The sequence below is a fragment of the Ruegeria sp. BE1 genome (assembly GCF_056538885.1).
In genome coordinates, this window is sequence record NZ_JBQFTY010000005.1 from 230687 (window position 1) to 288357 (window position 57671).

A 57671-nucleotide genomic window follows, 5' to 3' on the forward strand; every position below is an offset into this window, starting at 1 on the left:
GACGAGAAAAATTCTTCTGTACACAATTTGTATTTTTTGCAATAAGCGCCGAAACACACCGCTCATCCACCGATGGCAGAACGCGACTCCAGGCAGATGCAACCACAAGGAATTTTCAAACGATGAAGGATGTCTCGCGTGACCGGAAGCGTCTGCTTTATGAGCACATCAAAGTGTCTGTGATGACATTGGCGCTGCATCCTGGCGCGGATTTGGATGAGGCGACGTTGTCGGATGAGTTTGATCTGTCCCGGACACCGTTGCGAGAAGTGTTTCGTCAGCTGGCGGGCGAAGGGTATCTTGAGCTGCGCGAGAACCGCGGCGCGCGGGTATCGGGAATGTCCTACACGACGTTGCGCGATTTCTTTTTGGCGGCGCCGATGATTTACGGGGCGATTTTGCGGCTGGCAGCGGTGAATGCAAAGCCGGATCAGATCGCACGTTTGAAAGCTGCACAAAAGGCGTTCAAGGCAGCCAACGCGGGTGCGGATCGGGCGATGGCCAACAATCTGTTTCACGAAATCACCGGCGATATGGCCGATAACATCTATCTGCTGCCGTCGTTCAAGCGGCTGCTGATCGACCATGCCCGCATCGGCATGACCTTCTATCGGCCAAAGGATGCGACCATGGCCGACAACCTGTCCCAGGCCAGCGATCAGCATGACGCCATGATCGCCGCCATCGAGGCGGGCGATGAGGCAGCTGCCGCGCAGCTGGCCATCGATCACTGGAATCTGTCTCGCGACCAGATCGAGCTGTTCGTCACACCCGAAGGGTTGGACGTTCCGCTGGGATCGATGGCGCGGAAAACCCCTGCATGAGGATGTAAATGACACCCCTGTTCAAATTTGAAGGGATCTACACGCCGGTCGTGACCCCTTATCACGAGGATGGCAGCGTCAATTGGGACGCGCTGTCGGATGTGATCGAATATCTCATCGAAAACGGTGTGCACGGCCTGATCTCGGGCGGGTCCACCGGCGAGAACTATGCCCAGACCGTGGCCGAGCGTCTTGAGGTGGCCAAATTCACCCACACGCAGATGAAAGGCCGCCTGCCTTTGGTCGTCGGAACCGGCGCGATGATGACGCCCGATTCCATTGCCCTGGCCGCAGGCGCGCGTGAGATTGGCGCGGATTCGATCCTGCTGGCCAGCCCGGCCTATTCGGTGCCCACCGACCGGGAAAACGCGCTGAATGCGCTGGCCATCGACAAGGCCGCCGATCTGCCAGTGATGCTGTACAACTATCCGCACCGCACCGGCACCATGATGGGTGAAGAATTCCTGGACCGTGTGGGCCGCAGCCGCAACTTCTGCGGCATCAAGGAAAGCTCGGGCGACATCAACCGGGTGCACCTGCTGGCGCGCGACTATCCGCATATCCAGCTGGGCTGCGGCATGGACGATCAGGCACTGGAATTCTTTGCCTGGGGCGCGCCGTTCTGGGTCTGTGGCGGATCGAACTTCCTGCCTGCGGAACATGTGGCGCTGTACAATGCCTGCGTGGTCGAAGGGAACTTTGACAAAGGCCGCCGCATCATGTCGGCCATGCTGCCCTTGATGCATGTGCTGGAACAAGGAGGCAAGTTCATCCAGACCATCAAGCATGGCGTCACCATGAACGGCATCGACGCGGGCACCATGCGCCCGCCGCTGAAGGGTCTGAACAAGGATGACAAGCGCGCGCTGGAACAGGTCACGCGCGTGTTGAAACGCAAAATCGCCGACATTGTGGCGGAGGGATAAAGCATGAGCTTGCTGACACAGGACGAATACAAATCCATCGCCGCAGGTCTGGACCTGCCCACCGGTGCTTTCATCGACGGCAGCTTCCGCCCGGCAATCTCGGGCAAGACCTTCACCACGACCAACCCGGCCACCGGCGAGACTCTGGCCGAGATCGCCGCATGTGGCGCGGAAGATGTGGATTTTGCGGTCGAAAAGGCGCGCGATGCCTTTGACGATGGCCGCTGGTCGAAACTGCACCCGTCCGAGCGCAAGGACGTGCTGATCCGGCTGTGCAAACTGATGACCCGCAATGCGCGGGAATTGGCGGTGATGGAAAGCATCGACAGTGGCAAGACCATCTACGATTGCGAAACCGTGGATGTGCCCGAGACGATCCATTGCCTGAAATGGCATGCCGAGGCGATCGACAAGATTTACGATCAGGTCTCGCCCGCGTCCGACGATCACATTGCCATGGTCGTGCGCGAACCCATCGGCGTGGTGGGTCTGGTGCTGCCGTGGAACTTCCCTCTGTTGATGTTGGCGTGGAAAATCGGCCCGGCACTGGCGGCGGGCTGTTCGCTGGTGATCAAACCGGCGGCGGAAACCACCCTGACCGCGCTGCGCGTGGCGGAACTGGCGATGGAGGCCGGTGTGCCTGCCGGTGTTCTCAACATCGTGCCCGGCGGCGGTGCCGAAGTGGGCGAACCCATCGGTCGTCACATGGATGTCGACATGGTCTCCTTCACCGGTTCGACCGTGACCGGCAAGCGCTTCCTGACCTATTCGGCGGAAAGCAACGCCAAAGAAGTGGTGCTTGAAATGGGTGGCAAGAACCCCGCCATCGTGATGGATGATGCAGAAAACCTGGACCGCGTGGCCCAGCATCTGGTCAACGGGGCGTTCTGGAACATGGGCGAAAACTGCTCAGCCTCGTCCCGTCTGATCGTGCACAAAAACGTCAAAGCCGAGCTGCTGGAGCGTATCGCGCATCACGCCAAGCAGTGGAACATCGGCGACCCGCTGGACCCGGAAACCCGCATGGGCGCGCTGGTGTCCGAGGGGCACTATACCAAGGTTTGCGGATATCTGGATCAGGCTGAAAACGTGCTGATCGGCGGCACCGCCAAGGACGGCTTTGTCGAGGCCACCGTGGTCGAGGTTGCAGATAACAATGCCGTGCTGGCCCGCGAAGAGATCTTTGGCCCGGTTCTGTCGGCGATCGAAGTCTCGGGCTTTGACGAGGCGATCGCGGTTGCAAATGACACCGAATACGGTCTGTGCGCGTCGATCTTCACCGCCAATGCCAAACGCGCCATTCGTGGGGCTCGCGCCCTGCGGGCCGGGACCGTCACGGTCAATAGCTTTGGCGAGGGTGATATCACGACCCCGTTCGGCGGGTACAAACAGTCGGGCTTTGGCGGTCGCGACAACTCCGTCCACGCCCATGATCAATACACCCAGCTGAAAACCATCTGGATCGATCTGGCCGATGATGCCGATGAGGCTGTGAGTTGACGCAATACACTGCAAAATCCCTGCCGGTCCAACGCGGACCGGCAGCCTGGAACGCCATTCTGGGCGATCAGCCCCCGGCCCAGGTGCTGGATGGCGATCAGCGTGCCGATTTCGTCATCGTGGGCGGCGGGTTCGCAGGTCTGACAGCCGCGCGCCGTATTCTGCAACTGGAGCCGCAAGCCAAGGTTGCGGTGATCGAAGCCGCCCGCATTGCCGAGGGCGCGGCGGGGCGTAACTCGGGCTTCATGATCGACCTGCCCCATGATCTGGCCTCGGACGATTATTCCGGCGGCGGCGATGATCGCAAGATGATCGACCTGAACCGCCATGCCATCAGCTTTGCCCGCACGGCGGTCGAAGAATATCAGATCGACCCGAACTATTTCGACCAAAGCGGCAAGGTCAACGGCGCGGTCAGCGACGCGGCTGAGGCGCACAACAAAAGCTACGCGCAGCATCTTACCTCTCTCGGAGAGACCAGTCAGGCGCTGGACGCCCAGCAGATGTATGAGCTGACCGGCTCACGCCACTACTCTTCGGGGCTTTATACCTCGGGCACGGTGATCCTGCAGCCGGCGGGCTATATCCGTGGGCTGGCTGGCGGGCTGTCCGGGCAAGGGGTAAGCATCTTTGAAAACAGCCCCGTCACCAGTTTTGCCCGCACGGGTCAGGATTGGCGGGTGCAGACGGGTAAGGGCAGCGTCACCGCGCCCAAGGTGATCCTGACGGTCAATGGCCATCTGGAAAGCTTTGGCATTGAGCGCAATCACTTGATGCAGTTGTTCCTGTTTGCCGTGATGACCCCGGAACTGGACGCGGATACCCTGAAAAAGCTGGGCGGCCAGCCCCGCTGGGGCGTCACCCCGTCTGATCCCATGGGCACCACCATGCGCCGGATCGATACCGGTCAGGGCGGCAACCGCATCATCACCCGCACCTGCGCCGCGCTGCGCCCCGGCATGGCCGCGACCGCCCGCGACCTGGAGCGCGCCTCAAAGGTGATGCAGCGTAAATTCGACCAGCGCTTTCCGCAGCTGGCGGGCCTGCAGATGCAATACCAATGGGCTGGCCACCTATGCCTGAGCCTCAACGGTGTCTCGGTCACGCGGGAGGTTGACACCGGCGTGTTTTCGGCCTGCGTCCAGAACGGATTGGGCACGGCTCGCGGCACCCTCACCGGCATCGCCGCCGCCGAGCTTGCCTGCGGTCACAGCTCAGACATCTCAAAACACTTCAGCACCGAAGCCAAGCCGAAAAAGCTCCCGCCTCAACCCTTCCGAGAGATCGGCGCAAATGCCGTCCTAAGACACAAGGAATGGAAAGCACGACAGGAATAAGACCGGGGGGGGGTAGGCCCTCAGGTCTTCTGACGGGTCTGCCATCCAACCACGCTGAAGCAGGCAAAGACCACAGCGGCGACACAGACAATCGACGGACCGGCAGGCGTATCCAGGACATACGCCCCGCGCAACCCGGCCACAGCTGAGAACGCGCCGATTGCGGCAGCAATCAAAGCCATCGATTCAGGCGAACGGGCAAGGCTGCGCGCTGCGGCTGCCGGGATGATCAGCATGGCAGCGATCAACAGAACCCCGACCACTTTGATCGCAACCGCCACAGTGATGGCGAGAGACAGCGTCAGGATCATCTGCTCGCGCTTGGGATCAAAACCGCTGGCATAGGCCAGCTCTTCGTTCAGGGTTGCTGTCAAAAGCTGCGACCAGCGCCAGGCGATCAGCGCCACAACCAGCGCCGCGCCACCCCAGATCACGACCAGATCCGAGCGCGATACCGCCAGAATATCACCGAACAGGTAAGCCATCAGATCGATGCGTACCCCGGACAGGAACGACACCGCCACCAAGCCAAATGCAAGTGCCGAATGCGCCATCACCCCCAACAGCGTATCCATCGCGTAACCCCGGCCAGACAAGACCGTGACGGTCAGCGCCATCGCCATTGCAACGGCCAGCGCGCCGGTAAAGACAGACAGTTGAAAGGTCAGTGACAAGGCAACACCAAGGATCGCGGCATGGGCCGTCGCATCGCCGAAATAGGCCATCCGCCGCCATACGACAAAACATCCAAGAGGGGCCGCAGCAAAGGCAACGCCAACACCCGCAAGCGTTGCGCGGGTCATAAAGTCATCCAGCATTATTCTGCAGCTTCCTGAGAGTGGTCACAGTGGTCATGATTGTGGTCGTGATCATGACGATACAACGCCAGCGCGCCACCCGTGCCGGTTCCGAACAGCGCCCGGTATTCCGGGGCCGAGGCCACAACCGCCGGAGAGCCCTGACAACAGACATGCCCGTTCAGGCAGACCACGCGGTCCGATGCACTCATGACCACGTGCAATTCGTGGCTGATCATCAGAATGGCGCACCCGGTTTCGTGCCGGACCTCTTCGATCTGACGATAGAACGCGGCTGAACCCGGCTGGTCGAGACCCTGCGTGGCCTCATCCAGCAACAGAACATGCGGCTGGTCGATCAGCGCCCGGGCCAGCAAGACCCGTTGAAACTGCCCGCCCGACAATTGCGACATCTGGCGCTTGAGCAAATCCGGCACACCCGCCTTTTCCAACGCACCCAAACATTGCTGCCGCGATACCTGGCTGGTCAGCCGCATGAACCGTTCAACTGAAATCGGAAGGGTCGGATCAATGTGCAGTTTCTGCGGGACATAGCCAATCTTCAGCCCCGCCTGCAGGGTGACCCGCCCGGCACAGGGTTTGGTCGCACCGATGATCGAGCGCAACAGGCTTGTCTTACCCGATCCGTTCGGACCCACAATCGTCACGATCTCACCGGGTTCGATCGTCATATCCACATTGCGCAAAACCGTGTTGGCGCCATAGCGCACGCTCAGGTTTTCGACAGAGATCAGAGACATTGTTATGCCTTTTCGGTGCAATCGGGGCAGATTCCCTCGGCTTCTACAACCGTTCTCTCAATCTCGAAACCCGCAGCGCGCGCAGCGGCCCCCAAAACCCCTTTGGCCGGGGTGGATTGCGCCTCGGCCACCGCGTCGCATTTTCTGCAAATCATGAAAGCCGGCGAATGCGCTGTGCCAGGGTGCGCACAGGCGATAAAGGCATTCAGCCGCTCGATCTTGTGGGCAAACCCGTTCTGCACCAGAAAATCCAGCGCGCGATAGGCCACGGGCGGTTGCGAGCCGAACCCCTCATCGCGCAACCGATCCAGAATTGCATAAGCGCCCAAAGCGCGGTGTTCTTGCAACAGCATCTCAAGCACTTCGCGGCGGACCGGGGTCAGGCGCAGCCCCTCGGCTTTGCACCGGGCTTCGGCCGCGGCCAGGCCTGACGCGACGCAATTGCCGTGGTCGTGCTCCTGAAACCCGACCGGAACCGTTTCATCGACCACAGAAGGTTGCGTATCACTTGTCATGTTATTCCATATCATGTATGCCCCGAGTAACGTTATACAATCACAATGAGGGCCTGATGTCCAGAAAGCTCCTACCCCTATCAATCACGGCTGCATTACTGGGCGGAACGGCCCTGGCAGAGGCCCCGAACGTGGCCGTTGACATCGCGCCTGTGCATTCGCTGGTTGCCCGTGTCATGGAAGGTGTTGGCACACCTGACCTGATCATTCCCGCAGGCGCCTCGCCTCATGAATACAACCTGCGCCCGTCCGAGGCATCTGCCCTGCAAGAGGCCGATGTGGTGTTCTGGATCGGCGAAGACCTGACCCCCTGGATGGGCGGTGCGATTGATACGCTTGCTGATGGGGCGACGGTCACACCCCTGTTGGACGCAGATGGGACGACCCTGCTGGAGTTCCGTGAAAACGCGCTGTTTGAGGCCCACGATCACGAGGACCACGATGATCATGAAAAGCACGATCACGGCGACGAACACGCCGATGACGATGGCCATGATCATAAGGATGAGCACGATCATGATGACGAACATGCGCATGATGATCACGGCCACGACGATGAACACGACCACGATGACGCGCATGATCACGAAGATCACGCAGAGGCGAAGGATCACGACGAGCACGATCACGAAGATCACGCCGACCATGATGGGCATGACGACCACCACGACCACGCACATGGCGACCACGATCCGCATGCCTGGCTCTCGCCTGCAAATGCCGAAGTGTGGCTGAACGTCATCGCAGCACAGCTATCCGCCGCTGACCCTGACAATGCCGGTACCTATTTCGCGAACGCCTCTGCCGCGCGCGAAGAAATGGATGCCCTCTCTGCAGAAGTCTCTGCAACTCTGGAACCTGTTCGTGGCAGCAGCTTTATCGTGTTTCACGATGCCTATCAGTATTTCGAAGAGGCATTTGACCTTCCCGCCTCAGGGGCGATCTCGCTCAGCGATGCAACCGACCCAAGCCCGGCCCGCATCTCTGAAATTCAGGGACGTATTCAGGACGAAGGCATCGATTGCGTAATGACCGAGCCTCAGTTTAACCCCGGTGTTGTCGCGACCGTTCTGGAAGGCACCGATGCCAAAACAGGCGTAATTGATCCGCTGGGCTCTGACCTTAAACCCGGTACAGCGCTTTACCCGCAGCTGATCCGCAATATGGCGAACACGCTGGCTGAATGCCTGTAACATCCACCCCGGTCGGCGGTTTCGCGGCGACCGGGCACCCCACTGCCGGGATAAGAGCGCAAGCATGAGACGCAATCTAGGCCAGACCAAACTGCGCAGACGGCGGCGGCGCGAGGATCCGATGCGCGACTATGACCGCCTGCCGCCGGTCTTGCGCGAATGGGTCGCCCAGGCCGCGCTGCCCTGGCGTCCGCGTTCGGTTCTAAGGGCCTATAAAAGCGCTTTGGCCCGGACCGGCGATCAACAGCATGCGCTGGACGAGTTGCGCCGCCTCGAAGCGGTGCAGCTGGCAAAAGACCGCCCTCATCAAATCGTCGCCTAGAAATTGACCGGGGTCTCATCTCCAGCCCCGATGTCGCATAGTCCTGCACGTGCGCGGGATGGCACGACGACATGCGAGCTTTCCGAAAGGGTGACGCTGTTTGAATCTGTTAAGTCGCAAATCCAAAGGGCCAAGTGTTTCTTTTCCTCTTAGAACGTACACTAAAGGAAACACGCGGTCTCAAGGAAACCGACATGAGCGACTTCGAATCTCAGCGCGACGCATCAATTGACGCAACCCGAAACGGTGCCCCGCAGCGCACAGTAAATCCCTTCTTTGGTGTGGGCCCCATCACGGATGTCATCAAAGACGAAGTGGATGGTCGCCAAAACCGTTTTGAGTTCGACCGCTGGCTGGAACGGACCTATCGCAAGCTGGACGACAAGGGCAACGATCTGGGCCCGTTCACCACGGCCGAGATCGGCCGCTCGATGCATCGCGGCTATCCGGCGGATGCGATCCTGCTGGACATGATGCACCACATCCATCGCTATTTCGGCTTCCCCAAGGCGAACCCGATGGCCGTGGGTCTGGGGGGCGGTCACAGCGGCTTTACCGTTGCGATCATGCACCTGATGAACCCCAATCTGGACGGCCAGAAACTGTTCGTCGACACGCCCAAACCGGAATCCGATGACGCCAAGGCCGGTGGGTTTTTCCGCCAAAGCTGGGGCACGCAAATCCTTGAGCTGCAGCAATTCGCCGCCAATGGCAACGCAGACAAGGTGATCTTCGCAGGTGCTGAAGGCGCGATCCCCTCTGCGGACGCGCTTGAGGCGATGGGCGTGACGCTGTTCGTGGGCGTTGGTCACGAGACCACCGGCGCCACCACTTATACCGAGGAAGAGGTAAAGTCGCTGCTGGACTGGCTGGATCGCGACCCGCAGAACCGCCATGCGATGATCGACGCGACCTCGATGCTGGGCGCAATGCCTTGGAGCCAGCCGGTCGTTGAGGCGTTCATGACCAAATGCTGCATCTTTACCCCGTTCCAGAAGGCGATCGGCGGTGTTTCGGGCTATTTCCTGGCGTCGTTCACCCCGGCGGCGATGCAGCTGATCGAAGACAACCAGAAAAACCCGGCCTGGGCGATTGCACGCCAGCTGAAACTGGTGGTGCCGACGGATGCCAAGAAACCGCTGACCGGTGAGAAAACCGTGGGCCTCGGCCCGTTCTACGATGCCGGTGCCAACAAGATGACCGGTGGCGTGATCAACACCTTCTCGTCGCTGGCCTTTGCCGAAACCACCTATTGCCTGCTGCGGGTTGAACGCCTGATCGGCTCGGTCGAGGTGATGAACCAGAGGTCGGCCACCAACCGAAAACGCCTGGATGACTGGCTGGCCGAGCAGGATCTGCTGGTGGCGGGCGTGTCCAACGCGGACAAGCGCGGCGCGGCGGTGACCCTGCTGGCGGTGAATGATCCGGGTATCACCGACCCCGATCTGCACGCGCGCATCATCGCACGCTCGAAACAGTTGCTAGGGTATGAGGGCTTGACCCATCCCAATGGCGATTACGAACCCGGCCTGGACGCCGCGCGCTATGTCAACGCCTTCCCCGGCACGCCGGGCGACTATCGCGCCTGGATCGGCGGCATTCGCGAAACCAGCGACATTGACCTGCTGCTTGAGAATATCTCATACGCCTATCACCGCGCCAAGATCGTTGTGCTTGAGGAAGAACTGGCCGCCCAAGGCACCACGTTCGACCCCAGCACCGTGGCGGATGCCAACGCTCGTCAGGACGACCCGAACCGCGCCTACCGCATTCTGGTCGCCGATCTGGTGGGTCTGAAGTTCGGAGCGGATGGTCAACCCGACCCGTCCGAGGTCAAAGCCTATGTGGAATCGCAGGGCGCGACCTTTACGCTGGGCGGCTGGGACGGCTCGGACTTGCCCGCCGGGCAGCATTTCTTCTACCTGCCCGATCTGTCGACGCATGAGGAACTGACCGAAGCCTGCTGCGGCAACCAGTATGACGCGGTGATCGCGGCAGCGACCTTCTTCCCCGAGAACGCCACCTTCCCCGAAGGCGGTGTGCGGATCGGCGCGGGCACCGGCAACATGGCCTGCGCTTGCTGGGGCGGTGGTGACGGCACCGGCGGGGCTGCTCCGCTGATGAACACGCCCAGCTTCAACAGCCGCGCAACAGCACAAACAGCGATGAAAGCCTTGCTGCGTGTTCTGCCCGATCTGGACGTTCAGGAAATGCATGACCGCGTGGTCAAAGGCGACTTTGACACCGGCAAGCACCTGCGCGACTACCCGACCGAAAAGCTGGAAGGCAAACGGATGGGTGTGATCGGCTATGGCAATATCGGCCGCGAGGTCGCCAAGCTGGGTCAAGCCTTTGGCATGAGCGTTGCGATCTATGCCCGCGAACATCACCGCAAATGGATCGAATCCGAAGGCTTCATCTACGCTGCCACCCCCGAAGAGGCCGCAGCCGGTGCCGACGTTCTGTCGCCCCATACCGGTCTGGGGGCCAAGGGCACGGATGGCACTTTTGCCAATGCCGGCCTGGTCGGTGCCTCGGTTCTGAACGCGCTGAACGATGGCGCGGTTCTGGTCAACTATGACCGGGGCGAGGTCGTGGATGCCGACGCCCTGCACGCGGCAATGGACAGCGGCAAGGTCCGCTATGCCGCCATCGACGCCGACCTGTTCGTGGCCGATGATGGCAGCCTGTTCGGCCCGATGGTCCCCTATCGCCCGCTGATCGACGCCTTCCCCGGCCGTCTGGAGCTGCTGCCCCATGCCGCCGCGGATACCGAGCATACCTCGCGCGTGGAGGGGGCCAAGCAGGCCGTTGATCAGATCCTGTCGGCCATCCGCTACCGCAAGGTGATCAACTGCAAGGGCGACATCCCCGAGGGCTACACCAGCGGCGGTCCGCAGACCGTGCCGGGTGTGGGCAAAGTGTCGGCGGCCAATATCTCAGCCGCCGCATCGGATGCAGAGACGCTGGCACGCCTGCGCGACAATATCGAAACGCTGGCCGCCATCTGGGGTGCCATCGATACAACCCGCGACGCGGCCCGCCGCGCCGAGTTGATCGAACGCCACGGCGAAGCACTGACGCTGGCGTCCAACACCCTGCGCCGCGACTTTGACACGCTGGGTCTGGTCGGCGGTTTCGCCTGATCCAAGGCGTTTCAGCTTAAGATGCGCCCCTGCCAATCGCTGTTGGCGGGGGCCTCTAATTTAGTTGATTTGACAACTATTCCGTTCCGGCGATGATACGCCCATGACAAAACCGCAGCGACCGCCCAAACCCGCCAATATACCCTACCGCCCGGACCCTGACCGCTATGACCGGATGGTCTATCGGCGCTGTGGGCAATCCGGCCTCAAACTGCCCGCCGTCAGCCTTGGGCTGTGGCACAATTTCGGCGGCGATACCCCGCATGAGGTCAAGCGCGCCCTGTGCCGGACCGCGTTTGATCACGGTATCGCGCATTTCGATCTGGCCAATAACTATGGCCCGCCTCCCGGTTCCGCCGAAACCGCCTTTGGAGAAATCCTAAGAACCGATCTGGCCGGGTATCGGGATGAGCTGATCATCTCATCCAAAGCGGGTTACGACATGTGGCCCGGACCTTATGGCGAGTGGGGATCGCGCAAATACCTGATCGCATCCTGTGATCAGTCGCTGGCGCGTATGGGTTTGGATTACGTGGATATCTTCTATTCCCACCGGTTCGATCCCGACACCCCGCTGGAAGAGACGATGGGCGCACTGGATCATATCGTACGGTCGGGCCGTGCGCTGTATGTCGGCATTTCCAGCTATAACTCCAAACGCACGCGCGAAGCGGTGAAAATCCTGAACGAACTGGGCACGCCCTGCCTGATCCATCAGCCCTCTTACAACCTGCTCAACCGCTGGGTCGAACATGACGGGCTGCTGGATACGCTGGATGATCTTGGGGTCGGGTCGATTGCCTTTACACCCTTGGCGCAGGGGATTCTGACGTCCAAATATCTGGGCCAGATCCCCGATGGCAGCCGCGCCACGCAGGGAAAATCCCTGCTGGACGGGATGATAAACGAACGCTCTCTGGCCTCGGTGCGGGCGCTCAACGATATGGCTGCGGCGCGCGGGCAAACCCTGGCTCAGATGGCCCTGGCTTGGGTTTTGCGAGGCGGGCGCGTGACAACCGCCTTGATCGGAGCCTCACGGCCTGAGCAGATCATTGATTGCGCTGGCGTCGTCGACAATCTTGAGTTCACCGAAGACGAGCTTGCCAAAATCGATGAGATCAGCGCCGAAGAAGACATCAACCTGTGGGCGCAGTCTTCGGAAACCGAATGATGCTGATCCCGCAGGTCGTTGGCTGCCCCTAGTCGATCTTGCGACGGCGAAAGCGGATGGCCTGCAGGCGCATCAGTTGTCTGTACATGAAATTGCCCCACGGGGGCGCAACCAGAGCCGTGGCGTTGAACTTGCCCTTGCGCAGAACGCCCTTGGCTTTGGAAAAGGTGCGAAATCCTTCTTCTCCGTGGTAATGCCCCATGCCTGACGGGCCGATGCCGCCAAAGGGAATGTCATCCACACCCACATGCGTTACGGTGTCGTTCACGCAAACGCCGCCCGAATGGGTGCGGGCCAGAATGTCATCGGCGCGGGCTTTGTCCCAGTCAAAGTAGTACAGCGCCAAGGGGCGCGGGCGGTCATTCACAAAGGCAATCGCCTGATCCATCGTGTCATAGGGGATGACGGGCAGGATCGGGCCAAAGATTTCCTCTTGCATCACCAGCATCGACGCATCCGCCCCCAACACCAGTGAAAGCGGCATCTTCCGGGTGCCTTCAAATGCCTCATCCTTTGGATTGATCGTGATGATCTGCGCGCCTTTTTCTTCGGCGTCTTTCAGGTATCCTTCCAGCCGGGTCTTCTGCCGGTCTGTGATAATGGCGGTGTAGTCGTCATTGTCCCTGAGGTCTGGATAGGCGGATTGCATCGCGCTTGCGAATTCGGGCGCAAAGGCATCCACCTTGTCGCGCGGGCACAGAACATAGTCGGGCGACACGCAAATCTGACCCGCGTTGAACCCCTTGCCAAAGCCGATCCTGCGGGCGGCCTCATCCAGCGGAAAGTCGTCATGGATGATCGCCGGGGACTTGCCGCCCAATTCCAGCGTCACAGGGGTCAGGTTTTCGGCGGCGGCCCGCATCACGATCTTGCCAACCTGAGTCGAGCCGGTAAACACCAGATGGTCAAACGGCAGTTTGGTGAATTCGGTCGCGACCTCAACCCCGCCGGTGACGACAGCCACCTCTTCCTCGGAAAAAATGCTGCTCAGGATGTCTTTCAGCACCTCACCTGACTGCGGTGCAAATTCTGAGGTCTTGATCATCGCCCGGTTCCCCGCGGCCAGCACGCCCACCAGTGGCGAAAGCCCAAGGAAAAAGGGAAAATTCCACGGCACCACAATCCCCACAACACCCAGAGGCTGATAGCGGACCTCAACCTTGGCAGGCAAAACCGTCAAAGGCGCATGACGACGTTGCGGCTTCATCAGCTTGCGCAGACGCTTGCGATAATACGCAATACCATCCAACACAGGCATGATCTCGGCCAGTTCGGTTTCGGCGGATGCGCGGTTGGAAAAATCCGCGTTACAGGCCGCTATTATACGGTCCCGGTTGTCCAGAACTGCGTTATGCAGCTTGTCCAACCGCCGAATACGCGTTGCGTGATCAGGCATCGGATCCGCAAGAAAGGCTTGCTTTTGCGCCAGCAACAGCGCGTCAAGATCGGGGAGGTGTGCCTCGACAGGTGACAAATGGGGTGCGGACATGGATCGGCCTCCGGTTCAGGGCGAGGGTCGGGGGATTTGGCACGTTCCAAGAACAGCTGAACAGGCGCAGATGCGCATCGGTCAGGTGCTGACCGGGGCATCCGCACTCTACCCTCGACGATCGAGTGATGTTCTGTACATACCAGCCTGACAATTGGATTGGACCGGGGCAACCCTGCCGTTGCGGAAACCTGATCGCCCTTAGGGCATGTCTTAACCCCTGAGCACCGCCTGCGCCATCACATCATCGATCACCAACGCTGTCAGGTGCCCCCCGTTCAGGACAGAGCGCACCGGTTCCACCTTGGCAGGTCCCGCCGCAACACCAATTCGAACAGGGATTTGACGGGCTGTCTCTAACGGAAGGCTCACCAGCCGCGAATTCAGCGCGTTGTCACACAACACACCCTGCCCATCCACCAGATGCCCCAGCAACTCGGCCCGCACGCCATCCTGATACAGCTGGGCACGGCGGTCCTCGGGAATGGGATGCGCGCGATAATACGTTGCGCCGTCTCCGACAACCGCGCCAAGACCCATAAGTGAGACATTCGCCGCCCGCGCCGTGTCCATCACATTGCTGATCGCACGCACGGACAAAAGCATGTCGCGCTCTTGCTGTGTATCAGCATGCAACGGTGCGTGGATGAGGATCGCGGTTCCACCCAACCCTTCGGCGATCCGGGTGGCGATATGATTCACATCTGTATAATATTGTCCCTGCACACCGCCGGTCATCGGCACGACGACATTCGACGTCGCCGCACCGGATTGCAGGTGGCTGGCCAAAGCGCTCAGTGTTTTGCCGCCCGAAATCGCCAGTACGTCCTCATCCCTCAGAATGTTCTGCAGGTATTGCGCCGCTGTTTTGCTGACCAAATCCAAAGTCGTGTCGGCGTTTTCAGTCACCGTATCGACCACCAGACATTCAGACAAAGGCCAGCGTTTCTTGATCTGGTTTTCCAGATCGAACAAGCGTTGGAACGGGCTGTGGATGCGAAACTCGACCATGCCCATCTCGCGCCCCTGTTTGATCAGCCGGTTCACCTTGGCTGTCGACAGCTTGAGGCTGTTGGCAATCTCGGCCTGCAACTGCCCCTCTTGGAAATGCAGGGTCAGAACACGGGCAATCAGGCGCAATGTGTCAGGATCGGGTCCGCTGGCGTTCAACTCTGGCTATCCTTTCTGCGCTGGGTCGGGGCCGCAAAAGGCTTTAGCACTCAATCACGCAATAGGTATAGCGCGGAATCCAGCTGCAGACGCGGGGAAAACGCCGGATCAGCGCCCGGTGCGTATCAAATCCGCCGCTTTTTCAGCGATCATCACAACCGGGGATGCCGTATTGCCCGAGACGATCTTGGGCATGATCGAGGCATCCACAACACGCAGCCCCGTCAGACCGTGTACCTTCAGATCGGTGTCCACCACCGCATTGGCGTCCGAGCCCATTTTGCAGGTGCCCACGGGATGGAAGATCGTGGTGGCAATATCACCGACACCTTTCACAAGGTCCTCTTCGCTGTCCATCGACGGACCCGGCAGGATCTCTTCGGGCTGATAGGGCCGCAACGCTTTGGCCGTCATGATCTGGCGGGCCTGACGTACAGATTTTACGGCGACCTGCCGGTCATTGTCGGTCGACAGGTAGTTGAGGCGAATGTCGGGCTGGGATTGCGTATCCGTCCCTTGAATATGACATGTCCCTACGCTTTCAGGGCGCAGATTGCAGACCGAAACTGTAATGGCCGGAAACGGATGCAGTGGATCGCCAAGCTTGTCCGTGGACAAGGGTTGCACGTGGTACTCCAGGTCCGGCGTGGAAAGATCGGGATTGGATTTGGTGAACATGCCAAACTGACTGGGCGCCATCGACATTGGGCCGGATTGCGTCAACCCATATTGCAGCGCGATCTTCGCCTTGCCGAACACGGAATTTGCCATCGTGTTGAGGGTCTTGGCATTCTGAACCTTGAACACGGTGCGAATTTGCAGATGGTCTTGCAGATTTTCGCCCACGCCGGCGCTTTCATGGTGAACATTGATCCCATGCCCGGCCAGAACGTCGCGGCGCCCGACCCCCGACAGCTCCAGTATCTTGGGTGAGTTGATGGCCCCTGCGGCCAGCAGAACTTCGGCCCCGGCCCGCGCCTCATGCCGGGTGCCTTTGTGCACAAAGCACACGCCCGTCACCCGTTTGCCATCAAACAACAGCGATTGGGTTTCAGCATGGGTCAACACCCGCAGGTTGGGGCGTTTCATTGCGGGGCGCAGGAAACCCTTGGCTGTGTTCCAGCGCACGCCGTTGCGTTGGTTGACCTCGAAGAAACCCGTGCCTTCGTTGCTGCCATCGTTGAAATCCGCACGGGGCTGAATGCCGAACTCTTTGGCCCCGTCCTGCACAGCTTTCAGAATGTCCCATTGCACGCGTTGTCGGGACACCTTCCACTCACCACCGCCGCGATGCATGTCGCTGTCGCCCGCGTGGTGATCTTCGGATTTCAGAAAATAAGGCAGGACATCATCCCAGCCCCAGCCGGTATTGCCCAATTGCCGCCAGTGATCGTAATCCGCCGCCTGTCCGCGCATGTAGATCATGCCGTTGACCGAGGTGCAGCCGCCAAGAACCTTGCCCCGCGGATAGACCAGAGACCGCCCGTTCAGCCCCGGCTCGGGCGCGGTTTTCATCATCCAGTCGGTGCGCGGGTTGCCGATGCAATAGAGGTATCCCACCGGGATATGCACCCAGTGGTAATTGTCCGACCCGCCCGCTTCCAGCAGCAGCACCCGCGTTTTGGGGTCCTCGGTCAGGCGGTTGGCCAGAACACACCCGGCGGTGCCTGCGCCGACGATGATATAGTCGTATTCCCCATCAAGTTTGCGGGCGTCTGTCATTGGTCTGTTGTCTTTCTTGCTGCGCTGGCGCGAATATACACTTAATCCGCCTTTGGAACGCTATCCCAAAACCCGCGCATGGCCTGAATCAAAGCCAGATACTGCGCGTATCGCGTGTCATAATGGGCCTGCATTGCCGCATCTGGCAGAAACTCGGATTTGCGGCGGGTCATCTGGCCAATCGCCTCTTCGTAGGACCCGTAAGTGCCCGTCGCCACCGAGACCCCGATGGCCGCGCCCAACGCGCCGGTCTCCTGCGCCTCGGCCACATAGATCGGAACACCGAGACAATCGGCAAACATCTGCGGCCAGACCGGGCTGCGCGATCCGCCACCCGAAAGGACAGCGCGGTCAAAACGAACGTCTGCGGCCTGCAGAACCTCGACATGGCGGCGATGTTCGAACAGTACGCCTTCGAACAGGGCGCGCAGCATGTGGCCTTCGCCATGCCAGCCCGCAAGGCCATAGAACCCGCCCCGGAACGCGGCCCCCTGCCCCGAACCATAAAGGAACGGGTGAAAGAACGGATCATCCGATGCGGGGGTGACCTCGGCCACCTTGGCGTTGCAATAGCCGAACGGGTCATCGTGGTGCGCGCCGCGTTCGACGAATTCGCGCACATACCATTCCAGATTTGCCGCCGATGTGGCGCTGGATTCGATGTTCACAAACCGGTTTGGCCCAAAGCCTGACACCATGAACAGGTCGTCATTGACGGCAGGCGCGTCCGAGAACACCTGATTGATGCTCCAGGTCCCTGCGATGATCGAGGCTTCTCCGGCACGGACAACGCCCGAGCCCATGGCGCTGGACACCACGTCAAAATAGCCTCCGATCACCGGTGTGCCTGCGGCCAGACCCGTGGCCTCTGCCGCCTCGGGTGTGACTGTTCCGGCGATATCTGCGGGGTCGATCAGCCGGGGCAGCATGTCCCCAGCATCGCCCAGACCGTACAGGGCCAGCAGACCGTCATCATAGGTACCGTCCGGCATGCGCGTCAGGCCACAGCCCGACATGTCCGAGATGTCGCTGACCCGCTCACCGGTCAGTTTGTAGGTGATGAAATCCTTGCACAGCATAACCGTGCCGGTTTGGGCATAAATCTCGGGCCGGTGTCGTTTGATCCAGGCCAGCAGAACCGGAGTTTGCGATGGCCACGGCTTTTGCAGACAGATCGCATGCAGCGCATCGCCTGCAGCCTCGGACAATTCCCCGGCCATCTCAGCCGCGCGGGTATCCAGCGATTGAATGCCCACCAAGGGCGCACCCGCCTTGTCCAGCAGGTACAGCCCGTTGCCATGCCCGGCACAGCCGACGCCGATGATCTGATCAGGCGTGATCCCGGCCTCTTCGATACATCCGGCGATCACCTGCCGTGCATTCGACCAGAGCTCGTTCAGGTCACGTTCCACATGCCCCGGTTGCGGGGTCGAGGACTGCCCGTCCAGCGCCTGCATCGCCACCGGCTGCCCGTTCAGATCGAAGAGCACGGCCTTGATGACCGTGTTCCCCGCATCCAGTCCCAGAATATACCCGTTCTTAGCCACGGTTATAGATGTCCCACGCTTCTTCGCCGCTGGCCCCGTTGTGGATCATCGCCATCAGCGCCGCCACCACGGCCTTGGGGTTGTCATGCTGATAGATGTTGCGGCCATAGACCATCCCCTGCGCGCCCTGCGCCATCAGGGCGGCGGATTTCATCAGCACGTTCTTCAGGTCTTCCTTGCCGCCGCCGCGCACCAGAACCGGTACGCGCGCAGCTTCGATCACGCGGTGGAAATCCTCGGGGTTCTCAGTAGGATCCGCCTTGATAATATCCGCCCCCATTTCCGAGGCCAGACGCACCAGCGTCACGATCTTTTCCGCATTGCCATCCACCTGATAGCCACCCCGCACATCGTTGGGCAGCATGACCAGAGGTTCAATCATCAACGGCATCCCGTACTTGTGACAGGCCGCGCGCACCTTGCTGATGTTTTCGACGCATTGGCGGAACAGTTCCGGCTCATCGGGCAGCATGAAGAGGTTCACCACCACGGCGGCTGCATCCATTTCCAGCGCGCCGATGATCGGCTCATCCGCGTTTTGCAGCATCGACCACATGACCCGGTGGCGCTGATCGTTATAGGGGTTGCCCATGTCGATCCGCATCACCAGCGCGGGCTTGTCCTTTTCGGGCCGCGATTGCAGCAGGTCGGCCTGACCATAGGCACATTGGATCGCGTCCGGCTTGGCCCCGATCAGCGTGTCCATCACGCCTGCCATATCCTCAAGCCCGACCATAAAGCTGGGCTCGTTGCAGACCCCGTGGTCAATCGCCACGTCCAGACAGCCCCCATTGGTAAACATCCGGTTCATCCGGGCCTTGGTGCTTACGCGCATTCTGTTCTCCGTTCCTTGTTTCGTGCGGTCAGAGCCTCGGCGGACACGCCATAAAACTCGGACAATTCATGGATCAGGGTTTGAGTCTGATCGGTGATCTCTTGCGGGCTGAGGCCGCGTTCCTTGGCGAACATGCCGCCCAACCTGTCCAGCAGAGCCGCTGAAATCTGGCCCGTGATGGCCAGCGCGGTGCGCCGCAGGACAATGTCCGACAGCGTTTCCACAAATTCGGTGCGCATCAGCCAAACGATCTCGGCCTCGGTATATGGGCAGCCCTCATCCAACGGCGCGTCCGGCGCTGTCTGGCAGAACCGCCCCACATCTCTGGCCTGCGTGCCGTAATGCGCGATCAGATGCTGCACACGATCGGCTGAGATGCCGAACTCATCCATCAGCCTTTTCCGAAGGGTGGCTGTGTTGTCGGGGAATTGCGCCCCTCCTCCGATAGCCAGCCCAAGGGTCGTGGTTTTCCGTTGTTTCCCCAGCTCGGCCAGCACCTCATCCGCCGTCTGCTCACCAAAGGCGCGGAACGTGGTCCATTTGCCACCCACCATGCAGAATTGCGGCACGTCCCCGTCCAACCGACGCGTGTCGTGGCCGCGCGAAATCCGCCCGGTGAAGTCCTGATCGCTGCGCGGCAGGGGTCGGATGCCGCTATAGCTAAAGACCACCTGATCCGGCGCAATCTCAACGCCGGGAAAGACAAGGCCCAGAGATCCGAGGATATAGTCGGCCTCTTCCGGCTCACACCGCACCCGCGCGGCCTTGTCGACGCGAATATCGGTCGATCCGGCCAGAACTTTGCCCTGATAGGGAAACACGATGCAGACGCGCCCATCGGTGTTCTCAAAGTAAACCATATGCCCGCCAAGCGCCTGCAACAGGGCCGGGTTGTCGATAATCAGGTGCGAGCCTTTGGTGCCCGAAACCATCTGCTCATTGACAGCACCCCCCAGGTCGCGCGTCGTGTCGTCCAGCCAGGCGCCCGTGGCGTTCACGATCACCTTGGGTACAATCCGCATCGCCTGACCGCTGCGTCGGTCGGTGACGGCATAGCTGTCGCCCACCTTGGTCATTTCCGCGTAGTTGAGCGCGATGCACTCTGGCTCGGCGGCCTCGACATCGCGGATCATCTCAAGACACAGCCGTTCAGGATGGGTGATCTGCGCGTCGTAATAAACCGCCGACCGCGTGGCTTTGGGGGTCAGCTCGGGCCAGTCCTGTCGCGTGCGCGCAGCGCTGTTGAAATGGTGTTTCGGCAGAACACGCCGTTTGCGCGTCACCCAGTCATATAGCGAAAGGCCCAGTTTGATCGGCACCGCCCCCCGGCTTGAGGGTTTGCCTTGCCAGCCAAAGAAACTGGCCGCTGCATTGAACATACCCGAAAAGACAGAAGTGATCGGGATCACCGTCGGCAGGGGCTGAACCATATGCGGCGCGTTCAGCAAAAGCGCGTCACGCTCGCGCAGGGATTCCCGCACCAGATCAAACTCACCATTTTCCAGATAGCGCAACCCGCCATGGATCATTCGGGACGGGGCCGCACTGCAGCCCGAGGCAAAATCATTGCGCTCGACCAACAGCACCCGCAGCCCCTGCAAAGCCAGCTCGCGATAGACACCGATCCCGTTGACGCCACCGCCGATCACGACCGCATCAAACACCGCATCGCCACGCAGTTTTGTCAGGTTTTTCTGTCTTTGGTCTGACATGACGATCCCGTTCTTGACGCGGCAGATAGGCTTAGCTGTCCAGATCGCTCAGATGCGAAACGGCCTGGCGATTGATCTCGGCGATCTCGGTCTCGGACAGGCGCAATAGCCCTGCCTTTGCATTCTCGACCGCCTGCGCCGCATCGCGCGCCCCGCACAGCGAAAAGGTGATGCCGGGCTGCTGAACTGTCCACGCGATGACCGTTTGGGCCAGCGTCGCGCCATGCGCTTCGGCAATCGGTGCGATGGTCTCCATCAGGTCCGCGACCTTCTGCCGGTTGGCCATGGAAAAGCGCGGGTTGTCCTTGCGCTGATCATCGCCCGTGAATTCACGATCCGGCCCGATCTTGCCGCTGAGCAGCCCCAGCGCCAGCGAGGAATAGCTGAGGACCGACACGCCATTCTCACGACAGACTGGCAGCAGCGTGCCCTCGATGTCACGCTTGACCATCGAGTATTCTTCTTGAATCGCATCCAACTGACCGGCGGCGACATAGGCTTTGACCTCATCGACCGAGGTATTGCTGGCCCCGATGGATCGGATCTTGCCCTGCTGTTTCAGGGTCTCCAGCGCCTCCATCGTCTCAGCGATGGGGGTGGTCGGGTCCTGCCAGTGGGTGATGTAGTGGTCGATATAGTCGGTGCCCAGACGGGTCAGGCTTTGTTCGACCTCATGGATAATCGCGTCCTTGCCCAGGTAGCGATGTACCGGCTTTCCGTCATAGTCGAAGAAGTGGTTGCCCTTCTGCGTATGCCAGACCAGCCCGCATTTGGTGGCCAGAACCACCTGATCGCGGCGGCCTTTCAGCGCCTTGCCGACAATATCCTCGGCCACACCCTGCCCATAGGCGGGGGCCGTGTCGATCAGCGTTACGCCCGCATCGACCGACGCCTGAATCGCGGCGATGGACTTAGCCTCATCCGTGCCGCCCCACATCCAGCCGCCGATGGCCCATGTACCCAGACCGATGACCGAGGCCTCGATCCCGGATGCTCCGATTTCTCGTGTCAGCATCTCATGCGACATCCCGTGTTCCTTCCATTTCCTGTATGACTGCGGTCGCTGTCTCTTCGTCCAGGATCAGCGAATTGAGAAATTTGCCATTCAGCACGGCCTTGATTGGCAGCACTTTTTGCGCGCCCGCGCTGACCCCGATCACCCGGGTGCATTGCGCCAGATCAGGCGGGGCCACCGACACCAGCCGCGAATTCAGCGCATAGTTCGACACCGACCCGTCGATGTGGATCAGATGGGCCAGAAACTCTCCGATCACGCCCATGCCCATCAGCATCTTGCGGTCGGCCTCGGGCACCGGATGCAGGTCGTAATAGCTGGAACCCTCAGGCTCGATCGATCCGATCCCCACCAGCGCAACATTGGCGCGACGGGCCAGATCCATCACCTCGCGGATGGATGAGACCTGTGTCAGCATATCCCGCTGATCGCGGCTTTCGGCAAAGAGGGGCGCGTGCAGCAGCATGGTCTGCCCGCCCAACCGATCCGCCATCCGCGTCGCCAGATGGTTCACATCCGTGTAATACTTGCCCTGAATGCCCCCGGTCAGCGGCACCACGGTGACGTCAAAGGCGCGCTCGGCCTCCAACGCCTCAACCGTGGCACTGACCGCCTTACCGCCGGTGATCGCGATGACGTCCCCGTCGCGCAGCGTTTCCACCAGATGGCTGGCGGCGGCACGGCCGACCTGTTGCAAGGTCGTCTCGGCGCTGCCCGCGACCGAGGGCGTGACAATCGCATCGCTCAGCCCGGTCAGCTTGGTCAGGTTCCGTTCAATATCCATCAGGGCATCGAACGGGCTTTCCACGTCGATCTTGACCATGCCCATCTTGCGGCCCTGCGTGATCAGGCGGTTGACCTTGGAATTCGACAGGTTCAGATCGCGGGCAATGTCGGCCTGTTTCTTGCCCTCAAGGTAATGCAGGACCAGAACGGTGTGAATCTGCCGGATCAGTTCAAAGTCTTTCTTCTTTTCGACCATCACCCGCGCCTTTTGTTCAGGTAATGGTCGATGGTCACCGCCGCCAGCAGGATCGAGCCGCGAATGATGTCCTGCCAGTAGACCGACACATCCAGCAGCGCCAGCGAACTGGACACCAGCGACAGCAGGATCACGCCCAGAATTGCCCCAAGGATCGAGCCCGAGCCACCATTCAGGCTGGCCCCGCCGATCACGGCAGCGGCGATGATGGTCAGCTCCAGCCCCAGTCCAAACGTAGGTTGGGCTGAGCCGAACCGGGCCATGTAGATGATGCCAGCCACGCCACACAGGGTTGAACACAGGGTGGTGGTCAGAAAGATCACCTTTTTGGTGCGGATGCCGGAATAGGCGGCGGCCTTTTCGTTGCTGCCGGTGTAGAACACTTTGCGGAACATGGTTGTCCGGCGCAGCATGAAATCAAAGGCAATCACAAAGACCAGGAAAATGATGATCACAATCGGGATCGGCCCGATGGACCCCTGCCCGATGAACTTGAACTCGGGCGGCAGGGTATAAAGGCCCAGAGGTCGTCCCCCGGTGAACAGCAGGCAGGCACCGCGCGCAATCACCATGATCGCCAGCGATACGATGAAGTGGTGCAGGCCCACGCGGGTCACAAAGAACCCCATGAAAGCGCCGATCCCCGTACACAGCGCAATCGCCATGGCCGATGCCACCCAGGGATCAATCCCGCTCAGAAAAAGCCACCCCGCAATCACCATCGCCAGCGCGGTCACCGAGCCCACTGACAGGTCAATGCCCCCGGAAATCAGCAGGATCGTCATTCCGATCACCAGCAGACCATCGACGGCAAAGGCCATCGACATCGCCCGCATATTCGCCCAGGTCAGGAAATACGGCGAGGCAAAGGACATGATGACAAACAGCGCCAGGATGATGACGATCAGCCCGGTTTCCCGCATCCGAAACAAGCGCTTCAGGGGGGGTGTGCTGTCGGTCGCACCTGCTTGGTTCAGGTTCACGGTGTTGTCCATTTTCGTTTCTCCGCTCATGCGACCGTGGCCTGCGTGTCCAGGACCGAGGCAAGGTGCATGATGTTTTCTTCTGTCATCTCATCGCCCGTGACCTGCCCGCTGATGCGCCCTTCGCGCACCACCAGCACCCGGTCACAGACACCAATCAGTTCGGGCAGCTCGGACGAGATCACCACGATCCCCACGCCGTCTGTGGCCAGATCGCGCAGAATACGGTGAATCTCGGACTTTGCGCCCACATCGACCCCGCGGGTCGGTTCATCCAGAAAGATCAGGCGCGGATTGACCGAGAGCATCTTGGCCAGCGCCACCTTTTGCTGATTGCCCCCTGACAGGGACGACACCGGGTCGCTCAATGACCCGCATTTGAGGTTCAGCTTGCGCCCCAACGCCTCGGCCTGCGCCTCTTCTGTGCCCGACTGGATCAGACCGATCCCGTTGGCCACCTGTTCAAGTTTCAGGGCCGAGATGTTGGCGGCGATGGGCAGGTCAAGGAACACGCCATCCCCTTTGCGGTCCTCGGACAAGTACACCATCCCCCTGGCGATACTGTCCTGATAGTTGCGCAGCTTCAGCTCTTCGCCGTTCAGCCAGACCTGACCGGTCACGTCGCCCTCAAGCTTGCAGATACCTTTGACGATCTCGCTGCGGCCAGCGCCGATCAGGCCCGCAATGCCCAGAATTTCACCTTTTTTCAGCGAAAAACTCACATCGCGGAAGCGCGTCGTCTCGGTCAGGTTGCGCACGTCAAGGATGACCTCATCCGACGGCACATCCTGCTTTTCGGGATACAGATTGTCGATCACCCGCCCGACCATCGCGTTGACCACATCGCTGGGCTGAATATCGGCGACATTGTTGGTGACGATATGCTGACCATCGCGGAACACGGATACCCGGTCGCAATTGTCGAATATCTCAACCATCCGGTGCGAGATATAGATGATCGAAATCCCCTGATCCGCCAGTTTGCGCATGATCCCAAACAGGGTCTGCGCCTCGGTTTCCGTGAGTGCGGCTGTGGGTTCGTCCAGGATCAGAATGCGGCAATCCAGCGTCAGGGCCTTGGCGATCTCAACCAGCTGCTGGTTCGAGATCGAAAGGTTTTTCACCAGCACCGAAGGATCAATGTCGCTGAGCTGGCGGAACACCTCGACCGCGTCGCGTTCCAGCTTGCGGTAATCCATCAGCCACGACCGGCTGACATTGGTCTTGGCCATGAAAATGTTCTCGGCCACCGACACATCCGGGCACAGTGCGATTTCCTGATGCACAAAGCCGATGCCCAGTTGCTGTGCCATTGTGGGCGACGAGATTTTGACCGGCTTGCCATCCAAAATGATCTGGCCGCTGTCCGGTTGCAAAATCCCGTCGATCACGTTCATCAAGGTCGACTTGCCTGCGCCGTTTTCCCCTGCAATCGCGTGGATTTCCCCCTTGCGCAGTTCGAAATCGATTCCGCGCAGCGCTTTGACCGGGCCAAAGGATTTGCTGAGGTTCGATATCTGAAGGATCACGTCGTCTTGCATGGCAGCACCTTCTTGGGTGTTTCTTATTCGTTGCTGGAACCGCCCGCGGACATAGGAACTGCGCGGGCGGCTCGCTGGGGAGGGTCCCGATCAGGCCGGATCGCGGCCTTCCATGTAGACGTTCAGGTCAAAGCTGTCGGCATTGTCCTTGGTGATGACGGCAAAGCCATTATCCATGAACGGGATCTGAACCGGGTTGAAACCGCTGGTCTTCCAGTCGTTGAACGGATCGAAGATGTCCGAACGATTGGCCAGATGCACTGCCATGAACCCCATGAAGCCCTGCACGCCCTGGTTCGGGTTCAGCGACATGTGGATGTTGCCCGCGCGGATATGCTCCAGCGTGGTGGGCGTCACGTCCGCGTGCATGATCAAAATGTCTGATCCGGCCTCAAGCTTTGCAGCAACCGCACCCTCGGCCGAGCCCGCCTCGGGAATCCAGATCGCGGCCACATTCGGATTGGCCTGAATGATCGAGGCCGTCGCACGATATGCGGCGTTGCTGTCCTGGTTTGTCGCCTGACGGCCAACCAGTTTCATGTTCGGATAGTTCGCTTCCATATACGCGATCAGCGAGGTCACGCGCAGGTCATGGTTCGACTGACCCGGGTTCTCAAGAACCGCATATTCAGCGCTGTCACCCACCTGCTTGACGATCTCTTCCGCTGCGAACTTTGCCTCGGCATGGTTGTCCGAAGTGATATAGCCGGTGCGGTTGGAATTGGGGCTGTCAGCGGCAAAGGTCACGATCTCGGTGCCGTTTTCGATGGCACGGTTGATCGGCTCGATGAACGGGTCGGACTGCATCGGGTGCAACAGAACACCGGCGGGTGATTTCACCAGATCCTGCTCGAAAGAGGCGATCTGTTTGGTGATGTCATAATCCGGCGTCCCTGAGAACACGGTCTCGCACCCAAAGGCCTCGGCAGCCTGTTTAAAGCCCTGATAGACCGGAACCCAATAGGGATGACCCGAGACCATGACATTCATGATATAAGTCTCGCCCGGTTCACACATGATCCCCTCGGCCGAGGCGGGTGCAGCTGTCAGACCAGCCACCGCAATGGCAGCAGATGCAATAACACTGTTGGTTTTATTGAATTTCATTGGACTCCTCCCAGAGTGCGTTCTTGCTTTGGCGTCGTTTTCATCCTCCAAAACGAACATCCGCAAGAAATTTCACGTCATGCTTCTTATTGCATAACGCAAGTCATAATGACCGCTCAAGAGGTCCGTCAACAAAGTTTGATTTTTTTCTTTTGGCGTGAAATAAATTTCATTCACACACTGCGGGCAGCGCATTAAAGCCGGCCCCACAGGACCGGCTTACAATCGCTTATGCTGAAGTGAAGCGCTGGCGCGCAAACCTATCGCATCACGAAGGGGTCCGGGATCGGATCGTCGCTGGTGCGCAACCAGACCGCCTTGGTCTTGGTGTATTCAAGCGCGGCCTCAACGCCGCCCTCACGCCCATGCCCGGACAGGCCAAAGCCGCCAAACGGCGCAATCGGGCTGACGGCGCGGTAGGTGTTGACCCAAACGATGCCCGCACGAATGCCCCGCATCATCCGATGCGCGCGGGTCAAATCGCGGGTGAAGAGGCCCGAGGCCAGACCGAACTGCGTGTCATTGGCGATGTCCAGCGCCTCGACCTCGGTGTCAAAGCTGAGGACCGATAGAACCGGGCCAAAGAATTCATCTGTCACGCAGGGCGCGTCGGGGGCGTCGGTGCAATCCAGAATGGTCGGCGGGAAAAAATATCCCCCGCCCTCAGGCACCTGCCCGCCTGTGACCAGCCGCGCGCCCTGCGCAACGGATCGGTCAATCAGGTCCAACGCATGGTCGCGCTGCCGCAAGGTGCACAGCGGACCAACCTCGGTCGCCATGTCCTGCGGTGATCCGATCACCACGTTTTCGGCCTTTTCCTTCAGCCGGGCCAGAAATTCGTCCTTGATCGAGCGCTGGATCACAAGGCGCGAACCGGCCACACAGCTTTGCCCGGTGGCCGCGAAAATCCCCGAGACTTGCGCATTCACAGCACTATCAAGGTCTGCGTCTTCAAACACGATGAACGGGGATTTGCCGCCCAGCTCCAGCGAGGTCGAGGCCAGATTGTCTGCCGAATTGCGCACGATATGGCGCGCGGTCGCGGGGCCACCGGTAAAGGCCACATGGGCCACTTTCGGATGGCTGGTCAGGACCGAACCGCAGTCAGGCCCGAACCCGGTGATGATATTCAAAACACCCTTTGGGAACCCCGCCTGATCAAAGATACGGGCGAATTCCAGCATCGGCGCGGGGCCTTCCTCGCTGGCCTTCAGAACAACGGTGCAACCCGCCGCCAAAGCCGGTCCGATCTTGACCGCCGACAGGAACAGTTGCGAGTTCCACGGCACCACCGCCGCCACGACGCCCACAGGTTCACGCCGCAGCCAAACCTGCATGTCCGGCTTGTCGATCGGCAGAAACGCCCCTTCGATCTTGTCAGCCAGCCCTGCGTAGTACCGGTAATATTCGGCGACATAAGCGATCTGGGCTGATGTCTCGCGAATGATCTTGCCGGTGTCGCGGGTTTCAAGCTCGGCCAATTGCTGTGCATTTTCAGCGATCAGCTCTGACAGGCGCAGCAAAAGCTTGCCCCGCTGCGTCGCTGTCATGTTGGCCCATTCGGGATCAAAAAATGCCCGCTCAGCAGCATCAACCGCCCGGTTCACATCCTCGGCACGGGCCTCGGGCATCAACGCCCATGGCTGGCCTGTTGCCGGGTCCTTGCTTTCGAACTGCGCGGCCCCGTCCGAGAAGGCACCGTCGATATACTGCTGAAACTGTTGCATAAACTGTCCTTACTGAAAGGCGGGCATCACGTCCGAGATGAACCGCTCAAGCGAGGCTTTCTTGCGCTCAAACGGCATCGAGCTGTCGATCCAGAAGGAATACTCATCATATCCCATGGCCTCGTATTTCTTGAGCCGCGCGACCAGTTCGTCAGCGGTGCCGATGGCCAGATCGCGCTGAATTGCTTCGGGCGTATAGAACGGATGCGCGGCGATGTCTTCATCCGTCAACGGGTCCATCAGGCCCTGGTTGATCTCGCGCTTGTTCATGAACCAGGCACCGAAATAGTTGTAAAACCGGTTCAATTCCACCGCCGCCTGTTTCGCATCCTCGGCATCGCTGGCGACATACGTGTGCAATAGCAACATGATGCTGGGGCGCGGCTGATCGGGGAACTTGGCGCAGGCGTCGTTGAACTTGCCCATCAGCGATTCAATCTCGGGGTCGCCGTTCCACAGCGGTGTCACCTGCACATTGCAGCCTTTCGACACGGCAAATTCATGGCTGTTAGGGTCCCGTGCGGCGACCCATATCGGCGGGCCGCCCTGTTGAACCGGCTCGGGCGCAGCGGTGGTTTTGGGGAACTGCCAGAACTCTCCGTCATGCGCATAATCCCCGGCCCAGAGCTTCTGAACAGCCGGAACCAGCTCGCGCATGCGCAGCCCGGCCTCCCACGCGTCCATACCCGGCATCATGCGCTCATACTCAAAGGAATAGGCCCCGCGCGCGATACCCAGCTCCAACCGGCCATCGGTGATCAGATCCGTCATCGCCGCCTCACCCGCCAGACGGATCGGATGCCAGAAGGGTGCGATCACCGTGCCGGTGCCCAGGCGCACATTTTTGGTCTTGTTGGCAAGGTCCACCAGATTGATGAAGGGGTTCGGCGCGATGGTGAAATTCATCCCGTGATGCTCACCCGTCCAGACCGAGCTGAACCCGGCCTCATCCGCGATCTGACACAGCTGCACGAACTCCTCATAAAGCTGTTTCTGATCTTCCTTCGGATCGATGCGCTCCATATGTGCAAAAAGCGAAAACTTCATTGCGTTACTCTTTTTCAGATGAGATCGGGCGGACTTTGCCGCTGACCTGATTGCCAAGATAAACCCCGAAATTGCCCATGCGGCTTTCCTGAGCGAACCGTTCAAGCATGGTGCACATCGCGGCATCGGCGATGTCCATCAGGGTGGTTTCGGTCAGCTCGGTAAAGGTGCCTTGGGTGGGTTCGCCCTCGGCCGCCTGACACAGGAAAGAGATGTGCTGTTGTTCGCGCGCTTCATCTTCGTAGACGGAATAGATGAACCCCGGATCGGCACTGACGCCGCATTGCTCGATCAGACGGGTCAGGGCGGCGGTGGCCCCGTTCTTTCCGGTTCTGGTTTCGGGCAGGGTCAATCGCCCCTGATCATTGCCGATCAGCAGCACCTTGCCCTCACGCTCGATCAGCGCGGATACGATCAGGTTCGTGCTCTGGCTCAGCGCTTCGGCTTCAGCCGCCGGGGTGACATAGGCACCACGGGCATAACCCAGCCCCGGCGCGGTCGAGGTGTCAAAGGCTTCGACCTTGCCGATCAGGATCAGATGATCCCCGGCCTCGACCGTTTTGAAGGTCGCGCAGTCAAACCAGGCCGAGACGCCCTCGAACACGGGCGACCCTACGGGACCGGGGTGCCAGTCCACGGCGGCAAAGCGATCTTCGACCGGGCGGGCAAAGGTGTTGGACACATCCTTTTGCGATTCAGACAGGATATTGACGGCAAAGCCCTTGGCATTGGCAAACGCCTCATAGTTCCGGGAACTGTTGGCCAGACAGACCGACACCAGCGCCGGATCCAGCGACACCGAACTGAACGAGTTCGCGGTAAAGCCCAGCGGATTGCCGTCCTCGTCATGGGTGGTCACGACCGTAACGCCGGTCATGAACGTGCCAAACGCGTTTCTCAACGCGCGCGGGTCAAAACCTGTCATGCCGTTTCCTTTTCCTCTATCGGGGCCTGCAACCAATCGAACAGTATCGCATTGACCTGTTCCGGCGCAGTCAGATTGACCATATGACGCTCACCTTCAATGACGGCAGCGCGCCCCAATGGCGCGGCATCGGCCATGGCCTGCGCCATGTCAGGTGTCGAGTTCGGGTCCAGCGCGCCGGTCAACGCCAGCAGCGGGCAGCGGATATCAGAAAACCCATCCGCATATTCCTTATCCCCGGCCGCAAAGGCCCCATACGCATCCGCGTAACCTTTGAGGTTCACCGAAGACAGCCAGCCCGCGACCTTGGCGCGGGCGTCCTGTTCCATCGGGGTATCACCGAACCACCGTTTCAGCGGCGTTTCCAGATCAAAGCTGCCCTTGCGGATCTGATGCGCGCGGGCTGTGACCGCATCGCGGGCGGCCTGCGTGCGGCGAAACACGCCGTTCAGCAGGGCAACACGTGCAACCATCTGTGGATAGGACACAGCATACCCACCCGATATCAGCGCACCCATCGAGTGACCCGCCAAATAGATCGGACCCAAATCCAGCGCGGCAACGACCGCATGCAGCCACGCCACATAATCCGGCAGCTGAGGCTCACCGGACAACGCGTCGCTGCCCCCATGGCCCGGCATATCCAGCGCAATGACGCGGTATTGCGCTGAAAACGCCTCGATCTGCGGCTGCCAGGCGGCAGACTGCATGCCCACGCCATGGATCAGAACCAGCGGGGCGCCCTGCCCCGCCTGCCGGTAGGTCACACACCCGTAAGGCTTAGACAGCTGCAGGGTTGTCGACGTCATGGCCCAGTTCCTTGAGGTCCTGATAGCGATCTCCGATGCGGTGATGCGGACGTCCACCGATCGAAGCGCCCAAGGCGATCACGATCTCATCCGGCGCGGGCGCATCGGCGACCGAAAGCTGAATGGTCAGGTAGTGGCTGCGCCTGCCGCCATCGTTCTTGTCCATCAGCGGGATTTGCAGCGGCGCATTCGCGGGACCGCGCGTATTGGTGAAGGCCAGATAGGATTTCGCGCCCACCGCCTCACGATAATGGTTGCCGAACCGCAGCGTGTGGATGAGGGCCGAGGCATGCTCGACCTCGCCATTCACGCCGACGATAGCCGATTTGCCATAGCCTTCGACTTTGTCGCCGCCACCCGCCGCATCCAGGATCATCCCGGTCAGCAGCTCACCCAGACCCGGCGCGCAATCATGGATCGCAGGGCGCAAGTCTTCGACAAAACCCTGACCAGCCCAAGGGTTCCTGATCACGGCTATCGCCGCGATCATCTTCAGCGGCGTCTCGGCGGTTTTGCCACCTTCGATCAAAGTCTCTTCGACATGCAACAGTGTTTTTCGAATTTCGGCCGGCATTGCTGTGGCTCCATCACAGGAAGATTCTTGCTTCAGTAAGATGGTATACCATCATGCCAAATGTCAATTCCAGAGTCATTGCCACCCGGTGAAACCAAAGGGAAAGCCATGCAAGAAGGTAAGCGCGCGCGACCGCTCAGAAGTCTGAAACGCAAAAACTGTCTAGTCTTTCAGGTGAGGGATTTCACAGTGTAACGTCGCCCAAGACAGGCAACGACCGATCACATCACAACAAGCCCTCAATCAGGGCGATATCGGCCTGACAAGCCCCTGCGCGTTTTTCGCGCGCGGCACGATACTGGGCCGAATTGTAGCACGCACGTGCCTGCTCGATACTGTCAAACTCGATGATGACCCGGCGTTGCCACGCGCGACCTTCAAGGGTTTCAGCCTCGCCGCGCGCCAGAAACCGACCCCCATAGACTTTGAATGCCTCCGGTGCGAGTGCCTGATATTCGGAATAGGCATCAGGGTCGGTTACGGTAACATTGGCGATCCAATAGCCTTTGGGCTGATCTGTCATTTCTCAGTTTCTTCCATGGCAAAAACGCGTTCGGCGACCGAGGCCGCCTCGTCCAGATGGCATTCAACGGCTTTGTGGGCCGCATCGGGATCGCCGGATATGACCGCCTCGCAAATCTCTTCCATATACGCGATACCGGGGCGGGTTCGGTCATCAGATGTAAGCGTCAACATGCGCAACCTGCTAATCCGCCCGTTCAGACGTTGAACAATTTCCCACGCAATGTGATGACCCGCGCCCTGAAAAATCTCTTGATAGAAATCCGAGGTCGCACGGAACAAAGCCCCCCGCGTTTTGCCCACAGATTCCTTTTGCAGACGTTTCAGCGCAGCCCCCAGTTTGCGAGAGATATCGCTATCGATATTCTGCGCACATTGCCGGGCCGCGGCGGTTTCTAAAAGACGGCGAATACCATAGATTTGCCGGGCGTCATCCCAGCTCATCGACGCGACAATCGGGCCGTGGCCCGGCAGGATTTCCACCAGCCCTTCGGCCTCAAGGTATCGGATCGTTTCCCGAATGACGGTACGGCTGACCCCAAGCTGTTCGCACAGCGGGCGTTCAACCAGACGCTCACCCGGCTGAAACACACCCTCGACAATGGCTTCGCGCATCCGCTCTTGAACCATATCCCGCAAGGTGGCCGGCTGATGGTCGATCTTGGACAGCTTGGGAGTGGTCATAGTCCAGATTTCTAGTTGCGGCGCATCGGTAAGACAAGCTGGATTCAGCATACCATATTATGGCGTTCCGTGTTGTCTTTGGTTTAGCCGGTTTTCTTACTTTATCTGATGTTATTCTTCGACATAATGAGCGAATGTATCGATATGCTCAAAGCCTTATCGCCTTTGTCGCCGTGGGACAAACCGGCGCTTTTGTCAAAGCGGCCAAGCAGTTGGGCGTTACACCTTCAGTCATCAGCCACCATATCTCGCGGCTTGAGGATGAGATGGGCGAGACGCTGATCCACAGAACCACGCGCAAGCTGACCCTGTCAGAAAACGGACGCCAATTGTTCGAAGCCGCCCAACGCGGGCTTGAGGGCATCGAACTGGCCATCCAGCGGATCGAAGCCGGATCGGATCATATCGCAGGCGCATTGCGGATTGCCCTTCCCGCCTTTGTCCCCGACCCCAAACTAGAGGCGCGGGTGATGGAATTTGTCCGCCGTTATCCCAATGTTGCCCTGACCTTGGAATACACCGATCACATCAAGGATCTGGTTGCGGACTCTTTTGATCTGGCCATCCGCGTCGGTGACCTGCCGGATTCGAACCTGACCCGCAGGAAAATCGGCTCGGTTCAACACGTGTTCACGGCAACCCCTGATTTCCTACTGCGTCACGGGCCCGTCATTTTGCCCCAAGATCTTGAGCCGATGCCCTTCGTATCCATGGGACCCGCTGGGGATGTGTTCACACTGACCCGGGCAAAAAAAGTCGAAAACGTCACCTTGGATGTCAGCCAGCTAAGCGTTCAGAGCATTCTGGCCGCCAAGGCGGGAACGCTGGCCGGTGTGGGGTTTGGATACCTGCCCGTGACACTGATCGGGGATGAACTGGCCTCGGGGGCCTTACAGCATTTGTTGCCGGACTGGTCCTTGCCCAAGCTAACGATTCAAGCCGTTTGGGCCGGAAGCTCGCGCCGTCAAAGCCTGGCGCGGCGGTTTGTCGATTTCCTGTGCGAGTAAGGTCAGCGACCCTGTCAGGCCGCCTGCTGCAACGAATGAGGTGAGAACCCGAAATGCTTGCGGAAGCATTTTGAGAAATGGTCCGCCGAGGCAAAACCACAGGCAATCGCAACATCCAGCACCCGCATATCGGTTTGCTGCAACAGAGTGCGCGCCCGCTCCAGCCGCAAACGGGTCATGTAGTTCTTGGGGCTGGTTCCGACATATTTCTGGAACAATCGCTCAAGCTGCCGCGTGGACAGCCCGACCGTTTCCGCAACCCATGTTGGCGACAGCGGCGATTCCAGATTGTCGTGGATGTATGTCACTGCACTGGCCAGCTTTTCGTGGCGCGTGCCCAAACGGCACAGATCGGTCTGCGTCTGCCTGCCATCCTTGAGACGGACCGAGGCGTGCAACAACTCATCAGCCACCTGAGACGCGACGGTTTGCCCGCATTTCTGCGTGATCATGGATGAAAACAGATCCAGCGTGGTCACCCCGCCGCCACAGGTTGCAATCGGTCTGGCGTCTTCATAGACCGAGCAGACGGCCTCGACGCTTGGGAACAGTTCGATCATCACCGGCTGCTGTTTCCAATGGGTGCTGAGCCGCTGACCGGCCGTCACACCCGCGCTGGCCAGGATGCTTGCGCCACCCCCCAGACCACAAAGCTGTACGCCAAATCGACCGGCCTGACGCAGCCAGGATTTCAAACCGTTGGAAATGGTTCGATCCACGGTCATCGGGCCGCAAATAACAATGCAATCGCCGCGGCGCGTCTTGGGTAACGGGCCGTCAACAGCCACCGTCATCCCTGATGAGGATGTCACTGGCGCGCCGGTTTCGCTGACGATGCTCCACTCAAAAACAGCCTGGCCAGAGGCGGCATTCGCCGCCCCCAAAGAATCGATGCCCGAGCCCAGTTCAAGTGCCGAAAATCCGGGCGTCAGAAGGAAAATGAACGTGTTCAGATCCGCCACTCTGACGCTGGTCTCTGCAAAACTGATCTCGGGTCGACCCATTTCGGCTTTCCTTTCTCAGGCACGCATATTGGCGCCATTGGCGTCATAAGCGGGGGCACCCAGAACCTCGGCGTCGTAGAACTCGCCCAGGATTTCCACCTGCAGCTTGGTTCCCGGCACCGCGCTGTCCGAGGCGACATAGCCCATTGCCATCGACTTGCCGACGCGGTGGCCATAGCCGCCGGACGAGACATAGCCGACCGCTTCGCCGTCTTTCAGGATCGCCTCGTCGTTCGAGACATCAATGCCGTCCACGTCGATGGTCATGGTGACCAGTTTGCGGGCTACGCCATCTGCCTTGAACTTTTCGGTGGCTTCCTTGCCGACAAAGTCCTTTTTCCAGTTGATGAAGACATCCATTCCGGATTCGACCGCGTTGAAGTCGGGACGGAAATCGGTGGTCCAGACGCCCCAGCCTTTTTCTAGGCGCAGCGACATCAGCGCGCGCGCGCCGTACCAGCGATAACCCAGATCTGCCCCGGCCTCTTCGATCGCCTCGGCCAGACGCAGCAGGTACATCGGCTTGCAGTAGATCTCAAAGCCCAGCTCGCCCGAGAACGAAATGCGGTTCAGGATCACCGGCACGCCGCCCACGAAGGTCTGACGCAGGTCGCGGAACTTCAGCGCATCGGCGCTGACGTCGTCGCGGGTGATGCGGGCCAGCAGTTCGCGCGATTTGGGGCCCGACAAGGCGATCCCGTGCCAGTCGTCCGAGACGTTGGCATAGCTCACATCCGCAGGCAGGTCCTTTTGGAACCAGCGGCTGTGCGCATCCTGCATCGCGCCCGATCCGAACAGCATGAAGTGGTCATCGCCCAGACACGCCACGGTCAGGTCACCGTACAAACGGCCCTTTTCGGTCAGCATCGGGGTCAGCGCCAGACGGCCCGGTTTCGGCACGTAACCGGCCAGAGTGCGGTTCAGATAGTCGCGCGCACCCGCGCCCTTGAACTCGTGCTTGGCAAAGTTTGCAATCTCGATACCACCCACGGCCTCTTGCACGGCTTTCACCTCGCGGGCCACATAGTCGTGGCTGCGGTTCCGCTCAAAAGTCGGGGTTTCATGTGCGTCTTCGGCATTGTCGGCAAACCACAGGGCGTTTTCCAGACCAAAGCCCTGCCCCATCACGGCCCCCTTGTCGATCAGACGATCATAGAGCGCGGTGGTTTTCTGCATCCGGCCCTTGGGCAGCGTTTCGTTCGGGAAGGTCATCACGAAGCGACGCTCGTAGTTTTCCGAGGACTTGATGGTGCCCCAGTCCGGCGTCGCAAACTCGCCAAACCGCGCCACGTCCATCGCCCAGACGTCGATCGAAGGCTCACCGTCGATCATCCATTCGGCCATGGTCAGGCCAACGCCGCCGCCCTGACAGAAGCCTGCCATGACGCCCACGGCGACCCAGTAGTTCTTCATGCCCGGAACCGGACCGATCATCGGGTTGCCATCGGGGCCGAAGGTGAACGGGCCGTTGATGGTGTCCTTGATGCCGGATTCGCCGATGGCGGGGATACGCTCGAACGACATTTCCAGGCGGTCGGCGATCCGGTCCAGATCGGGTTGCAGCAGCTCGTGGCCGAAATCCCATGGCGTGCCGTCGACCTTCCACGGGGTCGATTTCGGCTCATACGTGCCCAACAGCATGCCGTGGCGTTCCTGACGGAAATAGATGTTCGCCTCATAGTCGATGCCTGCGGGCAGACGACCGGCTTCACCCATGCTTTCCATGCGGTCCTTGATCAGCGGGATCGCATCGGTGATCAGATAGTGGTGCTCCATCGGCTGCACCGGCAGGTGGATGCCCGACATATGGCCCACCTCACGCGCCCACAGGCCGCCGCAGTTCACGACCTGTTCGGCGTTGATGACGCCTTTTGGGGTGGTCAGATCCCAGCTGCCATCGGGGCGCTGGCTCATCGACGTCACGCCGCAATGGGTGAAGTATTGCGCGCCATGGTGACGGGCGGATTTGGCAAAGGCGTAGGTCGCGCCCGAGGGGTCCACGTCGCCGTCCTGCTCATCCCAGAGCGCGGCGTGATAGTGTTTGGGGTCGATCAGCGGGTGACGCTCGGCCAGTTCCTGCGGGCTGATGAATTCCTGATGCAGGCCCATATAGCGCGCTTTCGAGCGCTCGCGCTTCAGATAGTCGTACCATTCCTTGGTCGAGGCCGCGTAGAAACCGCCGGTGATGTGCATGCCGACCGAGTGGCCCGAGGTTTCCTCGATCTCTTTGTACAGATCGATGGTATAGCTTTGCAGGCGCGAGATGTTGGGGTCCGAGCTGATCGTGTGGATTTGACCGGCGGCGTGCCAGCTGGAGCCGGAGGTCAGTTCATCGCGTTCCAGCAGAACAACGTCTTTCCAGCCGAATTTGGCCAGGTGGAAAAGGATCGAACAGCCCACAACGCCGCCGCCGATGACGACGACCTTGGCGTGGGAGGGCAGTTGTTTGCCAGATGTGGTTTCGTCTTTTTGAATCTCGGGCATAAGAGGGTCCTGTGTCTTTTCTTGTGGTTGGGGGAAGGGGGCTGTCTGCCCCCTCTTGAGCCTGCGGCTCAATTCACCCCCGAGGATATTTTTGGACAGATGAAGGAATCCCGGTTCTAGTACCAGGCGTCCGGGATTTCTTCTTTGCGTTTGGCGACATAGGCGGCCAGTTCTTCTTTCTTGGCCTCGTCCATAGCGGGCGGTTGGTATTCGTTCAGCATCTGGTTCCAGCGCTCATAGGCGCGGCGGCGCATGTCCTTGGAGCCGCCTTCTTCCCAGCTCTCGACATTCTCGCTGTCGCTTAGCTTGGGTTCATAGAACGCAGTTTGATAATTGCGCATGGTGTGGGCGCAGCCCAGGAAGTGACCACCTGCATCCACCTCGCCGTAGGCGTCGCGGGCAAATGCATCTTCGCTTGTGTCCAGCCCCTGGCTGAGCACTTTCTGGTAGGACCCCAAACGGTCGGCATCCATGATCAGCTTTTCAAAGCCGGTGCACAGGCCCCCTTCGAGCCAACCGGCCGAGTGCAGAACGAAATTGGCACCTGCCAGCATGGTCGAATGCATCGAGTCGGCGGATTCGTAGGCGGCTTGCGCATCCTCGATCTTGGAGGCGGTCAGCGAGCCGCCGCAGCGCAGGGGCAGACCGGCGCGGCGGGCCAGCTGGCCGATGGCGTAGTTCGAGATCACCGGCTCGGGCATACCAAAGGTCGGTGCGCCGGACTTCAGCGACATGGACGACAGGAAGTTGCCCAGAACAAAGGGCGCACCGGGGCGCAGCAGTTGCACATAGGCGCAGACCATCATCGCCTCGGCCATCGCCTGTGCGACGCTGGCGGCGGTGCTGACTGGACCCATCGCACCGGACAGAATGAACGGCACCACGATCAGACCCTGACCGCGCGACGAATACACCCGCGCCGATTCCGTCACCACGCGGTCCACCAACAACGGAGAGTTGGTGTTCACGTTGCCCATGATGACGCAGTTGTCTTCCATGAAATCCGCGCCAAAGACAATCTCGGCCATGTCGACACTGTCCTGCGCGCGGCTCATCTCGGTGATGGCACCCAGATGCGGTTTGTCGCTGAGCGTCATGTGGGCGAACATCATGTCCAAATGGCGTTTGCTGACCGGCACGTCACAGGGTTCGCAGGTGACAAAGCCACCGTGGTGCAGGTTCGGGTGCATGTAGGTCAGTTTGACCAGCTTCTCAAAAGACTCGATATCGCCATAGCGGCGGCCGCCTTCCAGATCACGCACGAAGGGCGCACCATAGACCGGGGCGAACACCTGATTGCCGTCGCCAATGACGACCGAGCGTTCGGGATTGCGGGCGACCTGAGTAAAGCTTTTGGGGGCCTTGGCGCACAGGCTGCGAATCCACTGGGCATCGGCGCGAACTAGATCGCCTTCGATTCGTGCGCCCTCGCGGCGCCATAACTCCAGTGCCTCTGGGTCGTCGCGAAACGCAATCCCGACCTCTTCGAAAATCCAGTCGACCTGTGCCTCAAGGCGCTGCAGATCCTCTTCATTCAAAGGATCAAAAAACGCCAAGCGTCGCTGGATATAGGGGGATGCCGGAACTGAACCGGCCTCTGAACCGCGGGAACGGGATTGACGCGCGCGCCGAGCCATTGTGAGCTACTCCATTTTTTCGCGCGACTTTAACGATTGAGGGCCGGGTTGTGACGCTTGTAAATTTGAATGGTTAGCATAAAAGCAATTTATGCAAGAACTCTGGAAGCTCCTTGGCTCACCCCGCCATCTTGTCGTCTTTGAGGCGGCCGCTCGCCTGCAATCCTTTACGCGCGCCGCTGAGGAGCTGAACGTGCAGCAACCCGCCGTCAGCGTCGCAATCCGTCGCCTGGAAGAGGGGTTGGGCACGCCGCTTTTCACCCGCAGCCATCGTCAGGTTGTTCTGACCAGCGCCGGACAACGGCTTTTGGCTGATGTCACGCGCGCCTTTGAGCAGCTGTCTTTGTCAGTGACATCCATTCAACAACTCAACCAGACGGGATATGTGACGCTCAGCGCATCTACGGCGTTTAATAACTATTGGATTATGCCGCGCCTTGCGGAATTGCAGAAACGCTATCCCGGCATTGATTTGCGCCTGCAATCCAGCGACCGGGAACCCGATATCGATGCCGAAAACATAAGCCTTGCGATACGGCTGGGCAATGGGGACTGGTCGGGTTGCGAATGTGCATTGATCGCGCCCGAGGTGATCTATCCCGTCGCATCGCCGCGTGTCATGGCAGCAGCGGTCGATCTGCGCAGCCTTCCGAACCTGTTGACCCAGCGGCTCATCCATCTGGAAGAACCGATACGGCAGCGCCCAAGCTGGAGCGAATGGTTCGCGAATTTTTCAATCCGCACCGCTGTGCCGAACACAGGCCTTCGCCTGAATGATTACGCTCTTGTGCTTCAGGCCGCCATGGCCGGAGAAGGGTTCGCCTTTGGATGGAAACACCTGACGGACAGGCTGGTCAAACAGGGGCTTCTTGCCGCAAAAGCCGATTGGCAATGGGCCACGGGTAAGGGATTTTATCTGGTCTGGTCCAAAAAGACCCCCCTTTCGGATGATGCGCAAAGGGTGAGGGATTGGATCTTACATAAAGTTGAGAAATCCCAATAGCCCCAAGCGGCGGCAAAGCGCGACACAGGGGTTCGGTGGCCTGAGGCCCGAGAAACCCGGCCCCAATATCCGTGCAGCGCCGTCAAAAAATCATCGTGTCAGTTTTTCAGCATAAAATGTCGCATTTTTTCCAGCGGCCAGAAGGACCCCGGCTAGGGTGCGCGTGTGAGGTGCTGCCGCCCGAGACCCGGGCGGTGGATAATTGGGAAGTCGGTGAAATTCCGCCACTGCCCCCGCAACGGTAACGAAGGTCAGGCTCGGCAAGAACCACTGGGACGAGGATCCCGGGAAGGTGCCGAACCGGGTGAAAGCCCCTTCCAAGTCCGGAAACCAGCCTTGCAGATATGTCAAACCGCGGGTGGCGGTGGGGGCGCATGTTCCGGACGCGATCCTCGCGCGGCTCCGGGCTGGTCTTCTTTGTCATCTGCCCAAGCAATGCCGCGGGGCGCGGCAGGAGAGCCAGAAGTGAGCAACATTCAAAGCCTGTTGACACGTCGAAACCCAGCCTATGCTCTGGAGCAGGCGTTTTACACGGACCCCGATGTTTTTCGGACCGACCTTGAGGCCATACATTACCGCCAGTGGCTGTTTGCCATTCCCGCTTGTGAATTGGTGAAAAAGGGCGATTACGTTACCTATACCGTGGGCGCCTACCGCGTGATTATCGTGCGCGGCGCAGACGATCAGATCCGGGCTTTTCACAACACCTGCCGCCATCGCGGCTCGGTTATTTGCAAGGCGGCAAAGGGCAATGCGCCGAAACTCGTATGCCCATATCACCAATGGACTTATGAGTTGGATGGTTCGCTTCTTTGGGCGCGGGACATGGGCCCCGATTTCGATCCCAAACAACATGGGTTGAAAACCGTGCATTGCCGCGAACTGGCCGGTCTTATCTACATCTGTCTTGCGGATGAGGCCCCCGACTTTGACACCTTTGCCAATATCGCACGCCCCTATCTTGAGCCCCACGACCTGAACAACGCCAAGATCGCGTTTGAAAGCACCATCGTCGAAAAGGGCAACTGGAAACTTGTCTGGGAAAACAACCGTGAATGCTATCACTGTGGCGGCAACCATCCTTCGCTCTGCCGGACTTTCCCGGATGACCCCTCTGTAACCGGGATCGAAGGCGGCGAAACCCCCGCCTTCATGCAAGACCACTTCGACCGGTGCAAAGCGGCCGGCATGCCTTCGCAGTTCTATCTGCATGATGACGGCCAGTACCGTCTGGCGCGGATGCCTCTTAAGGAAGGGGCGGAAAGCTATACGATGGACGGCAAATCCGCCGTGCGCCGGTTTTTGGGCCGCGCGCCCTTTGCCGATGCCGGGACGCTGCTGAAGTTTCATTACCCCAGCACATGGAACCATTTCCTGGCCGATCATTCGATTGTCTTCCGTATTACTCCGATCAGCCCAACCGAGACCGAAGTCACCACCAAATGGCTGGTCAACAAAGAGGCCGTCGAGGGCACAGACTATGACCTAAAGCGTCTGACCGAGGTTTGGATGGCCACCAATGACGAAGACCGGCAGGTGGTCGAGGACAACCAGCTAGGTATCAACAGCCCGGCCTACGTGCCGGGACCCTATTCAGGCATACAGGAATCCGGGGTGCTGCAGTTTGTTGAATGGTATTGCAACACGCTGGCGAATCATGTGGCCCCTGACGTCATGGCTGCGGAGTAACGGGGATGAAAGACCTCAATACAGTGGCCCCGGTCTGGCAGGATAGTGAGATGCTGGAATGCGTCTCGGTCGTGCCTGAAACGCCCAATACGGCCAGCTTTACGTTTCGGGCCCCGTCAGGCGCGTTTTTCGCCTATCATCCCGGCCAGTTTCTGACGCTGGAAATACCAGCCCCCGACCAGCCCGGAGGCGTCGTGCATCGCACTTATACGATCTCGTCCTCTCCATCGCGGCCGCGCTCTGTCACGGTTACTGCCAAAGCGCAGCCCGACAGCATTGGAACGCGCTGGATGCTGGACAACCTGAAGCCGGGCATGGGAATCAGGGCCATCGGTCCGGCTGGCCTGTTCACCAATGTGGAAAGCCCGGCCCGCAAGTTTCTGTTCATCTCGGCAGGCTCGGGCATCACGCCGATGATGTCGATGACCACGTGCATGTGGGATGAAGGGCGCGATCTGGACATCGTTTTCATCAACTGCGCCAAACGCCCGTCCGAGATCATCTTTCGCCAACGTCTGGAACAGATGGCCAGCCGAACGCCCGGTCTGGATCTGAAATTCGTTGTGGAAGAGGCCGACCCCTACCGCCCCTGGACTGGATATCAAGGCCAATTCAACCAATTGATGCTGGGCCTGATGGCTCCGGATTATCTGGAACGTGAGGTGTATTGCTGCGGTCCCGAACCCTTTATGCAGGCCGTCCGCGATGCCCTGACCGGTTTGGGATTCGACATGGGCAGCTACCATCAGGAAAGCTTTGGCGCGCCTGTGGAAACGGTGGCCGATCAGCCGGAACTGGACGATCTGGTACCAGATGACGGGGCAACTGCAGAAATCCATTTTGCAACTTCTGACGTCATCGCCAAAGTGTCGGAAACCGAAACCATTCTGGCCGCAGCGCGGTCGGTTGGCCTGAACATCCCGTCAGGCTGTACCTTTGGGGTGTGTGGCACCTGCAAGGTCAGGAAAACGGCGGGCGAAGTTCATATGGTCCATAATGGCGGGATTTCCGAGGATGATATCGCGGATGGGTACATCCTTGCCTGTTGTTCGAACCCCATCGGCAAAGTCGCTGTCGAGGTCTGACGTCAATCATAGCGGTTTACCTTTTACGCCTGCGCGGGACACCCCGCGCAGGCGCATCCGTTTTGGCTTTTGTCGCAGATCAGACAACCCTGTCGCAAACTGAACAGTCCAGGTAGAGTGATCGCTCTACCAACGGCGCATGAACGAGACACAACACAAGATCGCAGAGAACCTCGACCGGCAATTCTCGGAAATGGGGTTTGCCACGCAGGGCGTCGAAGCCCTGCGCGAAGGGGCGAATGTCTCGTTGCGGACGCTCTACAAGTATTTTCCCAGCCGCGAAGCCATGGTGATCGGCGCGCTGAACCATCGGGACGCGGCCTATTCCGAATGGATCGGTCAGGATGAGGCCGAGGGCGCGGATCATGTTCTACATGTCCTGATACGCCTGTCCGACTGGCTGGCCGACGTCTCAAACACTGGCTGCCTGTTTCGCAATGCGCTGGCGGCCTATCCCGAAAGCGACCCTATTCGTGAGGCCGCAGAAACGCACAAGGCCCATGTGCGTCAGATGTTTCGCGAACGGCTGCTGAGGGTCGATCAGAATTGCGATGTCGAGCAGCTGTCAGAGGCATTGTTTGTCCTGCACGAGGGTCTGACGGAAAGCGCGCGCATCATCGGAACCAAACAGGCAACAGACGCCACGCTGCGCTGCGCCCGTGCGGTTTTGGCCTCAGCAGGAATTCACTGACGCCGGCGCATCCGGCCCACAACCAGAAAAAGGATCTGACGTGAAGATCAAAGAAATCCACATCTACGCCCATGACCTGCCGGTCAAGAACGGCCCTTACACCATGGCCAATGCCGAGGTTTGGGCCTTGGATACAACGCTGGTGAAACTGGTGGACGACAGTGGCACCGTCGGCTGGGGTGAGACCTGCCCCGTCGGCCCCACCTATGCCGAAGCGCATGCGCTGGGTGCGCGGGCCGCCTTGACGCAGATAGCCAGCGGGCTTGTGGGCGCGGACCTTTGGCCCAAAGCCCTGCATCACAAGATGAACAGCCTGCTGAACGGTCACAACTATGCCAAGGCGGCCATCGACATCGCCGCCCATGACCTGATCGGCAAAAAGCTGGGCGTTAGTGTTGCCGACCTGCTGGGCGGAGCACAAACGGATCGGGTGCCATCATACTACGCCACCGGCGTGGGTGCGCCCGACCATATCGCCGCTCTGGCGAAAGAGAAGATGGAAGAAGGCTATCCGCGTCTTCAGGTCAAGGTCGGCGGGCGCCCCGTTGAGATCGATATCGAGACCATCCGCAAAGTCTGGGAGGTTATCGGTGGATCGGGCATGCGGCTGGCCGTTGATGGCAACCGAGGCTGGACCACGCGCGATGCGCTGCGCGCCAGCCGGGAATGCCCCGATATCCCGTTCATCATGGAGCAGCCCTGCAACACCGTTCAGGATCTTGAAAAGATCCGCCCGCAGGTCAGCCACGGGATCTACATGGATGAAAACAGCGTGGACCTGAACACCGTGATCTCGGCCGCCGGGACCGGGCTGGTTGATGGGTTTGGCATGAAGGTGACACGCATTGGCGGTTTGCAGAACATGCGCACCTTCCGCGACATCTGCGACGCGCGCAACCTGCCCCATACCTGCGACGACAGCTGGGGCGGTGATATCATTGCGGCAGCCTGCACGCAGATCGCCTCGACCGTGCGCCCGACCCTGATGGAAGGGGCCTGGCTTGCTGCCCCTTATATTGAGGGCAACTACGACCCCGAAAACGGCATCAAGATTGTTGGCGGCCATATTCAGCGCCCGACCGGACCTGGCCTTGGCGTTACCCCGGACGAAAGCGCCTTTGGCGCGCCCGTCGCGTCTTTCTGAGGATAACTGAATGATACCCGAAACCATGCACGCAGTTCAGCTGACCGGTCACGGCGGCATCGAAAAACTTGAATACCGCACGGACGTGCCCCTTCCGCAACCGGGCGCGGGCGAAGTCCTGATCCAGGTCGCAGCCGCCGGTGTGAACAACACCGACATCAACACGCGGATCGGCTGGTATTCCAAATCCATTGAAGGCGATACCGAAAGTGGTGGGGCCGAGGGTTTTGACACTGTAGATGACGATGATGCCAGCTGGTCGGGCACCCCTCTGACCTTTCCGCGCATACAGGGGGCGGATATCTGCGGCCATATCGTGGCTGTTGGCGATGGTGTCGATCCCACCCGGATCGGAGAGCGCGTGATCGTGCGCAACATGCTGCGCACCTATGTCGACTATCGCCCCTATGAATGCTGGACCATCGGCAGCGAATGCGATGGCGGATTTGCCCAATTCACCAAAGCGCCCGCGCGTGAAACCCATGCCGTCGATTGCGATTGGGACGATGTAGAACTGGCCGCCATCCCCTGCGCCTATTCCACCGCCGAAGGCATGTTGCACCGCGCCAGCGTTGGGTCGGAAACCGTTCTGATCACCGGTGCGTCTGGCGGTGTTGGCTCGGCCGCGGTCCAACTGGCGAAACGCCGCGGGGCGCATGTGATCGCGCTGTGCTCGCCTGCAAAGGCAGAGGCCGTGCGCGCCTTGGGCGCCGACAGGGTGCTGGATCGCAACGCCGATCTGGTCGCGGAACTGGGGGAAGGGTCGATTGACGTGGTGGTCGATCTGGTCGCTGGGCCACAATGGCCCAGCCTGCTGGACGTGCTGCGCCGGGGCGGGCGATATGCCACCGCCGGGGCCATTGCCGGGCCCATCTGTCAGATCGATGTGCGCACGCTCTATCTGAAAGACCTGACGCTGTTTGGCTGCACCTTTCAGGAAGACATCGTGTTCGAAAACCTGATCAAATACATCGAAGCCGGTGAAATCCGCCCCGTCGTCGCCAAGACCTATCCGCTGGACGAAATCGGCAAGGCCCAGGAAGACTTCCTTGGCAAACAACACACCGGGCAACTGGTGCTGATCCCGCCGCAGGTGACCTCATGAAAATCCGCAAGATAGAGCTTTTTGAACTGCACCTGCCCTATGCCGGCGGCTCGTACGAGCTGTCAGGCGGGCGTATCTATACCGGGTTCGACAGTGTCATCGTCTGCATCACCGCGGATGACGGGACCGAAGGCTGGGGCGAATCCACGCCGTTTGGTCCCAACTATATCGCCGCCCATGCGCGGGGCGCCCGGGCCGGGGTCGAAGAAATTGCCCCCTATCTGATCGGCCGCGACCCCCGCGATGTTGATCGGATCAATGACGCCATGGATGAGGCCCTGTTGGGGCACAACCACGCGAAATCGGCGCTGGATCTGGCCTGTTGGGACCTGTTCGGCAAATCGGTCGGCCTGCCGGTCTACAAACTGTTGGGCGGTGCGACGGGTAACCGCCTGCCTGCGATCAGTTCGATCTACGCAGGCACGCCCGAGGATATGCGCGCCCGCGTCGCGGAACATCGCGCGATGGGTTACATGGGCCATTCGGTCAAAGTGGGTGCCTTGGATTCCGAGGGCGGCCCGGCGCTGGACGCCGAACGCATCGCGGCATCACTGGCGGATCGTCAACCGGGTGAATACTTCATCGTCGACGCCAATGGCGGTCTGATCCCCGAGACCGCGCTGCGCATGTTACGGGCGCTGCCGAACGGGCTGGACTTCGTCCTTGAAGCCCCCTGTGCAACGTGGCGCGAGACCCTGTCGCTGCGCCAGCGCTGCGATGTGCCGATCATATTGGACGAGTTGGCGCAAGAGGATGGCGATATTGCCAAACTGGTCGCGTTGGACGTGGCCGATGGTATTGGCCTCAAGATTTCCAAGGCCGGCGGTTTGACCCATGCCCGTCGTCACCGCGACATCTGTCGCGCCGCCGGTCTGACGATCAGCGTACAGGACACGGTGGGTTCAACGCTGTCGGCCGCGTCGATCTTCCATATGGGTGCGACGGTGCCCGAACGCCTGCTGCGCTGCGTTCTGGACCCGCGTGACATGGTGACGATCCAGACCGGGGCCTTTGACGCGCCGATCGAAAACGGGGGTGTCCTGCCTCCTGATGCGCCGGGCCTTGGCGTGACAATGAACCGGGACCTGCTAGGGCAGGCCGTAGCAATCTGGGAAGAATAGAGATGTTTCAAGACAAAAAAGCTCTGGTCACCGGGGCCGCCGGAGGTATCGGTCAGGCCATCGTCCGCCAATTGCGCGCGCAAGGCGCACAAGTGGCGGTCGCGGACCGTGCAACCGACAGGATCGAGGCCGAGGCGCATCTGCCCGGCGATCTGCTGGACCCGCAATACAGCGACACCCTGCCCGCAGCAGCGAAACAGGCGCTGGGTGGTCTGGACATCGTCATCAACAACGCCGGTGTCATCACCCGTGGCCCAGTGACCGAGACCTCGGACGCTGATTGGACCCTGTCCATGGGCGTGAATGTCGAGGCCCCCTTTCGCATCTGCCGCGCGGCCATTCCGCTGATGGCGGAAGCCGGCGGTGGTGCCATCGTCAACACGGCCTCATGCTGGGGCGGCAAAGCGCCGGGGCCGAACCACGCACTCTATTGCATGACCAAAGCGGCCATTGCGTCGCTGACCGAGTGTATGGGCGTGGATCACGCGCATCAGGGCATCCGCATCAACGCAGTCTGCCCAAATGAGGTGAACACCCCCATGCTGCGCTCTGGCTTTGCCAAACGCGGATTCGACCCGGACAAGGCCGTGTCCGAGCTTGGTAAAACCGTCCCGCTGGGCCGTATTGCCGAGCCGGAAGACATCGCGGATGTTGTCCTGTTCCTCGCCTCAGACGCGGCACGATACATGTGCGGCACGCTGGTCGAGGTGAACGGCGGGAAACCAGTCGCATGAGACGGTTTGACAATAAGGTTGCGCTGGTCACCGGGGGCCGATCAGGGATCGGGCAGGCCATCGCGGCGCGCCTGTCTGACGAAGGGGCGCGGGTCTTTACGGCGCAGCGCGGTACGGATGGCAGGTTCGAAGGGATCGCTGCGGATTTCGCCGACCCCCATTCACCCGGTCAGGTCATTGCCGACGTGATCAACCACGCCGGACAGCTGGACGTTCTGGTCAACAATGCCGGGATGATGCAGGAAGCCCGCGTCGAGGATATGAGCCTGGCAGATTGGCAAAAGAACCTGACCGTCAATCTGACCGCGCCGTTTCTGATGATCCAAGCCGCCCTGCCCCACCTGCGCAAAACACAGGGCAGCATTGTGAATACCGGCTCGATCGAGGGGCTGGGCAGCAATCCGGGCCACGCCGCCTATTGCGCATCCAAGGCCGGTCTGCACGGGTTGACCCGCGCCGTGGCGATTGACCACGGGCCTGAGGGCATCCGCTGTAATGCGATTGCACCGGGCTGGATCGATACGGACCTGAACCTCGACTTTATCGAAACCATGCCTGATCCTGACGCGTTTCGGCGGGACATCGGGAAAATCCATCCGGTCGCCCGCACCGGCAAACCCGAAGAAGTCGCCGCGCTGGCAGCTTTTCTAGCCGCCGAGGAAAGCGGGTTTATCACGGGTCAGGTCTATACAGTCGATGGCGGCCGTATGGCGCAGCTGAGCCTGCCCTGAATATCCCCAAAAAAGAGGCCCGCCTAGAAAGGCGGGCCAGTTTGGGGAGGGAAACCTGCTTAGTAGCTCTGGTTCAGCTCATCCGCTGCCGGGATTTCACGTTCGCGGCGGGCGATGTAGTCCAGCAGCTCTTCGTTCTTGGCCTCATCCAGCTTGGGCTCTTGGTATTCGCCCAGCAGTTTACGCGCATGTTTCAGCGCGCGCTCGGTAATCTCAACCCCGCCTTCGGCCTGCCATTGCTCGATCGAGTTGTTGTCGAACAGCTCGGGCATAAAGAAGGCTTCCTGGAAATTGTCCTGTGTGTGCGGATGACCCAGATAGTGGCCTCCGGGGCCCACATCGGGAACCGCGGCAATAGCCTGATCGAAATCGTGCCATTTGGGGCCTTCGGCCATGCGGTACGCCATCGCGCATTGTTCCGCATCCACCACAAACTTGGCGACCGAGCAGTGCATGCCCGCCTCGTTCCACCCGGCCGAGTGCCAGATATAGTTGGCCCCCGCATGCAGAACCGCGCTAAGCGTGGTTGCGGATTCGTACCCCGCCTGCGCGTCAAACGTTTTGGCCCCGCCCAAGGTGTTCGAGGTGCGCCACGGCACGTCATAATACCGCGCCATCTGTCCGATCATGAAGTTCATCAGGCTGATCTCGGGCGTACCCGCCATAGGTGCGCCAGACTTCATCGAAACGGTCGACAGGTAGTGACCCCAGATCGCAGGCGCACCTTTGCGGATCACCTGCGTATAGGCCAGCGCCGACAGCGCCTCGGCCGTCAGCTGCGCCACAGTAGCGGGCACCGACGCGGGTGTGTTCGCACCGCCCAGAACGAAGGGCGAGCACAGAACCGGCTGATTGCGGCGGCAGAAAGCCCGCATGGCGCCCAGCATGGTCTCATCCCAGACCAGCGGGCTGTTGCCGTTACAGTTGCCGGTGGTCACAGGGTTGTTGTCGATGAACTCATCGCCGAACAGGATTGCGCACATATCCATCACGTCTTCGGCGTTCTTGGGCGAGGTGGTCATGCCCATGAACATCTTGTCCGAGTATTTCATCGACGAATAGGTGATGCGCAGGTGGCGCTGGCTGATCGGATGATCGTAAGGCTCAACAATATGGTGGGCCGAGCTGTGCATCGCAGGCATCATGTGGCTGAGCTTGTGGAACATCGCCAGATCTTCCAGCAGCGGATTGCGGCGCACATCGTCCAGATCGCGCAAGAAGGGCGCGCCGGTCATGGGCACGAAGACCGAGTGTTTGCCGCCCAGTTTCACGTTATTCTTGGGGTTGCGCGCGTGATAGGTGAACTGCGCCGGGATGGTCGAGATCAGCTCGCGCACCATGTTGCGGTCCAGATAGACCAGCTCTCCGTCCACTTTGGCACCGGCCTTCTTCCAGTCTTCCAGCGCGATCGGGTCACGGAACTGGACACCGACGTTTTCCAGAATGTCCATTGCGGCATTGTCGATGCGTTCAACCTGGCTGCCATCCATAACCTCGCACAGCGGCAGGTTGCGGGTCAGGCCCGGCAGCATGTCAAACTTGGGCGCGGTGCGGATTGCCCGGCGGGCAGAACGTCCGCCTGCGCGGGAACGAGTGCGAGTTTCAGTGGTCATCGGGTTTCTCCAGAATTTTCCCGAAAATCACACCTTTCGAACTGTCTCGCCTGCCATCTTGCGAAGAATATTTGAAAGATGCGACATGCGACCAACCGATGCCGACAATTAGATGCGGGCGCATTTACCGATCTAAATGCCTATTTCTAAGCGCTTTTTTATCCACGCACAAAGCCAAACCCAAAAACGGGCGCGGCAGATCATGCAAAACCGACCGGGGGCCATCATATCGGTGCCTTATCGCAGTGCTTGCCACCGAATCTCTGCCGTGCAGCGGCAAGGTTCAGATGCCCTTCAAAAGACACACGCGCTATCGCGAGAAACGATCGGGGCTGAACGCCTGAATATCGGTAAAGGGTGATCGCCCGGCAATTTCATCCGCTACCAGACGCGCCGTTGTTGCGCCCAAAGTCAGTCCCAGCTGGCCATGCCCGGTGGCAAAAGTAGCATTCGCCAAACGCCCACTGCGTCCAATAATCGGGCGTGTGTCCGGGGTGAAGGGTCGACGACCCATCCGGCGCTCTGCTTGATTTGTTTTCAATCCCGGTAGAACACGCCCCGCGCGTTTGACCAGAATGTCGGCCCGGTTCCAGTTGGGTGCAGCATCCAGGCTGGCGAATTCGGCCGTTCCGGCCACAGCCAGCGCCCCATCATAAGGTGTAATTCCAAACCCGCCCTTGGCATAAAACACGGTATGGCGCAGGGGCACTCCACTGTCTCGCAAGGCCGTCGAATATCCCATGACGCCTTCCAGACGCAAAGGCACGCCAAGATCCGTCGCCAAATGGCGCGACTGGGTACCTGCGGCGATGACGAACTCCTCAGCATTGATCGTTTCGCCCGTATCAAGCCGTACGCCTTTGACCTGACGGTTATCTCGTTCAAACCCCACAGCCGAGGCCGTGACAACAGTGCCGCCCCTGCCGCAGAAGGTCTGATGCAATACCTCAACCAACCGTTTCGGGTCGGTCACAAAGCTCCAATCCCGTAGCAGGGCGGCATATTTGAAATCCGGGGCGATCGCCGGATCAATCTCATGGGCCTCAGCGCCCGAGACCTCATCAATCGTGCATCCCAGATCGCGTGCAAGATCAAAGGCCGCGCGCATTGAGGCGCGGTCTGCCTCATCGTCGAACAGTTTCATGACGGGCCGTTCGACCAACAGATCGGGGTGGCCCATGTCAAGCAACTGCGCTTTGACATCTGCGGTCGCGGCAAAGGTCAACCGGGCCAGATCGGCGGCAATGGCGCGCATTCTGGTGGGGCGCGCGTTGGCCGTGAACCGGGCAAACCATGGCATCATGCGCAAAGCCGAACTTGCCCGCAACGCCAGCGGCCCCTCGGGGTCGATCAACCAGCCCGGCACTTTCATCAGCATACCGGGCTGCGACAAGGGCACGATTTCACCCACTGCGATACAGCCGCATGAGGCCCAGCTGGCACCCTCGCCCACTGGCCCTGCTTCGATCATTGTCACAGAGTGACCTTCGGATTGCAGCGCAAGCGCACAGGAGGCGCCGACGATACCGCCCCCGATCACAACGATCTTTTTCATTCAGGTCAGGCCATTTCCCGCAGCTGCGCCAGCAATTCAGCACTGACATTTACACCCTCATCCAGCGCCAGCGCGCGTTTGGACAAGCGCCCGTCGCCGGGTACACGGGCGGTGCCGTTGCCCTCGATCTCGGAACAGATGCGGGTGACGTAATCGCCGAAGGCTGCATTGCCAAAGCGGGTGGGATCAATCGCGATCAGGGTCGCACCGCCCTTGATGTTCAGCGCGCCATGGGCTTCGCGATGAGCATTGTCCACCGACAAAGTGCCACCCGCCAGCGCGGCCCCAAGAACCTCGATCAGAAAGGCGATGGCCGCACCTTTGTGTTCACCAAAGGGCAACAGGCTGCGGGTTTCCAGAATGGCGTTGGGGTCTGTGGTTGGCTGACCCGAAGGGTCCAGACCGCTGGGGCGCGGCAAGTCGTGGCCCTCGGCTGCGGCCATGCGGACATCCATCAGCGCCGCGACCGAGGCGGCCTGATCCCAGACCACAGGCTCTGCCCCGTCGCGCGGGCAGGCGAACGACATCGGGTTGGTACCAAACACGGGCCGCACCCCGCCTTGCGGCACCACCATCGACAATGAGTTCACAACCCCCAATGCAACCAGCCCGGCTTGCGCCAAAGGTTCCGTGTCAAAACGCAACCCGGCCAGATGGTGGCAATTGGCGCAGGTGAAGGCGGCAATCCCGTTCTCACGGGCCATTTCGATCAGCTCGGGCAAGGCTTTGGCGGCGGCAATCTGATAATACCCGTTGTCCCCATCACCCCGCAGAACGCCCGGCGCGATCCGCGTGACCGTCGGGTTCGCATTCGGGTTGGCATAGTTCGAGTCAAAGCTCTGCTTGTAGACCGGCAACATGCGCAGACCGTGGCTGCGGGGGCCGTCGCGTTCGGACATCATGACCAGGTTCGACAGGATATCACTGCCGTGTTCATCCATCCCTGCGGACACAAGGACAGATTTGGCCAGTGTTTTCACCTCTTGGAGTGAGAGCGTTTTCGTCGAGATTTCAGCCATCAGTCAAACCTTGTCCTTGTGTTCCAAATGCGGGCACGTGGGCACCCGCAAAGCTTTTACTTACCCTGGTATTCAACGCGCTTTTTGGCCACGAATTCGTCCAGCGCGCCACGCTGATCATCCGGCATGGGCGGTTGGACATAGTTGTCCAGCATCCGCTGCGCCTCTTCGTTGCCCACCGTCTCGGCCGTTTTTGAGCCTTCGGCCTCCCACTGCTCAAAGCTGTCATTGTTTTGCAGCGGGTTCATGTGCATCGGGTTTTCGCGTGTGTGATCTGTGCCCAGAAAATGACCGCCGGGTCCGATTGCCGCGATATCGCCCAGTAATGCATCAAGGTTCTCATCCTGCAAGCCGCTGAAGAACCTGTGAAAGTTCTCAAGCTGCAGAGTGTCCTGCACCCATTTCGAATAGCTGACCCCCAGCGCGCCCTCAAGGAACCCGGCGGAATGCACGATATAGTTCGCACCGCCCAGCAGCACCGGCCACATGGTGTTGGCCGTATCGAACGCGGCCTGCATGTCGGGCGTTTTCGACCCCGTCCACATGGTACAGGTGCGCCACGGCACATCGTAGAACCGCGCCATCTGACCCACCAGCAGGTTCATCAGACCGGGCTCAGGTGAGCCCATCATCGGCGCGCCGGTCTTCATCGACACGCCCATGATCGCCACGCCCAGCACCATCGGCGCGCCACGCCGGATGATCTGGCTATAGGCCATCCCCGCAAGCGATTCTGCGATCAGCAGCGCAACCCCGCCCTGCGGACTGGCAGGCGTACTGGCCCCTGCCAGAACAAAGGGCGACAGCAGGCAGGGTTGGTTGGCGGCGGCATAGACCCGCAGGCTTTCCAACATGGTCTCATCCCAGACCAGCGGCGTGTTGCAGTTCAGCAGCGCGGCCATCACCACGTTGTTGTCCACGAACTCTTCACCAAAGACGATGCGCGTCATTTCGACGGAATCCCGCGCGGCCTGTTCCGACAGCACCGACCCTTTGATCGGTTTGTCCGTCAGCGTGAGGGCAGCGTGCACCAGTTCCAGATGGCGTTGGGGCACCGGTACATCCTGTGGCTCCACCGGCAGAACACCCGGAACCATCATCGATTGGCTCATCTGGCTGAGTTTGAAGAAGTTATGCGCATCTTCCAGCATCGAAGGCCGCCGCACCCCGTCCAGACCGTAAACAAACGGCGCGCCATAAGCGTTGGCAAAGACCGAGTTTCGGTTGCCCACCCGCAAGGACCGCTCGGGGTTGCGGGCGGCATAGCCCCATTCCGACGGCACGGCCGAGATCAGATCCATAAGCATATCCCGCCCGATCCGAACCCGATCACCCTGAACATCCGCGCCGTGTTTTTTCCAATCGGCAAGCGCCACCGGATCGCGGAATTCGATGCCGGTCGTCTCAAGGATCGTCATCGCAGCGTTGTGGATTTTCTCGACCCCTTCTGGCCCCAGCAGATCAATGGGGCCGATCTTGCGATTCAGCGTCGACAGATAGACAGGCGGCGGGTTGGTGCGGGCCTGAACCCGCGCCGCGCGTCCCCCACCGCGACCTGAGCGAGCTCGTCCTTCAGCCATATCAAACCCTCCGGATCAGGCGCGCACGGGCGCTGGTTGGATCAACGGCGCAAACATCAATAACTTCGGCGTCGCGCATTTCATTGTGGATCAGCACCTGCATTTTGGTGCCGGGGGCCGTCATGTTCTGCGGCACAAGCGCCATCGCAATGTCGTGGTTGCAGTAGTATGAGAACCCGCCCGAGGTGACGCGCCCGATCAGTTTACCATCGGCATAGACACCTTCGTCAAACATCACCGACGTATCGCAGAATGGCAGTTTCAGCGTGACCAGAGTGTTGTATCCTCCCTCGTCCTGCTGTTTCTGCAACGCGGCCTTACCGATGAACTCCCGCTCGGCCACCTGACCGCCGATCTTTTCGGTCATGGCGACGAAGCGACCCAGATCAGCCTCATACGGGGTCATGTCCTTGCAAATCTCGCGATTGATGGCGCGATAGGATTTCTCAAGCCGCATGGATTCGAGCGCTTCGAGGCCAAACGGCTTTACCCCCGCTTTCAGCAGCAGATCGACCAGATGGCGGTTATAGCCGACGGGGTGGTGCAATTCCCAACCCAGCTCGCCGGTGTACGAGACGCGCAGCAAGTGCACACCTTTGGCATAGCCCACTTCCCCCATCTGCGCCGAGAGCCAAGGGAAAGCCTCGTTCGACAGGTCGTTGTCGGTCAGCGGTTGCAAAATCTCGCGCGCCTTGGGGCCGGCCAGGGCAATCACGCCCAGCTGTTCCGAGATATCCTCCATGATGACCGAGCCATCCGTGGGCAGAAGACGCCGCATCTGGTCCCAATTATAAGCCCGCCAGTTCGGGGTCGAGATCAGATAGAAGTCATCCTCAGCATAGCGAACAATGGTGTATTCCGCATCCATGCCGCCCTTGTCATTCAGCATCAGCGACAGGGTCATGCGGCCCACCTTGGGCAGCTTGTTGGCCATCAACCCGTCCAGCCATTTCGCAGCCCCCGGACCGCGCACGGTGAACTTGGTCATCGGCGACATTTCGATGAACCCTGCCTCTTCGCGGGTGCGGCGCACTTCTTCTTGCACCAGTTCCATATGGTCCGTGCGGCGGAAGGAGTGTTCGGGGATCGCCTCGCTGGGCGATTTGGCGAACCAGCGGGGGAATTCATATCCGTTAAAGCTGGTCCAGACCGCGCCATGGGCGGTCAGCAGATCATACGACCCCATGGTTTTCATCGGGCGCGCTTCGGGGAAATCTTCACCCGGAACATGGGCGTTCATATGAGTGCCCCAGGTTTCGCGCACCTTGTCCATGGTCCAGCGTTTGGATGCGTAATCCGAGAAACGGCGCGGGTCGAGCTCGGACATATCCATGCCCGGATCGCCATCCACGATCCACTTGGCCAGACGGTTACCCACGGTGCCGCCCCACAGAATGCCGCCGGGCATCCCTTCGGCCAGCCAGAGGTTTTCATGCCCCGGCGCGGGACCGGCCAGAGGCAGCTCATCCGGGGTCATCTGGAACGGGCCACGGGTATTGGCCTTGATGCCAACCTCGCCCAGCGTCGGCACGCGTTCGATGGCGCGTTCCCACTGGGTTTCCACCGCATCGAAATCCTCGGGCAGCAGATCGGCCCCGAATTCCGGCGGCACGCGGTCTTCGGCAAACAGCTTGAGGTCCTTTGTGAACTCATAGGGGCCGAATTGGATACCGCCCACATCCTCGCGCAGATACGCGCCATAGTCCTCATCCCGCAGGATCGGGAATTCCGTAAGGCCCTGCGCGCGGCGCTCTTTCAAAAGCGGCACGGTTTCGGTTGTCCAATACTGGTGCACGATGGGAATACAAGGCAGGTCCAGACCCACGCGCCGGGCGTTTTCGCGGGCATAGTTACCGGTGGCAAAGACCAGATGCTCACAGGTGATTTCACCCTGATTGGTCGTAACCTTCCAGTGGCCATTGTCCAGCTTTTCATAAGACTGGGCTTCGGTGTTCTGATAAACCTTGGCCCCCGCATCCCGCGCCAGCTTTGCCAGCGCCATGGTGATATCCGCGGGGTTCACATAACCATCTTCGGTATGAAGGATGCCCCCCCGAATGTCCGGGCTTTGGTTCAGCAGCGGATGGATCTCGGCAATCTCTTCCGGCGTCACCAATTTGCACGGAACGCCCGCGGCCTCGGCAATCGAGATATAGGACTGAAACTCATCCCAGCGCTTTTCAGTATTCGCCACGCGCAGCTGTCCCACCTTACGCAAACCGACCGAGGCACCCATCTTTTCCTCAACCTCGGTATAGATGCGGATGGTTTCCATCGTCATCTTGGACACGTTGTGCGAGCGTACAAAAGTCACCAACAGGCCGGCAGCATGCCATGTAGAGCCGGACGTCAGCGTCGTGCGCTCCAGCATGACGGCATCCGAACACCCGTTTTCAGTCAGACCGTAAAGGATGGATGCGCCAACGCATCCTCCGCCAACCACGACAACTTTTGCGTGCGATTTCATTGAATCGTCTCCATTTTTTGCCCCGACATCGCGCTTGAACCGTGCAACAGGTTAGAACGCCCGCCTCCAAGCTTGCCCGAATAGTACAGCAATCACACGACTTTCGGGGTTCCGCATCACGGGCGCAATGTCTTTAGGACTTGCTTACACGTTCGACGTCTTCGGTTGAGCATTGCTGTCTCAAGTGATTTGAGCAATTGCAAAAAAATTCATCTTGGATTACTTCATCTAATCCAGAAACTGCTTGTTGCAGTATAAGTCTTTCGAAATCCTCAGCCTACGGATCAAACTCACTTGCCCATTGGCCCTTATGAACTGCCTTCGCCCAGCTCATTGATCAGCTTTGAGGCTGCCGCACGGCATGCAAGTTTCAAGCTGGCTGCAAACGAACTGAACGTCACCCCTGCAGCGATCAGCCATCAGGTCAAATCCCTGGAAACCGAATTGAACTGCGCCTTGTTCCATCGGCTGCATCGCGGCGTTGAATTGACCGAAAGCGGCGCTTTTCTTTTGGTCGCCCTTCAAAAAGGGTTCGAAGGGATCAGCGAGGCATCGCGTCAATTGCGGTCCCGGTATGACCGGCCCGGCGTTACGATCCGGTCAAGCACTGCGGTCAGCTCTCTCTGGCTGACACCGCGGCTTGCTCAGTTTTGGAAAAACAACGGGCATGTTTCTGTAACGCAGGTGGTTACGGACCTTGGCTTTGACGCGTCCAAATGCGATCTCAGCATCAATTACGGCGACGCCAGTCAGGAGACAGACACCTATCACGTGTTGTTTCGCGACCGCATCATGGCTTTGGGCAGTCCTGAATTCCAGCGCCACAACAAGATTACAAACCTGACTGACCTGGCGCAGACGCCGCTGATACACTTGGAAGCCCCAAACACAGCGTGGACAGACTGGCGAGAGTGGATGAACCGGCTGGGTTGTGATGCACCTCTGAATTCCGCGCATCGCGTCAACAACTACACAATCGCGCTTCAGGCCGCACAAGATGACATGGGGGCCGTTCTGGGGTGGGAAGGTCTGACGTCGGGCCTCGTTGAATCCGGCAAGCTCGTGAAACTGCTGCCCCATACCGTGTCTGCGCCGCAGGATTTCTACGTCGCACTGCAC

General features: G+C 59.9%; 48 protein-coding genes and 1 riboswitch (1 of these 49 cut by a window edge). Of the genes, 19 read left to right on the top strand and 29 right to left on the bottom strand.

Annotated features, from left to right (window positions below; genetic code table 11):
• The first annotated feature begins 122 nt into the window (after positions 1-122).
• Genes ACR0J5_RS15955 through ACR0J5_RS15970 form a run of 4 tightly spaced genes read left to right on the top strand, consistent with a single transcriptional unit; the run spans position 123 to position 4587 of the window.
• Positions 123-824 carry a GntR family transcriptional regulator gene (locus ACR0J5_RS15955; protein ID WP_480655073.1) on the top strand — a complete coding sequence of 234 codons (702 nt, stop codon included), beginning with the start codon at positions 123-125 and terminating at the stop codon, positions 822-824.
• Positions 825-832: 8 nt separating this feature from the next.
• Positions 833-1750, top strand: a complete 918-nt coding sequence (locus tag ACR0J5_RS15960) for a dihydrodipicolinate synthase family protein (protein ID WP_480655075.1) — start codon at positions 833-835, stop codon at positions 1748-1750.
• A 3-nt stretch (positions 1751-1753) separates the two neighbouring features.
• Positions 1754-3250, top strand: a complete 1497-nt coding sequence (locus ACR0J5_RS15965) for an aldehyde dehydrogenase (RefSeq protein WP_480655077.1) — start codon at positions 1754-1756, stop codon at positions 3248-3250.
• Entirely contained in the window at positions 3247-4587 is a 1341-nt protein-coding gene (locus tag ACR0J5_RS15970) for an NAD(P)/FAD-dependent oxidoreductase (protein ID WP_480655079.1), read from the top strand. The genes ACR0J5_RS15965 and ACR0J5_RS15970 overlap by 4 nt, the downstream gene beginning before the upstream one ends.
• Before the next feature lie 20 nt (positions 4588-4607).
• Here the strand turns inward: ACR0J5_RS15970 and ACR0J5_RS15975 are convergent, their stop codons facing one another.
• The 3 genes from ACR0J5_RS15975 to ACR0J5_RS15985 are packed head-to-tail and all read right to left on the bottom strand — an operon-like array spanning position 4608 to position 6660.
• Positions 4608-5405 (bottom strand): metal ABC transporter permease, encoded by a 798-nt coding sequence (locus ACR0J5_RS15975; RefSeq protein ID WP_480655081.1) that lies wholly within the window; start codon positions 5403-5405, stop codon positions 4608-4610.
• The gene (locus ACR0J5_RS15980) at positions 5405-6145 is read right to left on the bottom strand and encodes a metal ABC transporter ATP-binding protein (RefSeq protein ID WP_480655083.1); all 741 of its coding nucleotides are present in this window, start codon (positions 6143-6145) and stop codon (positions 5405-5407) included. Before ACR0J5_RS15980 ends, ACR0J5_RS15975 begins: the two co-directional genes overlap by 1 nt.
• A gap of 2 nt (positions 6146-6147) precedes the next feature.
• Complete coding sequence (locus tag ACR0J5_RS15985; RefSeq protein ID WP_480655085.1) at positions 6148-6660, bottom strand: Fur family transcriptional regulator; 513 nt, start codon at positions 6658-6660, stop codon at positions 6148-6150.
• A 56-nt stretch (positions 6661-6716) separates the two neighbouring features.
• Here ACR0J5_RS15985 and ACR0J5_RS15990 point away from each other — a divergent pair, with 56 nt between their 5' ends.
• From ACR0J5_RS15990 to mgrA, 4 genes are all read left to right on the top strand, one after another.
• Complete coding sequence (locus ACR0J5_RS15990) at positions 6717-7853, top strand: zinc ABC transporter substrate-binding protein (RefSeq protein ID WP_480655087.1); 1137 nt, start codon at positions 6717-6719, stop codon at positions 7851-7853.
• Positions 7854-7917: 64 nt separating this feature from the next.
• Positions 7918-8175, top strand: a complete 258-nt coding sequence (locus ACR0J5_RS15995) for a DUF6525 family protein (RefSeq protein WP_480655089.1) — start codon at positions 7918-7920, stop codon at positions 8173-8175.
• 194 nt (positions 8176-8369) lie between these two features.
• Entirely contained in the window at positions 8370-11321 is a 2952-nt protein-coding gene (locus ACR0J5_RS16000; RefSeq protein ID WP_480655091.1) for an NAD(P)-dependent oxidoreductase, read from the top strand.
• A 103-nt stretch (positions 11322-11424) separates the two neighbouring features.
• On the top strand, positions 11425-12492 hold the full coding sequence (gene mgrA / locus ACR0J5_RS16005) for an L-glyceraldehyde 3-phosphate reductase (RefSeq protein ID WP_480655093.1): 1068 nt from the start codon (positions 11425-11427) through the stop codon (positions 12490-12492).
• Positions 12493-12520: 28 nt separating this feature from the next.
• Here mgrA and ACR0J5_RS16010 read toward each other — a convergent pair whose 3' ends face one another.
• From ACR0J5_RS16010 to ACR0J5_RS16095, 18 genes are all read right to left on the bottom strand, one after another.
• On the bottom strand, positions 12521-13981 hold the full coding sequence (locus tag ACR0J5_RS16010; protein ID WP_480655094.1) for a coniferyl aldehyde dehydrogenase: 1461 nt from the start codon (positions 13979-13981) through the stop codon (positions 12521-12523).
• Positions 13982-14194: 213 nt separating this feature from the next.
• Positions 14195-15151 (bottom strand): sugar-binding transcriptional regulator, encoded by a 957-nt coding sequence (locus tag ACR0J5_RS16015; protein WP_480655096.1) that lies wholly within the window; start codon positions 15149-15151, stop codon positions 14195-14197.
• Positions 15152-15259: 108 nt separating this feature from the next.
• Complete coding sequence (locus tag ACR0J5_RS16020; protein WP_480655098.1) at positions 15260-16873, bottom strand: GMC family oxidoreductase; 1614 nt, start codon at positions 16871-16873, stop codon at positions 15260-15262.
• Between the two features lie 41 nt (positions 16874-16914).
• Positions 16915-18420, bottom strand: a complete 1506-nt coding sequence (locus tag ACR0J5_RS16025) for an FGGY-family carbohydrate kinase (RefSeq protein WP_480655100.1) — start codon at positions 18418-18420, stop codon at positions 16915-16917.
• A complete protein-coding gene (locus ACR0J5_RS16030) occupies positions 18413-19255 on the bottom strand; it encodes a class I fructose-bisphosphate aldolase (RefSeq protein ID WP_480655102.1) in 843 nt (280 codons plus the stop codon). The genes ACR0J5_RS16025 and ACR0J5_RS16030 overlap by 8 nt, the downstream gene beginning before the upstream one ends.
• Positions 19246-20967, bottom strand: coding sequence for a glycerol-3-phosphate dehydrogenase/oxidase (locus ACR0J5_RS16035; RefSeq protein WP_480655103.1), 1722 nt, complete (start codon positions 20965-20967; stop codon positions 19246-19248). Before ACR0J5_RS16035 ends, ACR0J5_RS16030 begins: the two co-directional genes overlap by 10 nt.
• Positions 20968-20998: 31 nt before the next feature.
• Positions 20999-21994: an aldo/keto reductase gene (locus tag ACR0J5_RS16040; protein ID WP_480655105.1), complete on the bottom strand. Its 996-nt coding sequence runs from the start codon at positions 21992-21994 to the stop codon at positions 20999-21001.
• On the bottom strand, positions 21984-22964 hold the full coding sequence (locus ACR0J5_RS16045; protein ID WP_480655107.1) for a sugar-binding transcriptional regulator: 981 nt from the start codon (positions 22962-22964) through the stop codon (positions 21984-21986). The genes ACR0J5_RS16040 and ACR0J5_RS16045 overlap by 11 nt, the downstream gene beginning before the upstream one ends.
• Positions 22964-23977, bottom strand: coding sequence for an ABC transporter permease (locus ACR0J5_RS16050; protein ID WP_480655109.1), 1014 nt, complete (start codon positions 23975-23977; stop codon positions 22964-22966). Before ACR0J5_RS16050 ends, ACR0J5_RS16045 begins: the two co-directional genes overlap by 1 nt.
• Entirely contained in the window at positions 23974-25488 is a 1515-nt protein-coding gene (locus tag ACR0J5_RS16055) for a sugar ABC transporter ATP-binding protein (protein ID WP_480655111.1), read from the bottom strand. Before ACR0J5_RS16055 ends, ACR0J5_RS16050 begins: the two co-directional genes overlap by 4 nt.
• A gap of 90 nt (positions 25489-25578) precedes the next feature.
• Entirely contained in the window at positions 25579-26595 is a 1017-nt protein-coding gene (locus ACR0J5_RS16060; RefSeq protein WP_480655113.1) for a substrate-binding domain-containing protein, read from the bottom strand.
• A 260-nt stretch (positions 26596-26855) separates the two neighbouring features.
• Complete coding sequence (locus tag ACR0J5_RS16065; RefSeq protein WP_480655115.1) at positions 26856-28322, bottom strand: aldehyde dehydrogenase; 1467 nt, start codon at positions 28320-28322, stop codon at positions 26856-26858.
• A gap of 9 nt (positions 28323-28331) precedes the next feature.
• Positions 28332-29369, bottom strand: coding sequence for an LLM class flavin-dependent oxidoreductase (locus ACR0J5_RS16070; protein ID WP_480655117.1), 1038 nt, complete (start codon positions 29367-29369; stop codon positions 28332-28334).
• Between the two features lie 4 nt (positions 29370-29373).
• Positions 29374-30294 (bottom strand): flavin reductase, encoded by a 921-nt coding sequence (locus ACR0J5_RS16075; RefSeq protein ID WP_480655119.1) that lies wholly within the window; start codon positions 30292-30294, stop codon positions 29374-29376.
• A complete protein-coding gene (locus ACR0J5_RS16080; protein ID WP_480655120.1) occupies positions 30291-31103 on the bottom strand; it encodes an alpha/beta fold hydrolase in 813 nt (270 codons plus the stop codon). Before ACR0J5_RS16080 ends, ACR0J5_RS16075 begins: the two co-directional genes overlap by 4 nt.
• Complete coding sequence (locus ACR0J5_RS16085) at positions 31075-31677, bottom strand: amino acid synthesis family protein (RefSeq protein WP_480655122.1); 603 nt, start codon at positions 31675-31677, stop codon at positions 31075-31077. Before ACR0J5_RS16085 ends, ACR0J5_RS16080 begins: the two co-directional genes overlap by 29 nt.
• Before the next feature lie 226 nt (positions 31678-31903).
• Positions 31904-32200 carry a DUF1330 domain-containing protein gene (locus tag ACR0J5_RS16090; protein WP_480655124.1) on the bottom strand — a complete coding sequence of 99 codons (297 nt, stop codon included), beginning with the start codon at positions 32198-32200 and terminating at the stop codon, positions 31904-31906.
• Positions 32197-32883, bottom strand: coding sequence for a GntR family transcriptional regulator (locus ACR0J5_RS16095; protein ID WP_480655126.1), 687 nt, complete (start codon positions 32881-32883; stop codon positions 32197-32199). The genes ACR0J5_RS16090 and ACR0J5_RS16095 overlap by 4 nt, the downstream gene beginning before the upstream one ends.
• A gap of 134 nt (positions 32884-33017) precedes the next feature.
• Between ACR0J5_RS16095 and ACR0J5_RS16100 the strand changes: the two genes are divergently transcribed.
• Positions 33018-33890: a LysR family transcriptional regulator gene (locus ACR0J5_RS16100; protein WP_480655128.1), complete on the top strand. Its 873-nt coding sequence runs from the start codon at positions 33018-33020 to the stop codon at positions 33888-33890.
• A 14-nt stretch (positions 33891-33904) separates the two neighbouring features.
• On the opposite strand, the gene ACR0J5_RS16105 is transcribed toward ACR0J5_RS16100, so the two are convergent.
• The 3 genes from ACR0J5_RS16105 to ACR0J5_RS16115 form a co-directional block, all read right to left on the bottom strand.
• Positions 33905-34894: a GlxA family transcriptional regulator gene (locus tag ACR0J5_RS16105; RefSeq protein WP_480655129.1), complete on the bottom strand. Its 990-nt coding sequence runs from the start codon at positions 34892-34894 to the stop codon at positions 33905-33907.
• A 15-nt stretch (positions 34895-34909) separates the two neighbouring features.
• Positions 34910-37378 carry a GcvT family protein gene (locus tag ACR0J5_RS16110; RefSeq protein ID WP_480655131.1) on the bottom strand — a complete coding sequence of 823 codons (2469 nt, stop codon included), beginning with the start codon at positions 37376-37378 and terminating at the stop codon, positions 34910-34912.
• Between the two features lie 116 nt (positions 37379-37494).
• Entirely contained in the window at positions 37495-39015 is a 1521-nt protein-coding gene (locus ACR0J5_RS16115) for a trimethylamine methyltransferase family protein (RefSeq protein ID WP_480655133.1), read from the bottom strand.
• A gap of 91 nt (positions 39016-39106) precedes the next feature.
• Between ACR0J5_RS16115 and ACR0J5_RS16120 the strand changes: the two genes are divergently transcribed.
• The 9 genes from ACR0J5_RS16120 to ACR0J5_RS16160 all read left to right on the top strand — a co-directional run bounded on the left by ACR0J5_RS16120 (position 39107) and on the right by ACR0J5_RS16160 (position 48318).
• Positions 39107-40018, top strand: a complete 912-nt coding sequence (locus ACR0J5_RS16120; RefSeq protein WP_480655135.1) for a LysR substrate-binding domain-containing protein — start codon at positions 39107-39109, stop codon at positions 40016-40018.
• Positions 40019-40169: 151 nt separating this feature from the next.
• A riboswitch (cobalamin riboswitch) is annotated at positions 40170-40371 on the top strand.
• Positions 40372-40453: 82 nt separating this feature from the next.
• Entirely contained in the window at positions 40454-41707 is a 1254-nt protein-coding gene (locus tag ACR0J5_RS16125) for an aromatic ring-hydroxylating oxygenase subunit alpha (protein ID WP_480655137.1), read from the top strand.
• Between the two features lie 5 nt (positions 41708-41712).
• Positions 41713-42792, top strand: a complete 1080-nt coding sequence (locus ACR0J5_RS16130; RefSeq protein ID WP_480655139.1) for an FAD-binding oxidoreductase — start codon at positions 41713-41715, stop codon at positions 42790-42792.
• A 139-nt stretch (positions 42793-42931) separates the two neighbouring features.
• Entirely contained in the window at positions 42932-43483 is a 552-nt protein-coding gene (locus ACR0J5_RS16135) for a TetR/AcrR family transcriptional regulator (RefSeq protein ID WP_480655140.1), read from the top strand.
• A gap of 40 nt (positions 43484-43523) precedes the next feature.
• Complete coding sequence (locus tag ACR0J5_RS16140) at positions 43524-44627, top strand: mandelate racemase/muconate lactonizing enzyme family protein (RefSeq protein WP_480655142.1); 1104 nt, start codon at positions 43524-43526, stop codon at positions 44625-44627.
• A gap of 10 nt (positions 44628-44637) precedes the next feature.
• Positions 44638-45732 (top strand): alcohol dehydrogenase family protein, encoded by a 1095-nt coding sequence (locus tag ACR0J5_RS16145; protein WP_480655144.1) that lies wholly within the window; start codon positions 44638-44640, stop codon positions 45730-45732.
• A complete protein-coding gene (locus ACR0J5_RS16150) occupies positions 45729-46853 on the top strand; it encodes a mandelate racemase/muconate lactonizing enzyme family protein (RefSeq protein ID WP_480655146.1) in 1125 nt (374 codons plus the stop codon). The genes ACR0J5_RS16145 and ACR0J5_RS16150 overlap by 4 nt, the downstream gene beginning before the upstream one ends.
• Positions 46854-46855: 2 nt before the next feature.
• Positions 46856-47587, top strand: a complete 732-nt coding sequence (locus ACR0J5_RS16155; RefSeq protein ID WP_480655148.1) for an SDR family NAD(P)-dependent oxidoreductase — start codon at positions 46856-46858, stop codon at positions 47585-47587.
• Positions 47584-48318, top strand: coding sequence for an SDR family NAD(P)-dependent oxidoreductase (locus ACR0J5_RS16160; protein WP_480655150.1), 735 nt, complete (start codon positions 47584-47586; stop codon positions 48316-48318). Before ACR0J5_RS16155 ends, ACR0J5_RS16160 begins: the two co-directional genes overlap by 4 nt.
• A 59-nt stretch (positions 48319-48377) precedes the next feature.
• Here the strand turns inward: ACR0J5_RS16160 and ACR0J5_RS16165 are convergent, their stop codons facing one another.
• The 5 genes from ACR0J5_RS16165 to ACR0J5_RS16185 all read right to left on the bottom strand — a co-directional run bounded on the left by ACR0J5_RS16165 (position 48378) and on the right by ACR0J5_RS16185 (position 56552).
• On the bottom strand, positions 48378-49931 hold the full coding sequence (locus tag ACR0J5_RS16165; RefSeq protein ID WP_480655152.1) for a trimethylamine methyltransferase family protein: 1554 nt from the start codon (positions 49929-49931) through the stop codon (positions 48378-48380).
• Positions 49932-50241: 310 nt separating this feature from the next.
• Positions 50242-51486: an NAD(P)/FAD-dependent oxidoreductase gene (locus ACR0J5_RS16170; RefSeq protein WP_480655154.1), complete on the bottom strand. Its 1245-nt coding sequence runs from the start codon at positions 51484-51486 to the stop codon at positions 50242-50244.
• A 5-nt stretch (positions 51487-51491) separates the two neighbouring features.
• Positions 51492-52505 (bottom strand): Ldh family oxidoreductase, encoded by a 1014-nt coding sequence (locus ACR0J5_RS16175; protein WP_480655156.1) that lies wholly within the window; start codon positions 52503-52505, stop codon positions 51492-51494.
• 56 nt (positions 52506-52561) lie between these two features.
• The gene (locus ACR0J5_RS16180; RefSeq protein ID WP_480655157.1) at positions 52562-54085 is read right to left on the bottom strand and encodes a trimethylamine methyltransferase family protein; all 1524 of its coding nucleotides are present in this window, start codon (positions 54083-54085) and stop codon (positions 52562-52564) included.
• Position 54086: 1 nt separating this feature from the next.
• Positions 54087-56552, bottom strand: a complete 2466-nt coding sequence (locus tag ACR0J5_RS16185; protein WP_480655159.1) for a GcvT family protein — start codon at positions 56550-56552, stop codon at positions 54087-54089.
• 294 nt (positions 56553-56846) lie between these two features.
• On the opposite strand from ACR0J5_RS16185, the gene ACR0J5_RS16190 reads away from it, so the two are divergent.
• Positions 56847-57671, top strand: the 5' portion of a protein-coding gene (locus ACR0J5_RS16190; RefSeq protein WP_480655161.1) for a LysR substrate-binding domain-containing protein. The gene runs 72 nt beyond the window's last position; only the first 825 of its 897 coding nucleotides appear in the window; it begins with the start codon at positions 56847-56849; its stop codon lies beyond the right edge, outside the window.

Bases quoted from the DNA above. Each gene is read 5' to 3' on its own strand.
- ACR0J5_RS15955 (WP_480655073.1), top strand. From the start codon at position 123: ATGAAGGATGTCTCGCGTGACCGGAAGCGTCTGCTTTATGAGCACATC.
- ACR0J5_RS15960 (WP_480655075.1), top strand. From the start codon at position 833: ATGACACCCCTGTTCAAATTTGAAGGGATCTACACGCCGGTCGTGACC.
- ACR0J5_RS15965 (WP_480655077.1), top strand. From the start codon at position 1,754: ATGAGCTTGCTGACACAGGACGAATACAAATCCATCGCCGCAGGTCTG.
- ACR0J5_RS15975 (WP_480655081.1), bottom strand. From the start codon at position 5,405: ATGCTGGATGACTTTATGACCCGCGCAACGCTTGCGGGTGTTGGCGTT.
- ACR0J5_RS15980 (WP_480655083.1), bottom strand. From the start codon at position 6,145: ATGTCTCTGATCTCTGTCGAAAACCTGAGCGTGCGCTATGGCGCCAAC.
- ACR0J5_RS15985 (WP_480655085.1), bottom strand. From the start codon at position 6,660: ATGACAAGTGATACGCAACCTTCTGTGGTCGATGAAACGGTTCCGGTC.
- ACR0J5_RS15990 (WP_480655087.1), top strand. From the start codon at position 6,717: ATGTCCAGAAAGCTCCTACCCCTATCAATCACGGCTGCATTACTGGGC.
- ACR0J5_RS15995 (WP_480655089.1), top strand. From the start codon at position 7,918: ATGAGACGCAATCTAGGCCAGACCAAACTGCGCAGACGGCGGCGGCGC.
- ACR0J5_RS16000 (WP_480655091.1), top strand. From the start codon at position 8,370: ATGAGCGACTTCGAATCTCAGCGCGACGCATCAATTGACGCAACCCGA.
- mgrA (WP_480655093.1), top strand. From the start codon at position 11,425: ATGACAAAACCGCAGCGACCGCCCAAACCCGCCAATATACCCTACCGC.
- ACR0J5_RS16010 (WP_480655094.1), bottom strand. From the start codon at position 13,981: ATGTCCGCACCCCATTTGTCACCTGTCGAGGCACACCTCCCCGATCTT.
- ACR0J5_RS16020 (WP_480655098.1), bottom strand. From the start codon at position 16,873: ATGACAGACGCCCGCAAACTTGATGGGGAATACGACTATATCATCGTC.
- ACR0J5_RS16030 (WP_480655102.1), bottom strand. From the start codon at position 19,255: ATGCGCGTAAGCACCAAGGCCCGGATGAACCGGATGTTTACCAATGGG.
- ACR0J5_RS16035 (WP_480655103.1), bottom strand. From the start codon at position 20,967: ATGTCAGACCAAAGACAGAAAAACCTGACAAAACTGCGTGGCGATGCG.
- ACR0J5_RS16040 (WP_480655105.1), bottom strand. From the start codon at position 21,994: ATGTCGCATGAGATGCTGACACGAGAAATCGGAGCATCCGGGATCGAG.
- ACR0J5_RS16045 (WP_480655107.1), bottom strand. From the start codon at position 22,964: ATGGTCGAAAAGAAGAAAGACTTTGAACTGATCCGGCAGATTCACACC.
- ACR0J5_RS16050 (WP_480655109.1), bottom strand. From the start codon at position 23,977: ATGAGCGGAGAAACGAAAATGGACAACACCGTGAACCTGAACCAAGCA.
- ACR0J5_RS16055 (WP_480655111.1), bottom strand. From the start codon at position 25,488: ATGCAAGACGACGTGATCCTTCAGATATCGAACCTCAGCAAATCCTTT.
- ACR0J5_RS16060 (WP_480655113.1), bottom strand. From the start codon at position 26,595: ATGAAATTCAATAAAACCAACAGTGTTATTGCATCTGCTGCCATTGCG.
- ACR0J5_RS16065 (WP_480655115.1), bottom strand. From the start codon at position 28,322: ATGCAACAGTTTCAGCAGTATATCGACGGTGCCTTCTCGGACGGGGCC.
- ACR0J5_RS16070 (WP_480655117.1), bottom strand. From the start codon at position 29,369: ATGAAGTTTTCGCTTTTTGCACATATGGAGCGCATCGATCCGAAGGAA.
- ACR0J5_RS16075 (WP_480655119.1), bottom strand. From the start codon at position 30,294: ATGACAGGTTTTGACCCGCGCGCGTTGAGAAACGCGTTTGGCACGTTC.
- ACR0J5_RS16080 (WP_480655120.1), bottom strand. From the start codon at position 31,103: ATGACGTCGACAACCCTGCAGCTGTCTAAGCCTTACGGGTGTGTGACC.
- ACR0J5_RS16085 (WP_480655122.1), bottom strand. From the start codon at position 31,677: ATGCCGGCCGAAATTCGAAAAACACTGTTGCATGTCGAAGAGACTTTG.
- ACR0J5_RS16090 (WP_480655124.1), bottom strand. From the start codon at position 32,200: ATGACAGATCAGCCCAAAGGCTATTGGATCGCCAATGTTACCGTAACC.
- ACR0J5_RS16095 (WP_480655126.1), bottom strand. From the start codon at position 32,883: ATGACCACTCCCAAGCTGTCCAAGATCGACCATCAGCCGGCCACCTTG.
- ACR0J5_RS16100 (WP_480655128.1), top strand. From the start codon at position 33,018: ATGTATCGATATGCTCAAAGCCTTATCGCCTTTGTCGCCGTGGGACAA.
- ACR0J5_RS16105 (WP_480655129.1), bottom strand. From the start codon at position 34,894: ATGGGTCGACCCGAGATCAGTTTTGCAGAGACCAGCGTCAGAGTGGCG.
- ACR0J5_RS16110 (WP_480655131.1), bottom strand. From the start codon at position 37,378: ATGCCCGAGATTCAAAAAGACGAAACCACATCTGGCAAACAACTGCCC.
- ACR0J5_RS16115 (WP_480655133.1), bottom strand. From the start codon at position 39,015: ATGGCTCGGCGCGCGCGTCAATCCCGTTCCCGCGGTTCAGAGGCCGGT.
- ACR0J5_RS16120 (WP_480655135.1), top strand. From the start codon at position 39,107: ATGCAAGAACTCTGGAAGCTCCTTGGCTCACCCCGCCATCTTGTCGTC.
- ACR0J5_RS16125 (WP_480655137.1), top strand. From the start codon at position 40,454: ATGCCGCGGGGCGCGGCAGGAGAGCCAGAAGTGAGCAACATTCAAAGC.
- ACR0J5_RS16130 (WP_480655139.1), top strand. From the start codon at position 41,713: ATGAAAGACCTCAATACAGTGGCCCCGGTCTGGCAGGATAGTGAGATG.
- ACR0J5_RS16135 (WP_480655140.1), top strand. From the start codon at position 42,932: ATGAACGAGACACAACACAAGATCGCAGAGAACCTCGACCGGCAATTC.
- ACR0J5_RS16145 (WP_480655144.1), top strand. From the start codon at position 44,638: ATGATACCCGAAACCATGCACGCAGTTCAGCTGACCGGTCACGGCGGC.
- ACR0J5_RS16150 (WP_480655146.1), top strand. From the start codon at position 45,729: ATGAAAATCCGCAAGATAGAGCTTTTTGAACTGCACCTGCCCTATGCC.
- ACR0J5_RS16155 (WP_480655148.1), top strand. From the start codon at position 46,856: ATGTTTCAAGACAAAAAAGCTCTGGTCACCGGGGCCGCCGGAGGTATC.
- ACR0J5_RS16160 (WP_480655150.1), top strand. From the start codon at position 47,584: ATGAGACGGTTTGACAATAAGGTTGCGCTGGTCACCGGGGGCCGATCA.
- ACR0J5_RS16165 (WP_480655152.1), bottom strand. From the start codon at position 49,931: ATGACCACTGAAACTCGCACTCGTTCCCGCGCAGGCGGACGTTCTGCC.
- ACR0J5_RS16170 (WP_480655154.1), bottom strand. From the start codon at position 51,486: ATGAAAAAGATCGTTGTGATCGGGGGCGGTATCGTCGGCGCCTCCTGT.
- ACR0J5_RS16175 (WP_480655156.1), bottom strand. From the start codon at position 52,505: ATGGCTGAAATCTCGACGAAAACGCTCTCACTCCAAGAGGTGAAAACA.
- ACR0J5_RS16180 (WP_480655157.1), bottom strand. From the start codon at position 54,085: ATGGCTGAAGGACGAGCTCGCTCAGGTCGCGGTGGGGGACGCGCGGCG.
- ACR0J5_RS16185 (WP_480655159.1), bottom strand. From the start codon at position 56,552: ATGAAATCGCACGCAAAAGTTGTCGTGGTTGGCGGAGGATGCGTTGGC.